The organism is Candidatus Melainabacteria bacterium (assembly GCA_003963305.1).
Classification (GTDB): Bacteria; Cyanobacteriota; Vampirovibrionia; order Obscuribacterales; family Obscuribacteraceae; genus PALSA-1081.
Window position 1 is genome coordinate 40001 of record RXJR01000021.1, and the last position, 57671, is coordinate 97671.

42 protein-coding genes, 3 tRNA genes, 1 rRNA gene and 1 pseudogene (2 of these 47 running past the window's edge) are annotated in these 57671 nt (G+C 50.2%); 25 read left to right on the forward strand and 22 right to left on the reverse strand.

Going from position 1 to position 57671, the window contains the following annotated elements; all coding sequences use genetic code 11:
- Together EKK48_20170 and EKK48_20175 are read right to left on the reverse strand one after the other, a co-directional pair.
- A 16S ribosomal RNA gene (locus EKK48_20170) occupies positions 1-11 on the reverse strand (it extends 1500 nt beyond the left edge of the window).
- An 837-nt stretch (positions 12-848) separates the two neighbouring features.
- A complete protein-coding gene (locus tag EKK48_20175; protein ID RTL38760.1) occupies positions 849-1583 on the reverse strand; it encodes a hypothetical protein in 735 nt (244 codons plus the stop codon).
- A gap of 97 nt (positions 1584-1680) precedes the next feature.
- Between EKK48_20175 and EKK48_20180 the strand changes: the two are divergent.
- Positions 1681-1818, forward strand: a pseudogene (locus EKK48_20180) (histidinol dehydrogenase).
- 392 nt (positions 1819-2210) lie between these two features.
- On the opposite strand, the gene EKK48_20185 reads toward EKK48_20180, so the two are convergent.
- From EKK48_20185 to EKK48_20200, 4 genes are all read right to left on the reverse strand, one after another.
- Positions 2211-3209 carry a VWA domain-containing protein gene (locus EKK48_20185; GenBank protein ID RTL38761.1) on the reverse strand — a complete coding sequence of 333 codons (999 nt, stop codon included), beginning with the start codon at positions 3207-3209 and terminating at the stop codon, positions 2211-2213.
- A gap of 105 nt (positions 3210-3314) precedes the next feature.
- Positions 3315-3740 carry a hypothetical protein gene (locus EKK48_20190; GenBank protein RTL38762.1) on the reverse strand — a complete coding sequence of 142 codons (426 nt, stop codon included), beginning with the start codon at positions 3738-3740 and terminating at the stop codon, positions 3315-3317.
- A 110-nt stretch (positions 3741-3850) separates the two neighbouring features.
- Positions 3851-4804: an SDR family oxidoreductase gene (locus tag EKK48_20195; GenBank protein ID RTL38763.1), complete on the reverse strand. Its 954-nt coding sequence runs from the start codon at positions 4802-4804 to the stop codon at positions 3851-3853.
- On the reverse strand, positions 4804-6195 hold the full coding sequence (locus tag EKK48_20200; GenBank protein ID RTL38764.1) for a UDP-glucose/GDP-mannose dehydrogenase family protein: 1392 nt from the start codon (positions 6193-6195) through the stop codon (positions 4804-4806). The genes EKK48_20195 and EKK48_20200 overlap by 1 nt, the downstream gene beginning before the upstream one ends.
- Before the next feature lie 166 nt (positions 6196-6361).
- On the opposite strand from EKK48_20200, the gene EKK48_20205 reads away from it, so the two are divergent.
- On the forward strand, positions 6362-7180 hold the full coding sequence (locus EKK48_20205; GenBank protein ID RTL38765.1) for a nucleoside triphosphate pyrophosphohydrolase: 819 nt from the start codon (positions 6362-6364) through the stop codon (positions 7178-7180).
- A gap of 70 nt (positions 7181-7250) precedes the next feature.
- Entirely contained in the window at positions 7251-7907 is a 657-nt protein-coding gene (locus EKK48_20210; GenBank protein ID RTL38766.1) for a hypothetical protein, read from the forward strand.
- 75 nt (positions 7908-7982) lie between these two features.
- Here the strand turns inward: EKK48_20210 and EKK48_20215 are convergent, their stop codons facing one another.
- Entirely contained in the window at positions 7983-8846 is an 864-nt protein-coding gene (locus EKK48_20215; GenBank protein RTL38767.1) for an FtsQ-type POTRA domain-containing protein, read from the reverse strand.
- Positions 8843-9844, reverse strand: a complete 1002-nt coding sequence (gene dapF, locus EKK48_20220) for a diaminopimelate epimerase (protein ID RTL38768.1) — start codon at positions 9842-9844, stop codon at positions 8843-8845. Before dapF ends, EKK48_20215 begins: the two co-directional genes overlap by 4 nt.
- A gap of 152 nt (positions 9845-9996) precedes the next feature.
- Here dapF and EKK48_20225 point away from each other — a divergent pair, with 152 nt between their 5' ends.
- The 6 genes from EKK48_20225 (at position 9997) to murJ (ending at position 16988) form a co-directional block, all read left to right on the forward strand.
- The gene (locus EKK48_20225) at positions 9997-10917 is read left to right on the forward strand and encodes an aminopeptidase (GenBank protein RTL38769.1); all 921 of its coding nucleotides are present in this window, start codon (positions 9997-9999) and stop codon (positions 10915-10917) included.
- A 201-nt stretch (positions 10918-11118) separates the two neighbouring features.
- Positions 11119-11613 carry a hypothetical protein gene (locus EKK48_20230; GenBank protein ID RTL38770.1) on the forward strand — a complete coding sequence of 165 codons (495 nt, stop codon included), beginning with the start codon at positions 11119-11121 and terminating at the stop codon, positions 11611-11613.
- 53 nt (positions 11614-11666) lie between these two features.
- Complete coding sequence (gene rsmH / locus EKK48_20235) at positions 11667-12608, forward strand: 16S rRNA (cytosine(1402)-N(4))-methyltransferase RsmH (GenBank protein ID RTL38892.1); 942 nt, start codon at positions 11667-11669, stop codon at positions 12606-12608.
- An 8-nt stretch (positions 12609-12616) separates the two neighbouring features.
- Positions 12617-13216: a hypothetical protein gene (locus EKK48_20240; protein RTL38771.1), complete on the forward strand. Its 600-nt coding sequence runs from the start codon at positions 12617-12619 to the stop codon at positions 13214-13216.
- Positions 13217-13298: 82 nt separating this feature from the next.
- On the forward strand, positions 13299-15161 hold the full coding sequence (locus tag EKK48_20245; GenBank protein RTL38772.1) for a penicillin-binding protein 2: 1863 nt from the start codon (positions 13299-13301) through the stop codon (positions 15159-15161).
- A gap of 12 nt (positions 15162-15173) precedes the next feature.
- A complete protein-coding gene (gene murJ / locus EKK48_20250; GenBank protein ID RTL38773.1) occupies positions 15174-16988 on the forward strand; it encodes a murein biosynthesis integral membrane protein MurJ in 1815 nt (604 codons plus the stop codon).
- On the opposite strand, the gene EKK48_20255 is transcribed toward murJ, so the two are convergent.
- Positions 16934-18316 carry a 1-acyl-sn-glycerol-3-phosphate acyltransferase gene (locus EKK48_20255; protein RTL38774.1) on the reverse strand — a complete coding sequence of 461 codons (1383 nt, stop codon included), beginning with the start codon at positions 18314-18316 and terminating at the stop codon, positions 16934-16936. The two genes, murJ and EKK48_20255, sit on opposite strands and share 55 nt — an antisense overlap.
- Positions 18317-18593: 277 nt before the next feature.
- Here EKK48_20255 and EKK48_20260 point away from each other — a divergent pair, with 277 nt between their 5' ends.
- The 4 genes from EKK48_20260 to EKK48_20275 all read left to right on the forward strand — a co-directional run bounded on the left by EKK48_20260 (position 18594) and on the right by EKK48_20275 (position 28562).
- On the forward strand, positions 18594-25757 hold the full coding sequence (locus tag EKK48_20260) for a hypothetical protein (GenBank protein ID RTL38775.1): 7164 nt from the start codon (positions 18594-18596) through the stop codon (positions 25755-25757).
- A gap of 5 nt (positions 25758-25762) precedes the next feature.
- A complete protein-coding gene (locus tag EKK48_20265) occupies positions 25763-26314 on the forward strand; it encodes a hypothetical protein (GenBank protein RTL38776.1) in 552 nt (183 codons plus the stop codon).
- Positions 26315-26455: 141 nt separating this feature from the next.
- A complete protein-coding gene (locus tag EKK48_20270; protein RTL38777.1) occupies positions 26456-27721 on the forward strand; it encodes a tetratricopeptide repeat protein in 1266 nt (421 codons plus the stop codon).
- Between the two features lie 172 nt (positions 27722-27893).
- Complete coding sequence (locus EKK48_20275; protein ID RTL38778.1) at positions 27894-28562, forward strand: hypothetical protein; 669 nt, start codon at positions 27894-27896, stop codon at positions 28560-28562.
- Positions 28563-28647: 85 nt separating this feature from the next.
- Here the strand turns inward: EKK48_20275 and EKK48_20280 are convergent, their stop codons facing one another.
- Both EKK48_20280 and EKK48_20285 read right to left on the reverse strand, forming a co-directional pair.
- Positions 28648-29643: a hypothetical protein gene (locus tag EKK48_20280; protein RTL38779.1), complete on the reverse strand. Its 996-nt coding sequence runs from the start codon at positions 29641-29643 to the stop codon at positions 28648-28650.
- A gap of 96 nt (positions 29644-29739) precedes the next feature.
- Entirely contained in the window at positions 29740-30825 is a 1086-nt protein-coding gene (locus EKK48_20285) for a hypothetical protein (GenBank protein RTL38780.1), read from the reverse strand.
- A 546-nt stretch (positions 30826-31371) separates the two neighbouring features.
- On the opposite strand from EKK48_20285, the gene EKK48_20290 reads away from it, so the two are divergent.
- On the forward strand, positions 31372-32799 hold the full coding sequence (locus tag EKK48_20290) for a hypothetical protein (protein RTL38781.1): 1428 nt from the start codon (positions 31372-31374) through the stop codon (positions 32797-32799).
- 99 nt (positions 32800-32898) lie between these two features.
- On the opposite strand, the gene recQ is transcribed toward EKK48_20290, so the two are convergent.
- From recQ to EKK48_20305, 3 genes are all read right to left on the reverse strand, one after another.
- Positions 32899-34779: a DNA helicase RecQ gene (recQ, locus tag EKK48_20295; protein ID RTL38782.1), complete on the reverse strand. Its 1881-nt coding sequence runs from the start codon at positions 34777-34779 to the stop codon at positions 32899-32901.
- Positions 34780-34888: 109 nt separating this feature from the next.
- On the reverse strand, positions 34889-35212 hold the full coding sequence (locus tag EKK48_20300; GenBank protein ID RTL38783.1) for a hypothetical protein: 324 nt from the start codon (positions 35210-35212) through the stop codon (positions 34889-34891).
- Positions 35213-35464: 252 nt separating this feature from the next.
- Positions 35465-35971 (reverse strand): hypothetical protein, encoded by a 507-nt coding sequence (locus tag EKK48_20305; GenBank protein ID RTL38784.1) that lies wholly within the window; start codon positions 35969-35971, stop codon positions 35465-35467.
- Here EKK48_20305 and EKK48_20310 point away from each other — a divergent pair.
- Complete coding sequence (locus EKK48_20310; protein ID RTL38785.1) at positions 35916-37811, forward strand: bifunctional metallophosphatase/5'-nucleotidase; 1896 nt, start codon at positions 35916-35918, stop codon at positions 37809-37811. The two genes, EKK48_20305 and EKK48_20310, sit on opposite strands and share 56 nt — an antisense overlap.
- A 196-nt stretch (positions 37812-38007) precedes the next feature.
- On the opposite strand, the gene EKK48_20315 is transcribed toward EKK48_20310, so the two are convergent.
- The gene (locus EKK48_20315) at positions 38008-38928 is read right to left on the reverse strand and encodes an HAD family hydrolase (protein RTL38786.1); all 921 of its coding nucleotides are present in this window, start codon (positions 38926-38928) and stop codon (positions 38008-38010) included.
- Between the two features lie 545 nt (positions 38929-39473).
- The gene (locus EKK48_20320; GenBank protein ID RTL38787.1) at positions 39474-40538 is read right to left on the reverse strand and encodes a tetratricopeptide repeat protein; all 1065 of its coding nucleotides are present in this window, start codon (positions 40536-40538) and stop codon (positions 39474-39476) included.
- 131 nt (positions 40539-40669) lie between these two features.
- Between EKK48_20320 and EKK48_20325 the strand changes: the two genes are divergently transcribed.
- Positions 40670-42235, forward strand: coding sequence for an aldehyde dehydrogenase family protein (locus tag EKK48_20325; GenBank protein ID RTL38788.1), 1566 nt, complete (start codon positions 40670-40672; stop codon positions 42233-42235).
- Between the two features lie 2 nt (positions 42236-42237).
- On the opposite strand, the gene EKK48_20330 is transcribed toward EKK48_20325, so the two are convergent.
- Entirely contained in the window at positions 42238-43440 is a 1203-nt protein-coding gene (locus EKK48_20330) for a cysteine desulfurase (GenBank protein RTL38789.1), read from the reverse strand.
- A 34-nt stretch (positions 43441-43474) separates the two neighbouring features.
- Here EKK48_20330 and EKK48_20335 point away from each other — a divergent pair, with 34 nt between their 5' ends.
- Together EKK48_20335 and EKK48_20340 are read left to right on the forward strand one after the other, a co-directional pair.
- Positions 43475-44503 carry an iron ABC transporter permease gene (locus EKK48_20335; GenBank protein ID RTL38790.1) on the forward strand — a complete coding sequence of 343 codons (1029 nt, stop codon included), beginning with the start codon at positions 43475-43477 and terminating at the stop codon, positions 44501-44503.
- Positions 44503-45324: an ABC transporter ATP-binding protein gene (locus EKK48_20340; protein ID RTL38791.1), complete on the forward strand. Its 822-nt coding sequence runs from the start codon at positions 44503-44505 to the stop codon at positions 45322-45324. The genes EKK48_20335 and EKK48_20340 overlap by 1 nt, the downstream gene beginning before the upstream one ends.
- 89 nt (positions 45325-45413) lie before the next feature.
- Here EKK48_20340 and EKK48_20345 read toward each other — a convergent pair whose 3' ends face one another.
- Positions 45414-46280 carry a hypothetical protein gene (locus EKK48_20345; GenBank protein RTL38792.1) on the reverse strand — a complete coding sequence of 289 codons (867 nt, stop codon included), beginning with the start codon at positions 46278-46280 and terminating at the stop codon, positions 45414-45416.
- Positions 46281-47000: 720 nt separating this feature from the next.
- A complete protein-coding gene (locus EKK48_20350; protein ID RTL38793.1) occupies positions 47001-47231 on the reverse strand; it encodes a hypothetical protein in 231 nt (76 codons plus the stop codon).
- A gap of 151 nt (positions 47232-47382) precedes the next feature.
- Here EKK48_20350 and EKK48_20355 point away from each other — a divergent pair.
- From EKK48_20355 to EKK48_20365, 3 genes are all read left to right on the forward strand, one after another.
- Positions 47383-47453, forward strand: a tRNA-Gln gene (locus EKK48_20355).
- A 4-nt stretch (positions 47454-47457) separates the two neighbouring features.
- A tRNA-His gene (locus EKK48_20360) sits at positions 47458-47533 on the forward strand.
- A gap of 1 nt (position 47534) precedes the next feature.
- A tRNA-Leu gene (locus EKK48_20365) sits at positions 47535-47611 on the forward strand.
- Positions 47612-47956: 345 nt separating this feature from the next.
- On the opposite strand, the gene EKK48_20370 is transcribed toward EKK48_20365, so the two are convergent.
- From EKK48_20370 to ybeY, 3 genes are all read right to left on the reverse strand, one after another.
- Positions 47957-51370: a CPBP family intramembrane metalloprotease gene (locus EKK48_20370; GenBank protein ID RTL38794.1), complete on the reverse strand. Its 3414-nt coding sequence runs from the start codon at positions 51368-51370 to the stop codon at positions 47957-47959.
- A gap of 36 nt (positions 51371-51406) precedes the next feature.
- On the reverse strand, positions 51407-51946 hold the full coding sequence (locus EKK48_20375; GenBank protein RTL38795.1) for a diacylglycerol kinase family protein: 540 nt from the start codon (positions 51944-51946) through the stop codon (positions 51407-51409).
- Between the two features lie 245 nt (positions 51947-52191).
- A complete protein-coding gene (gene ybeY, locus EKK48_20380; GenBank protein ID RTL38796.1) occupies positions 52192-52713 on the reverse strand; it encodes an rRNA maturation RNase YbeY in 522 nt (173 codons plus the stop codon).
- A 183-nt stretch (positions 52714-52896) separates the two neighbouring features.
- Between ybeY and EKK48_20385 the strand changes: the two genes are divergently transcribed.
- From EKK48_20385 to EKK48_20400, 4 genes are all read left to right on the forward strand, one after another.
- Positions 52897-53517: a hypothetical protein gene (locus EKK48_20385; GenBank protein RTL38797.1), complete on the forward strand. Its 621-nt coding sequence runs from the start codon at positions 52897-52899 to the stop codon at positions 53515-53517.
- Between the two features lie 82 nt (positions 53518-53599).
- Positions 53600-54730, forward strand: a complete 1131-nt coding sequence (gene nusA / locus EKK48_20390; protein RTL38893.1) for a transcription termination/antitermination protein NusA — start codon at positions 53600-53602, stop codon at positions 54728-54730.
- Positions 54721-55080 (forward strand): YlxR family protein, encoded by a 360-nt coding sequence (locus tag EKK48_20395; protein RTL38894.1) that lies wholly within the window; start codon positions 54721-54723, stop codon positions 55078-55080. Before nusA ends, EKK48_20395 begins: the two co-directional genes overlap by 10 nt.
- Positions 55077-57671, forward strand: partial view of a translation initiation factor IF-2 gene (locus EKK48_20400; protein ID RTL38798.1) — the 5' portion only. The gene runs 54 nt beyond the window's last position; 2595 of the gene's 2649 nt are visible here — the first part of the coding sequence; the start codon lies at positions 55077-55079; its stop codon lies off the right edge, out of view. The genes EKK48_20395 and EKK48_20400 overlap by 4 nt, the downstream gene beginning before the upstream one ends.

Sequence of the window (57671 nt, forward strand, 5' to 3'; positions counted from 1 at the left end):
ACTCTCCGTTGTCAAAAACCACCAGGAGTACTGATGATTGTTAAACGTTTAGTTTGCCTACTCAAAGCTTTTGACAGGCGCCTTGATGGCTATTCAGTTATCAGGGTTCAACGTCGTGTCGACCGAGCAATCACTCAGTGACACGCAACAAGATAAATCATATCAACGAGGCCCAAAGGTGTCAACTCGCAAAAAGCGCCAAAACAGCCATTTTCACTATGTTGTAGCAATTCGAGATATATACTTTTCCTTTAGATTTGCATTTTGACGGTCGCTCGCAATGGACTGAAAACGCGCTTGATTGGCGGTCTTCGGCATTGAAAGCACTGGCAAATTCGGATGGCAAGTAATTTTCCAGCAGTAGAAATAAGTCACGTGTTATTTGCCACGGGTAGTCAATATGCGCACAGGGAGCCGATCTAGATTCTATATATAGGAATTTCCCAAAATTTTTTGAGCAGTTAGAGTGATGGTTTCAGTGGGAATACGCACTCACGGGCGCAGGGACCGGGGCACGTAACACCCGGTGTGATGCGTGCCAGGTCCAGTCGGTACAAATCACACGCAGGCGTGCTGCGTCGGGTCCAACGCATCTCCGCTGCGCCATAAGTCGCGCTGTGGGCGTGTCCAGTGCCCATGAGCGGAACACTAATGAACTATGCTCCCCAACACCCCGGTTGCAAAGAGAAGCAAATCCTTGCGCTCTATATAGAAGATTCGGAAAAACTGTTATACGGCTGAGCTAAATCTAGACATCAAACTGTGCGCCGTACTCATGCTCTCAGGGACGTGCAGAAAGCAACACGCTCTCGTCAAGGCAGCGCCTGCACTACCAGCGGTGCCTAACGTTACATTACCTGCCGCGCCAAAATCATGGGCGCCGCACGCTTTCTCGCACCGCTCACCAGCAAAATACGTTGCTCTCGCAACTCGCATAAGAGGAATGAGTTTGCCAGCTTGAAAAGCGCACGATTTTGAACGTCACTAGGCGAGACATTCTGATGCTGCTCCTCGATAGACTGCACATACTGTTGATAAGCTTGAGCCGCAGCGGTGCTATTGCCGTAATCGATGACAAGCAGCTTCATACGCTCGCGGAAAGGCGCCTGATACTGATAATCAGCGATACCGCCGCCGCGAGAATTAGGAATCGCCAGTAGATTCAAAGACGGCGCAGGAAAAAATCGTCGCGCCGAGACTGGTCCCAGGACTAATCTTTCGCTACCACGAACCCGATCAAGGCTGGGCAACCGCATCACAACCTGAGGTAATTCACCGTGCCCGGCAATGGAGTTTGTTAGTTGAGTGGCGACACTGCTGACGGCAAGCTTGCTTTCCTCGTCATCTTCAGAAGTTCCACTAACACTGATGAAGTATGTGTCTTTCCAAATTGACACACTCTGATCGTCTTCACTGGAGGCATCGCCTCTGGCCACAAAGGTGGTTGAGCCTCGATGCAGCAAACCATATGCAGCATAGGCGCCCTGTGAGGAGCTGAACGAATAGACAACTGCGTCAATTCTGCGCTGCCCACGTTGAAACCCCTTTGAGAAACTCGTTCTGCAACCAAATTCCTTAAGCATAGTAGTTCTATCAGGATTTGCATCGGATGAGAAACCAGTAACTGAGTTCCAACCAGGCAAAGTAAGGTGATCCAAACATTTGACCACTGGTGACTGTTCGGGAAGCGCAGGCACAGCCACTGTTGCCGACGCAGGCGCAGCCACTGGTGCCGACGCAGGCACAGCCACTGGCACTGACGCAGGCACAGCCACTGGCACTGACACAGGAACAGCCGCAGGTGCTTGCGCCGGTACGGTCGCAGATGCCGGCAAAGCGGCTGGCACAGGCACAGGCATAGCCATGGGCGCGGGCACCGGAGCACCGACTACGCCTGGAGCGGCTTGACTGAGTGGCAGAGAACTGTCAGCCGGTTCTGCCGCGGACGCACTTGTAATTGCCGAGCAAACAACAAGGTTGACAATTAGATATCTACTGAACGAGCTCAAAGAAAAAGTCCAATCGGAACCGTTTCAGTCTAACAAATTGACGCGCAAAAAATTTACGCTGCGCCGACATGAAATGACGCTTTTTGAACTGAACAGCGCGAAAGCGCCCTGCTAACCCAGAAGCAAGACGCTTGCGCTCTCTCAGTTTTAGACCAGTCGGGTCGACTCCGCGTAAGGAGGTACTGCGGACCGAGAGAAGTTCTAATACGATACGTTCAGTTGCTTTTTAGCTTTCGCTCTCGCCGCGCCCAGAACGATTTCATCAAGATTACTGTCGCCGCGCGATGGAGCAGCATCATACGAGACACCCTTGCCACCGGTTGGCATTACTTCAGCTCTCATAATTCCTGCAACCGCAGTCGAACCAGAGTCATGCCCACGGCGCGATGCGCTCATTGGCGCTGCCATCGGCATAGACGCAGCAGCAGTATATCCGGCCTTGTCCATACGGCCTTCAGCGGCGGCAGTCTTCCAATCTTTCTCACCGGCACGCATTCTATATGTAGCACCACCTGCGGTGACAATTGTTTCACGCTTGCCACTAGCATCAACTACTTCTGAGCGATAGGCAAGCGTATCGTACTTTCCATCAGTCAATTTAGCAATTTGCTTAAATACATCGACGCCACGCATTCCCGGGTAATTCTCCAAACCGCTGCAGGCAATCGTGTTGATCTGTATTCCGCGAGCGATTGCTTTCTTACTCTCATCGTCCCACTTGTAGTCATTGGCATAATCGTGAGGTCCGGCATCGCCGATCAAGAACAGCAACTTGGCTGTGTCCTTTTCCTTGCTCCATTCAAGATTATTCAGAGCAACATGCAATCCCTCATTGACAGATTCAGGTCCATCACCGCCACCGGCCGCTTTCAAACCAGATATATCTTTGACGACCTGGTCGATGTTATCGGAAAACGGAAAAACCTTTGTGACATATTCATCGCCACGATCTCTAAACGCCACTAAGCCAATGCGAACAACAGGTGCCGGTTTTCCGGTGCTCAGCTTGGCTACCAGCTCTTTGGTCTTATTCTTCACCATATCAATTTCATGCTGCATCGAACCCGTGGTATCAATGCAAAATGCCAGATCCATGTGTGGTCGTTCGGCCGAATCTTTTGCAACCGCTCCCGAAATCGAAGCTGATGTGAAAGCGAAAGCAGCAGCCATTACTAAAGAGAGAGTCTTTCTGTTCGACATAATTCGTCCTCGCCAGGTATGCTCCTACGATACTTGGCGCTTGAACTAATTTCGTCCAGTCTACCCCTGAAATGGTACTAGTAGTTTCCCTAGTTTCAAAACCGGCTACGGTTTTCTCACCGCGACGACCGCATTAATAAGGAAAAAATACGCGGCGAAGAAAATAACGGTCAACATGATCGCCCCAATCATGGAATTAACAGCACCGGCAATTCCAACTTCTATAGCGTAATAGAAGAATATCGACATCCACAACAACGGAACCACGAGGAGGAATTTTCCAGCCAACTGATACCAGAAAAGAATTTCGCATCGCGAATCACGCTCGAAGCAATCACATGTTGTGCCATGAGTAACATGGACCGCCTCCAAATATCCCGGCACAAACACAACCAGAAGCGGACTCGAGACAATGAAAAACTGACGTAAACCGTCCAGCGAAGTGAAGACCATCAGGCAAAGATACAGAACACCGATCAATTTTACGAACAAATTGATGAGAAATTCATTGTTGCCGTCTTTCGCGGTCATACGAGCCTCGCCAGGACGCTAAGTCCATTCTGCCACGACAAGACCCGGCTGACTAGATCGGAAATCCCTAGACTGAGCCAGTCTCATGGTGTTTGAAGACTATAGACGACTTACTTCTGCGCAGCAGTAAGTTGCGGCAAATGCTCACGGTACCAGGCAATCGTCGTATTCAAACCCTCGATCAAATCTTTCTCCGGCGTCCAATCAAGCAACTTCTTGGCGCGGGAAATATCGGGCAAACGGCGCTTAGGGTCATCGGTCGGCAGGGGTTCGTATACAATCTCACTTTTGGAGCCGGTCAACTCCTTAATCAAAGCAGCCAATTCTGCAACAGTTCGCTCCTGCGGATTTCCCAGATTTACTGGTTCGTGGAACTTGACGCCCATTAAGCGAACGATTCCTTCCACCAGATCAGAAACATACTGGAAGCTGCGCGTCTGCGAACCCGCACCATATATGGTGAGTGGTTTGTCAGTGAGTGCCTGATGAATAAAGTTTGATACCACGCGTCCGTCGTTGAAACGCAGACGAGGTCCATAGCAATTGAAGATGCGGATGATGCGCGAATCAAGATTGTGCTTATGATGATAAGCCATGGTTATCGCCTCCGCAAAGCGCTTCGCTTCGTCATAGACGCCACGCGGTCCAATCGGATTCACATTACCCCAGTAAGACTCAGGCTGCGGATGCACTTCAGGGTCACCATAAACTTCGGAGGTGCTGGCGAGAAAGTATTTGGCACCCTTTCTCATGGCTAGCCCGAGCGTGTTATGAGTTCCCAGCGAATTCACCTTCAAAGTCTCAATCGGCAAGTTCAAATAATCAATAGGACTTGCCGGCGAAGCGAAGTGAATCACCCAATCCAGATCACCGGCAACATGTATATGATTGCTGACGTTGTGATGAATGAATTCAAACTTCGTATTGGAACGATGCTGAGCAATGTTGTCCAGATTGCCGGTGATCAGGTTATCCATCGCTATTACGTTATGACCATCGGCGATCATGCGATCAACGAGATGGGAGCCAATGAAGCCTGCACCGCCAGTGATGAGTACTCGCATTAGTGTCCGATCCCCCTGTAAATTAATCCAGCGCCGGTGACGTCGGATTCGAGCAATATATTCCTTCCATCTATGATCAAAGGCCAACGCATTACTTTTGACAAGGCCTTCCAGTCTGTGCGAAGGAATTCATCCCATTCAGTGACAAGAACAAGGGCGTCAGAATCCGTAGCCAGATGAGTGATCGTGTCGCAATAAACCAAATCAAGCTCACCATGCTGTTCGCGACAAATATTGTTAGCGACAGGATCGTAAACTTTGACCGCCGCACCCATCTTGAGCAACTGGCGTGCGATCGTCAAACTCGGAGCGTCCCTGAGGTCGTCTGTGTTGGGCTTGAATGAAAGTCCCATCAAGCCAACGGTTCGCCCTTTCAATATCTTCAACTCTTCCTGCAGCTTTTTGATAACCACCAGGCGCTGCCGTTCATTTACCTCTACCGTCGCCTCTAGAAGCGGAGTCGGATAGCTATATTCGCGCGCGACCTGTTGCAATGCGCCAATATCCTTGCCGAAACAACTACCACCCCAACCAACACCGGCATTCAAGAAATTCGAACCAATGCGTTTGTCGAGCCCAATGCCGCGCACAATCTGCCGCACATCGGCGCCGACCTTCTCGCAAAGTCCTGCAATTTCATTAGCAAAACTGATCTTGAGGGCAAGAAACGCATTGGCCGAGTACTTAATTAGCTCGGCGCTCGGCACATCTGTTATCACGAAAGGCACATTGGAAAAATTTGCCGGTCTCGGTGCATAAGACGGAGCATCAAAGGATTGCATGAGAATAGGCTTGTATAGCTGCTTCATTTGCGTAGCAGCATGCTCGTCTGAGGCGCCGACGACAATTCGGTCCGGATAGAAAGAATCAGTAATAGCGCTTCCTTCTCTAAGGAATTCAGGATTGCTGACGACTGTAAAAACCGGCGCATCTGCTTTGGAGGAGCGCGCAGGCACAGTTTGCACAGCCTGTACACCCTGGCTGACTAGCATCTCCACCCAGTTACCCGACCCAACAGGCACTGTGGATTTGTTGACAATAATTCGCTTACGGGAAGAATCTAACGAGCGACCAATCGCTCGGGCGACTGCCATGACTTGCGACAAGTCTGACTCTCCGTTAGACAGAGGCGGCGTGCCGACTGCGATAAAGATAACTTCTGACCTGGCCACTGCATGTTCAATGCTGTCTGAAAATTCCAAAAATCCAGACTTGATTGCATCTGTCAAAAACTCGTCCAGCCCAGGCTCAAAGAACGGTGCCCGTCCTTGTTTGAGCAATTCGAGCTTCTCGCGATTTGAATCGACAGCAATGACACGGTTGCCAAGATAGGCTAAACACGCGCTCGTTACCAGTCCTACGTATCCAGCGCCAATTACAGAGATGTCCACAATTCAGGATCCTATTTTTGAATGAAAATCGGAAGATTCGAGTTTATCAATGGCACAGATTACCAGGAAGCAGGCGCCAATCGGTGAAATATAACGATAAGCCTTCCTAAATGTATGCCCATAAAACCTGTGATAGCCTCGTTCTTCAACACAAAAGGCGCTATCAATGGCAAAAAATCTAGAGCAGTTCATTCAGACCATCGCACGCTTAAGGGCGCCAGATGGCTGTCCCTGGGATCTCGAACAAACGCACGAGAGCCTGGCCAGATACGTAATCGAAGAAGCATACGAAGTACAGGAAGCCATTCACAGCGGTGAGCCTGACAAGCTGAAAGAAGAACTCGGTGATCTTCTTCTTCAGGTGGTTCTTCACGCGCAGGTGGCGAAAGACGCAGGAACATTCGACATTGAGGACGTTGCAGCAGGCATCAATGACAAAATGATTCGCCGTCATCCTCACGTGTTCGGCGACAAGAAAATCGACAACGCCAAAGAAGTAGTCGGACAGTGGGAAGAGATAAAGAAGAATGAAAAGGCGAAAGCATCCCCGGATCAATCCGCAATAGATGGGGTGCCTGTCGCAATGCCAGCCTTGTTGCAAGCGCTGAAGATTTCAGAGAAGGCCGTCACTCAAGGTTTCGAGTGGGAAACCGAAGGACAGGTCTGGGACAAACTGGACAGTGAGATTATCGAGCTTAAAGAAGCAATCTCTAATCCTGACATGAAAAAGCCAGAGAAACGAACAGCGGCGCGCCGCGAAATAGATCTCGAAATGGGCGATGTGCTTTTCACTCTGGTAAACATCGGGCGGTGGCACGGACTCAATCCGGAAGAATCGTTGATAATGGCGATAGAGAAATTCAAAGAGCGTTTCAGAAAAATGGAGTGCCTCTCTGAAGTCCCACTTAAATCTCTGAGTCCAAAACAGCTAGATGACTTGTGGAATCGTGCTAAAGCAAACCTCAAAGAAGAGGTCGCAAAATAATCATCGCACTATATTCAGTGCGGCACTTTTTACGGCGTGCAATCTTGCCATCCAATCGACATCAGCCGCAATGAGCGAAGACGGGCTGCGGCTGAAGCAAATGTCCTCTGCGTGCGGACAACAAAATGTACTGCTAGCACCACACTATTTCAAAATCGAACTGCCTAAAAAGTCACTGCAAATTATTGGTGCGGCACCAGATTGGAAGATTCTGACCCTCAACACTCGCAGTAAACTCTTCTGCGAAACGCCCTTGAACGCTTTCGAAGCGAGCTACATCACTACTTCGACTCAACTGCATTTGACTGAGCTGATTTTGATGCGAGAAATTGCATCACGCGCCAAACACGTAAAAATGCAAAATGGGTTGGATTGCATCGACTATCCTGTAGGACAAATCGACCATTCCTTCAACGCTTTCAAAGACGCGCGCTCATCCGTCTATAGAGTGTTGAACTATGCAAACTTGCCCAAGCCAGCCGGAAAAGTTGTAAAACGACTCTGCGGTCTCAACTCATTCAAAACAGATCTATTTCCCATCACTTTGGAAATAGTCAATCAAGATGGATTTCGCAATCGTTTTCTGTGGACGGCGGAAATCTCACCGGTCAAAAATGTAAAGCCCGAAGCTGTGCCCAAAGGTTACACAAAAGTGGGCAAAGAAATTGAAGTTTTCCGCGACGCGCAAGTTCAAGCCGAGATAAAGGACATCCTTGACGCGCCCTGAATCTCAAGCGGATGCGCTGCCCTGAGTCCGAATCGACTGCATTGCTATGAGTCTGAAGGATTCGCTGCCACGATCTTAGATCGGATGCGTGGTAGCTGCAGTTGCGCTTGTGCGCTCCTTAATATCTTTCGCTTCCTTTTCTTTCTTCGAAACTTTGAGCGGAATATTATTGTCCAGACTCAAATCGATATATTCCAATCGGCTCTTCATCGGCTGAATCGCAGCGAGTACCGAAGTGAGGCGGCCCAGGCGTCGTGTCAAACTGGTATCAGCGATGCCCAGCTTGAGATGCAAATCACCGTTTTGAATTTGCACGTCGTTCGAATTTCTGAGATCGACATATTCAACCGGTTGACCAGTTTGCTCGGATATATATGCCACCCACTTCGCCCATTGCGCGACATTCGAATGATCCATCTTCATGCCGGGTTTGCCGTAGAAAATCAATTGAGGTTGCGTGATCGATGGAAAATCCTTGATTGGAATCATTCGTCCCGATTGCGCAATGACACATTCGACCGGCTGTTCCGGTCCTTGCGAATAGCTTGCCCAGGGAAACTCTTCCAGAACTTCAACTACGATCCGAGGTTTAGGCAGAGCGTAACGTCGAACAAAGGCGTGTTTTACGGCCTTGAGCGCCACGATTTGTTTTTCGAGCAGACGCGGATTGACACGGTATAGAGGAGTCTTGCCGACATCTGCAATCGCGCCTCGAATCTGCTCGACAGAAACTACCTGATTGCCGTGAACGAGTATATCTTCCTGACCATGTTTCAATGTCCAGGGCAATTTCGTGAAACCACTCCAGCCCAAAACAAGCAAGAGACAGAGCACCATATACCGCACCATCTGGCGGCGAAAACGAGCACGTCGAGCCACTTTTTTTCGCTGGCGACGACTACGTATCCACTCTTTTCTTGTCTCTGCAGGAACGGTCACGAGCAGATTGCCTCCCTCTGACCCCGTGTCATGACATCATCTAGCATCGATGACAATTCAAAGTTACCAGAAAATGTCTCATTTGCAGGTCCCGTCAGACGAACACAATTGTCTTTTTCTGACCACTCAACATCGAGCGAGCCTCCAAGCAAATTAACGGTCACTTTTCTGGCCAGCTTCTTTTCCAGAACTCCGGCTACGACCGTCGCAGCAGCCCCGGTAGCGCATGCAAGAGTGGCTCCACAACCGCGTTCCCATACATATAGACGAACGCGACTTTCTGACTCTATCAATGCAAATTCGACATTCACGCCTTCAGGAAATATGTCTAGTGATTGTATTTGAGGAGCATATGAAGCGTAGTTGGAAGGAAACCGCGCAGCTGGATCATCGCTGTCGGACGGTCCTAAAAGTTTTGCATCTGGTGGCGCATCGAAGATGACACAATGCGGGTTTCCCATGCTCACGCAAGTTGCCTTCAGGTCAGAAAAATTTAGCGGCGCATTAACGAACTGCTTCGCTTTAGTTTTCACAGGCACCGATTTAGCATCGAGAACCGGCTCACCAAGATTGATTGTAATTTCGTTCGCACTCTTATAAATGATCTCGCTTTTTCCACGAGCAGTAGCGATAGTGAATCTAGTGTCGTAGACGGCGAAATGATTGCGAGCCCAGAGCGCAGCGCAGCGCAGTCCATTTCCGCACATGTCTGATTTAGAGCCATCGCCGTTGAGATATATCCAACCGACATCCGATTGCGAAACGTCCGGATAAGCAAACATTTCTCGCAACTCGGGTTGATCGCGAAAATCAACCATAACGATAAGACCATCGGCACCGATTCCGAATCGACGATCGCAAACAGCCCTGGCAAATCGGCTGTACCGATCCTTCCAGTGACGAAGTAGCTCCCGACCGGCGTCAATCGCAGTCAGGTCACGAGTTCCGATAACGACGAAGTCGTTACCTAACCCCTGCATTTTTGTGAATGGAATCAATAACTTTTACCGGGTCACCTGAAAATCGCAGTCTTGATTATAACGTTTTGGCCTTGACATGACTCAATCATGCGAACAGTCTCACCTTCACGTTTTTTCGTATTTGCGTTACATATGCAAACAGTGCGATCACCTTGTCAAGCGAGTACGGGATGGAGAGGCGAAACAGCCGCTTCTCAGCTTCGGCATCCGCTAGAATAGCCTCGTCCAAAATTCTGGTAAAAACAATGCGCATATACCTGTCTGTAGATTTAGAGGGAGTGAACGGCGTTCTGCACTCCAGCCAGACGCAACCTGGCGAACCCGGCTATGAGCGTGCCGTCGGCCTCATGCACCGAGAAACAAACGCAATCATCGAGGGTTTACGCAAGGGTGGCGCCTCTCATGTGCTTGTAAATGACTCGCACTTCGATATGCGCAACTTAAGAATCGAACAGCTGGCCCCCAAAGCATCACTTATAAATGGTTGGCAGAAGCCCTACTCGATGGTCTCAGGCGCGCAGTACCTCGATGATGAGAAGGTCGATGCCGCTTGTTTCGTGGGCTATCACGCCAGAGCCGGCTCTCAGCGCGGTGTTCTCAGCCACACGTACCGCGCCACAGTGTTCCTCGACGTCAAACTGAACGGTCAGTCAGTCGGCGAGACGGGCTTAAATGCTGCCCTGTGCGGTTATTTCGGCATCCCTGTGATGTTGCTTACAGGCGACGACGTGGTCTGCGAAGAAGCACGCGAGCTGCTCGGTCCAATCACCTGCATACAAACCAAGAAAGCCGTGTCGCGCTATTCGGCCGAGTGTCCGCCGTTTGAAGAAACACTGGCGGCACTGCAGTCCGGCGCCGAAAAAGCCATAAAAGACAAACGCAGCTGGCAGCTGTTTAAACCACCGAGTCCTTCCACGATGCGCATCACGATGATAGACCCGGCTATGGCAGACGCAGCCGAGCTTCTACCCCAGGTAAGGCGCGTAGACGGGCGCCAGATTGAGTTTTCAGATTCGGACTACGCGGTTTTGTTCAAGCTCATGTTGGCAGTTGGCGTTTTAGGAGCCAGCAGGAAAGACCCTCACTTTTAGACTGCGGCTGCTGGCTCGTTCCGCCAAATATTAAATTTCTTCATTTTGGTTGCCAAGGTGCAATTAACTGGCGAAAGGCGGGTATTAAGTCTCTGTAGGGAAATCTATAGAAAGCGCCTCACGCCGAGACCTCATCGGTAAGAAGTGCTCGTTTCTCGCATCCTGATATCGGCAAGAGTCTCACGCACAGGCGAGCTTTCAATGTTCAATCAATCGTACCAACAACTGTCTTTCCATCAGCAAATCATCTCGCTCAATCAGAATTACCCCTGCCCCCGCTGCACTTGCGGCAGTCTCGAGCCGTTCGGCTTGACTGAAACAATGAAGTGCAACAGCTGTGAACGTTCCTATGTGCCCCTGAGAGGCGGACGCCTGCTCTGCCCGGCAAACAGCATGGGTGTCAAAATAGCGCCCACATTCTGGTGGGACGGTCTGCGCTGGCACTGGGCCGGCACAACCGCTACAAGCCGCCAGCTGACCACTATCGTAGCTCTGTTCCTGATGCCGCTAGTCGCCTTGAACGTCGCCCTCTATATGAATCTGGGCGCAGGCATTTTGCCTGAATGGTGCAGCCCTGTGCTCCTTACAGCCGTCACGGGACTGTTGACTATGCAAATGATATATTTGTTCTGCTGGGACTTCGATTTCCTCACCAAGCGAACCAATAATCGGCATACAGAAAGCCTGAAGAATTAGTGATTATTGAACCGTCTAGAGAATCCGGCTCGGCCAGTCCAGGTCAAGCCGGATTGGCGCATGTACCGGTTTTATTAGAAGAAACACTGGAGCTGCTAGATCCGCAGCCCGGTAAGCTCTACGTCGACGTTACAGCAGGGGCCGGGGGGCATCTGCTTCGCATTGCAGAAAAAACAGGCGGAGGCGGTCCTGGTAATCCTTCGGTAATCGGAATCGATCGAGACGAACAGTCATTGCAATCGCTGGCCACGCGGGTTCCACCCTGGGTTCAACTGATTCATTCCAACTACGAAGATATAAAAAATGCCCTCGGCAAATATGGTATCAACACCATATCCGGTGGCATTCTGGCCGACCTGGGTGTCTCATCGATGCAACTCGATGATCCTTATCGCGGCTTCAGCTTCCTTCGAGATGGTCCGCTGGATATGCGAATGGATGCATCACAACACGTTACAGCAGCGCAGATAATCAATAACTTATCAGAGTTCGAGTTAGCAGAGATAATTTTTAAATACGGCGAAGAACGGCACAGCAGGCAGATCGCGCGCAATATCGTCAAGGCACGCCCACTGAAAACCACTCTGGAACTGGCAGAAATTGTCAGTCGAAGCCTGCCTCGTAACAAAAAGAAAGGCACCGCGCGTGACACTTCACATCCTGCCACGAGAACTTTTCAAGCCATCCGAATCGCTGTAAATACGGAGCTTTCCAGCCTCGAACGTTTTCTGAACGACGCCATCGATCTGCTCGAACCAGGCGCGAAAATTGTTGTCATCACCTTCCACAGTCTCGAAGACCGGCTTGTTAAGCAGATTTTTAAGCGTGCCGCGACAGACTGCGTATGCCCGCCCAGGCAGCCGATTTGCACATGCGATCACAAAAGCAAGTTGCTGATAATAACGCGCAAACCGGTTGTTGCAGACGAAAAAGAAGTTGTTGCCAATATACGTAGTAGAAGTGCTAAACTGAGGGCGGGAGAAAAGTTAGGTTAGGAGTATATATGCCCAGCACTCTTTCAATTCGCCGAATAAGAGAAGAGGACATCGAGAGCTACGCGAACGGATCGGTCTTTCCATCCGCATCAAACGTAAATCTCCCCAACTTCAACCGCAGCAGTCAAAACGTTGCTGAACATCCGGTTATCAGACAGAATCGCATCAGCGCAGTCGCTCCCAAAGCTTCAAAACAGAATGCTGGACAGCAATTTCAATTTCAACCAGCAAGACCGACCTTAGTACCATCTGCGGTTCCCTCGAGACAAACCCGTCGCGCTCCACTCGTGGTGCGCGCTAATCGAGCACTACGGACAGTGCTGGTAGCTTTCTGCGGAGTAGCTATCGTTGGATATGGATTGGATGTCGCCACTTCGAACGACGTTGGTCGTGCCCAGGAACAATCACGCCGTTTGAACGAACAGAACACCGAACTGTCAGCTCAGTTGCTGCGAGCCATCTCCTTTCAGGGGATTCAAGACAACGTAGTTGGCCGCTTTGGTCTTCGCGTTCCAGAGCAAGTGATCATCGCTGCTGAAGTAAAACCACCAGCGGTGCCTACGTTCAAAGCTAGCAAACACCACCTTCCGATAATGTCAGGCTACTAGTCGTTCAAACGACAAGCTTTGACTTGATTTCCTGTTGCCTCAGGCAGCAGTACACACTTTTGTACGACGGAGGCTGTCAAGATTGGCAGAGGTTACGAGAGAGAGAATTCACCTGCAACGCAACAATAGCCGCCCTCCTCGCAAGCCGCGCTCGCCGCTGTATCGCTTGCGCATCTGGCAGGTAGTTCTTCTAGCCGGCATCGCAGCCATCGCGGTACGCCTCTATTATCTGCAAATCTATAAAGGACCCGAGCTGACCAAGAGAGCTCAGGTACAAAGACAGCAGCACAACTTGCTCGTCCATCGAGGCGCGATTACAGACAGGCATGGTCTGCCTCTGGCAATAGATACCACCAGATACGATATCTATGTGCATCCAGAACTTTTAAAAGTAGGCAGCAATGAAGCCGCCGAAACGTTCGCTCGCATAACTCATCAGGACTCACCTGAAAAGTTTGCCCGCCTGCAACGCTTGCTCAAGAACCCATCGGTTGTGACAGTAGCTCGCGGTCTCGAACGCGAAGCAGTAGATGAGCTTCAGGCACTCAACTGGGCCGGCATAGACGTAGTGCCCAGACCCTTCAGGCACTATCCTGAAGGCAATCTGGCAGCTCATATCCTCGGCTACATGAACTTCGATATGAAGGGACAGGGCGGAGTCGAACAAGCACAAGAGAATATGCTCAAAGACACGGGGAGCATTCCGAAACCAGAGCTGGATGGTCACGGACGCCCGATCATGCAGCAGAAAGCTGAACCTATCTGGGACATCACACCGCCGCTCGGTCGACACGTTGAGCTGACTATCGATAACTACCTGCAGCATCTAGCTGAGCAAGAGCTGGCGGCAATGTGCAGCCACTCGCATGCATTGAAGGGAACAGCAATTATCGAAGATCCGACCAACGGCGAGATTCTGGCGTGGGCAAATTATCCGCCGTATGACCCGAACAAGTATTTCAAATATCCATTTGAGATTACCAAGAACTGGGCTATGGTCGACGTTTATCAACCGGGTTCGACATTCAAGATCCTCACAGTTTCATCGGGTTTGACGACCGGTGCGATAAAACCGAACAGCACTTTTTACGATGCGGGCACGCTCGCAGTCGGCAACCGCTCCGTGCACAACCACGATGGTGCGCACGGAACACTAGACTTGCTGCACCTTTTCATTCACTCCAGTAACGTCGCATCTGCTCAGATAGCACTGCGGATGACACCAAAGCAATTTCACGACAAACTGTATGAATTCAGTGTCGGCAGAAAAACCGGTATAGATCTGCCGGGTGAATCAGCCGGTCTCTTGCTCGATGCTAAGTACTGGAAGCCAATCGACCAGGCCACCACAGGATTCGGACAGGGTGCCATGGCCACCACACCGTTGCAACTTTGCTCGGCTGTAAGCGCCGTCGCCAACGATGGAACATGGATTCAGCCGCACATCATTCGTCGCGTGTATGACCCGCAGACAGGCGTAACGGAACGCTGGACGAACCCGGAAAAACGTACAGTAATCGACAAAGAAACAGCTCAACTAGTGTCACATCTGCTCGCTGAGAACATTCAGATGGGTACACAAATTGCCGGTCAGGTGCCTGGTTATCGGGTGGCTGGCAAAACTGGTACAGCCCAGAAGGTTGCAGTAGGCGGTCGTGGTTATATAGCCGGCGCCACAATTGCTTCGTTTATCGGTTTCCTGCCTGCTGAAAATCCACAATTGACCTGCCTGGTTGTAGTCGACTCGCCTCGCAGTGAAGGCGGTTGGGGCAACACCGTTGCCGGTCCGGTTTTCAACGCTATAGCCCTTGATGCCGCTCGTTATCTGGGCATCCCCCAGAAGCCTGAGGGTCCTGACATGAAGAAGATGAAGCCTGTCATCCCACCTTCGGTAAAATATGCAAATGAGTCGGCTGTGAAGGATGCGGTTAAAGCCGGTCACTAACCGGAGTTTTATGTGAGCGATCTAGACAAGAAGGAAAAGCAGCCGGAGCTGGTGGTACCTTCTGCCGTCAATCTAAACGCTGAAGAAGAAGCAGATGAACAAGCGAGCCTGGTTCTTGCTGTCCCCAACCCCAACCCCGAATCTGGCTCTGATTCCGGAGCTGGACCTGGAGTTGGGTCCGGATCTGGGTCAGAGTCTGAATCAGGAGCTGGATCCGACTCTGATTCCGGGTCGAAAAAGAAAGCCAGCCTGGGAAAAAGCTTTAGCCTTGTCGCAGTTCTGACGATTTTCTCGAAGCTTGCCGGTCTCATAAGAGACATCATCATCGCCGGTGTATATGGCGCCGGCGTTCTTGCAGATGCCTATAACATCGCATATCTCTTCACAGGAAATGTTCTGATTCTCTTCGGTGGGCTGGGCGGTCCCTTCCATTCCGCAACAGTAGCCACCCTCAACCCCCGCAAAGACGACCCAAAATCAGGCGTCTTTATCACCCAAGTGATGGTCGCGACTGGATTAGTCCTGCTCATTGTGGCGGCATTAGTCTGTTTGGTCGCACCATATTTAGTGCAAATGCTGGCCGGTGATTACGGCTCGACCGCGCAGATTCACGATCTATTTACCAGCCAGACAATTTACCAAATTCGAGTCATGTCGCCGCTGATCGTCATTGCCGGATTGATTGGCGTCACTTACGGTATCTTGAACGTCTACAACAAACTCTTCTGGCCGTCGCTCTCGCCCTCGATTGCCAGCCTGGCAATCGTCATCGTTTTGATTTGCTTTCCCGATCCAAACAGCTCCGTACCGCTTGCCGTCGGTACCTTGATTGGCGCTTTCGGTCAACTGTTTGCTCAACTGCCCGGCATGTTCAAGTGCAACCTGCGCTTCAAGTTCAGCATGAAACCAGCAGAAGGGCTAAGCGAATACATGTCTATTCTCTGGCCCGCCATCATCGGCACTTCTATTGGACAGTTGACCGTGTACGTCGACAGTTTTTTCTGCACAAAAATGGAACCGGGTTCATGGACAGCTATTTCCAACGCCAATCGGCTCATACAATTGCCGCTCGGTGTCTTGATCACAGCCATGCTTGTCCCCATACTGCCCAGGTTCAGCGACCTCGCTACAGCCGACAAACCAGAGGGAGTCAAGCACGAATTTCGACGCGCTTTGAATTTTCTCTGGTTCCTTTCTATGCCCCTGACCATGGTGCTCTGCGTTATCCCAAACCCGCTCGTCACGGCACTCTATCAGCGTGTCAACTGGCATGCTCGTGACACCGAATTAGTGGTCACAGCGCTGCTCTACTTAGCACCATCTATAGTGATTTACATCGGGCGCGATTTAATTACTAGAGTATTCTATGCATACAAAGATTCTAAAAGCCCTTATTACGTGGGCATGGCGGCTATCGTTCTAAAAGCGCTTCTGGACTTCTATTTCGTCATGCAGTTACATATGGGAGTCGGCGGAATTTCACTGGCAACCACGTTAATTACCGTGTTCAATTTTTCATGTCTGGCATTTTTATTGAGAAGAAAAATAGGACCGCTCGGGGTGACAAAATTATTCAAGCCATTCATCATAATGCTGGCAGCTTCAGCATTAGCAGGCGTCTGCACACATTACATTTACAATTTCGTCGATCCACTTATAAAGCTGAGTGGAGCGCTGCACGTGATCGGTTTGCTCGCTGTCATCGCCATCGCTAGTGGTATCGGACTTCTAATTTACGGACTCGTTTGTTTACTCTTCAAGCTCGACGAGCCTTACATGCTTTTGCGCAGAGTCAAGTTGCTGCCGCCTGAATCCAACAAATCCTGATTGCTTCGAACAAGGAAAAGTTTCCCCTGCAGTCGCTCGCGTAACTCCTCTGTGATTTTGCTCACCGCTGCTTCTCGGTCTTCTCTCCATAACGCGGCGTAGGCACTCATATCAAGCGGTTCGGCGGCATTGACCATGACGGTACGAGAAGCGCCCGGCGAGGCTCTTCCCGTGATCAACACATCGAGACTGCACAGCAGATCAGCAAGCGAATTAATTGATGAGGTACCATCAATTTCATCAGCTCTAATTGAACGCAGCCGATTTAACAGAATCGTCTGCTTCTCCATTTGTGCAAATTTGGACTTTTCGAAAAAGCCAGCCTTTAATTTCCTCACGAAAATTTTAGACTGCAAATGATGCAGTCGATGTGTCTCTGAGCCATGAGGAATTTTGTAGTCAACGAGATCTGCGATGCGCTGTAATGAGGCAGAGAAAACACGCGCTACTCGGGCGTCGATGTCTGAGCCGTCGACAGGAGAATGTATGTCGAACCAACTCTCCAACTCCTTCTCTCTATCATCAAGAAAAGCCTCGACTATGCGTCGAGCGCGGTCATGCAGTGACACTGCATTCGGTGGCGCATCGCCTGACGCAGATGACACCGACAACGATGTTAGCGATGACTGAGTTGGCGCTGACTGAGTTGGCGATGATTGGGCTAGCGGCGAATCCGTTGACGATGAACTTGTTGGCGGAAAGAGCGCCGCCGGAGATAGGGCGTTTGGCAGCAGTGGATTATGTGGAAGCCCCAGTTTCGATTCAAGGCGATCAACCAATTTCTCGCAGAGCGCTGGGGCATTGTCGAACTGATACGACAATGCCAGAGGCACTATACTGACCGGCCGCTCCTGTCCATGGTGCTGGAAACGGATAAAAGTGTCTAGCCCAATAGCAGCAGCGCCAGGCTCCAGAGACTCGAGCCTATCATTGTCGTAGCCAATTTCGCCCTCGGGAAAGATGACGACCTTGGCTCCATCGCCTGTTAGTTGATGTTCAGTTGCCCGAATCGCATCCGAGTTGTCGCCGCCGCGGTCGACCTGAAAACAACCAAGCTCTCGCAGTACAATTCCGCCGAACCCGCCGTAAGAATCGAACATTTCACGTGCCGCCAGAAATTTGAACTGCTGTCTAATTAATATCGAGATTAAAAAAAGCAGCTCGCCATCCTCGTGGCGGCAATGGTTCGGGCAGACAACGGCCGAAGTGGACCGCAACTGCTCAAACAAAACCCTGGTTTGCGGCTCGATTTGCACTTTCAAACCTGGATAGCGGGCAGCAAAAATCCAGGGCTGGATGACTTTGACAAATTTTTCGAATATCGACATACGTTGTCCAATTATTTCAGAAAACGTATAGCACCATACGAATGAGTGACAAACGGCTGTCACGATTTCGCCTGACCCCAGGTTCTTCCCCGAGCGATTGATCGTTCGACTCCGTCACCGAAATTTCACAAGTTAGGTGTAGATTCGGTTTCGTTCACTTACCACGACATTCCTAAAATCATCCGCCAAGGCGTAGCTTTAACCTGCGCCGACGCGTGGGGTCATGCCCTGAGGGGCACATAGTAGAAAGCGACCGACCAGATTCTCAAGGACGCACATGCCTCCATCAGACTCATCTACAGTCAACGACAAAACCAAAGACAAGAAGAAAGATTCCCACGACGGAACTAATCTGAGTCAGGAAGCTAACGATCCGAAAAATCAGACCGGCGCCAAAGGGGCTAAGCCGACTGAGACGGACCAGGTGCCGAAAGCAACGGTGACCAGGGAAGGTTCGATATTTTTCGACGTCTATAACAAGAAACTGCAAGAAGCCGGTGTTATGCCGGAAACAGCCACGGTGATCGATAAGCCAGCCAATGTGCAAGTCGACAAAAACGGTCACGTCACTGAAGTGACGCTGCCGAACAACCAGAAGCGAACTTTCGGTTACGACCAGAAAGGCGAACTCAACAGCATCACTGAGCCTGACGGAAGGTCATATAAAAACGTCGACGGCAAATGGATCGACGCTCAGGGCAAAGCAGCTCCCTTCGAGAAGCCCGCCGTCTCCAGTAACGGCGATCTCGTCATGACAACTGCGGATCAGCGCATCGTCACGGAATCGCAAGACGGAAAAACCACTGCGCTGAACCCGAAAGACAATTCAGTCGTCACTTATGACGGCAACTATCATGTCACAAATGTGCACTATGCCAACGGTCAGAGCCGGTCATTCACCTACGATCACGACACGCTCACGTCGATAACCGAGACCGACGGCAAGGTGTACACCTTAAAAGACAATCGATGGCTTGGACCGGACAATGCCAACACGTTCAATAGCGACGCAAAGGTGCTGCCAGACGGCACTTACACGTACAGACAGCCGGACGGCAAGACAATCTCGACTTCGACCAGCGGTCAAATTTCACAAATTAATCCAGACGGATCTGTGTGTCACTTCGATGCGAACCACAGAATCAGCGAAATAATTTACACCGATGGAAAAAAGACTCAATTTGGATACGACGATCAGGGTCATCCCAACAAATTAATTACCACCGACGGCAAAACCCTGACACTTCAAGACGGCAAGTGGCGTGATGCACAAAACCAGGACACAGGCATCAGCGACTTCCGCGTCCAGGCTGATGGCAGCTTCTGGTTCAAATCGGGCAACCAGGAATTCATAAACAGCACGAAAGACACACAAACGTCCTTCGATTCCGATGCAATTGCCAAAGCAGCCCACGACTTGAAAGAGGCGAAAGATAACTCGACTCTCCTCATTTTCGACTCGCCCGACACAAATAAAATCTGGAACATTCTGGAGCCGATGAGCGCAGCTCAACGCCAGCTCGTTGCAGAGGAGTACGCCAAACAGAACCCGGGACACGACCTGATTACAGACCTGAAAGACAAGCTCAGCGGACCTGAAGTCGCCAGGGCTGAAGCATTGCTAAAGAGACAAGACGGTGTTGCAGACAACACGGGGCAGATACATCAAGCTCTGGCCAAGCTCGCCGACATGGGACCAGCATACGAGGGCTGGGTCGATGACGACCGCGTGCGAACAGAAAAAGAAATACGCGACTCGATTAACACCCTCACCGCCGATCAACTGAAAGCCGTCGAAGCTAAGTACAAGCAAGATTACGGCCGGGATCTGATGGACGATCTGCAGAGCAATCCAAATCTCTCAGACGAATCAAAACAAGCTCTGCAAATCTATTTCAAAGGGAACGACCATCGCTCTGATGAAGATACTCTGAAACTAGCCAATCTGGCCATCGAAAAAGGTCGACCGGACATTTTCGATGAAGTGTTCCGTGATGCCAGCCAGAGCGCTCGCGACAAATTTACAGCCGACGGCGGCATGAAGAAGATAGACGACGCTTTTGACGGCGGCGATCGCCAGATTGCCAAAGACTATCTGACCCGCGGATGCGTCAGCATCGCCACAATTGTCGACGGTGATACACACTGGTACCACACCAACAAAGACGACATCACACGCGCCGTCACCAATGCCAGCGACAAAGATCGAGCTGACTTCAAACGCGGCGAAGAGATTAAAGAACAAAATGTACGACCGCCTTACTCTCCAGAAGATCAGCGTGCTCTCGATTTTTACAACAATGTCAGCAGCAAGCTCAAGGACGCAGGTAATGATCGCGAAGCAGACAAATGGAAAGCACAGCTGCGCAATAACGAGAGCTTAATCACTTCATTGCTGGATTCACACGATGATGGTGGATGGTTTGGAATTGGCTCAGGTACTAATAAAAACAGAGAACTGTCGGCGGTCGAAAACATATCGCAGCAAGATTGGACATACCTCAAAGCGCATCCCGAAGAGCTTTCGAAGATCGAAACCGCCCTCAATCACTTCGACGATTCACACAAAGATCAAGTCATGCAGATGCTGCATGACAAGTTGAGCGCACCTGATTTCGCGAGTTCTCAAAAGGTGGGCAACCGTTCGTTGCTCGACCGCCTCGGTGACAACGGCGACAACGCAGGTAATCGTGTTGATGCACTGGCCGGCATGTCGCCGACCGAAAGACAGCAGTATCTCAACAACACAGACGGCTTCCGCGACAAAATAAACGGGCAGTTAAAGTCAGACGAGGAAAAAACGCTGACACAACGCATCGCCGGCACTACAGGCGATATCAGCCCAACAGATCGCGTTCTCATAGACGGTATCAAGAATGCAGATCCCAACCAGGTCTTCAGAGACATCGAGGCGGCTTTCAAAGCAGACCCGACCCTGAAAGATCGAATCAACAACCCGCAGACAGACGAAGACAAAAAGCTGAGCCAGTGGTATCACAGTGCCACCCACGCAGCAGTGGACAAAGCCGGACTCGGTGACCAGTTCGTTGGCGAGGGTCAAACGATACCCGGGGAGTACGCCACATTTGAAGATGCAATCTTCAAAAACGGACATGTGCCTCTAGACCAACAATTGCGCCTGACAGACGACAAACAAGCAAAAGTTGATCTCATTCTTCACGCCTCTGATGCAGATAAAGCTCGATTACTGCAGGCAAACCCAGACGCCGAGACAAAAGCATTCCAGGATGCAGTCCTTGGAACAGACAAAGACCATCGCGCCGTTCTCACATTTGCCCTGATGCAAAAAGACGGGCAAGGTCAGACCGGATATCTGTCGCAAGCGGATCAGTTCAGACTTTATGCACTGGACGGCGGCAACTCAGACAGTCTAAAAACCATGCTTGCCGGTATGACGCCGGAACAACGCCAAAATCTGGCCAACGAATATTTCACAAAATATCACTCACTGATTACTGAAGACGTGATCGGAAAAGTGCCAGGCGACCAGCAATGGCGCTTCCGCGAGTTGCTCGCCCCTACCGACATCAGCGTCAGACAGATAGCTCTCGATGCTCAGATGAACAACGATGCGCACACCAGTTCATGGGATCAATTTCTTAAAGACAACTGGGATTACACCCGCGTTTCCGCTGACAGCAGTCAGGACAACTTGAACAAATTCATCGCCGACCATGCCGCAGAACTCGACAAGTTGTCCCCCGAACAACGCAAACAATTCGACGATGCAATCGCCAACTACATGCAAGCCCAGAAAGCTTACATCGACTCGAAAGGCGCATTCGCCGAAGCGTTCGTCGATGCCACCATCACCGTGGCAGCCATTGGCGGGGCTTGCTTCACAGGCGGCACCAGCCTGGCGTTGCTCGCCGCTATCGGCGCAGGCGGCGCGGTCTATCGCACTGCGATGATGGCTTCCATTCAAGGAACAGACTTCGATTCCTCTGCCGGCAACATTCTCAAACAGAGCTTCGAAGGCGGCACACAAGCGGTGCTTGGCTTCCTCGGACCAGAGCAACTTGGACTTACCATGGGGTTGAAGGTGGGCGGCGAACTGGCCGAACAAACAGCTTTGCACCTGGTTGAAGGATCAACAAAAGCACTGTTTAAAGACGGAGCCGAGACCATACTCAAAGACGAACTGGCTAATTTGACACGCCAGGGAGCCATTCTGGGCGACAGAGAAATCGCCGCTATAGCCGAGAAAGTCGCAGCAGACGGCGTTGATAGAAACGTGGTCGAGCAGGCGATTCGCCAGCAACTCAAATCTGACACAATGAGCGGACTGAAAAACATCGTTTTGAATGAAGGCGAGTCTTACGTAAAGAACATGCTGGCGGCCCAGATCGGTTCACAAGGCAAGGAACTGCTGGCAACAGCGGTTGGTTTCGAAAGCCCCGACACATTATTAGAACGAATGAAAGGAACAGCTATAAGCACCGTAGCCGGTGTGACCATGTTCCACGGAGTGTTCAGGTTAGCCTCATCCGGCGAATACGTGCGCGTGGCGCTGGGCAGAGATGCCGCCGGCAACGTGGTGGCGGGCGAAGGCACTGTGATTCGTCACGCCGACGGCACGTTAGAACCAGTAGTCGGCAAAGAGACACTGGTCAAACTAAAACCAGGCGACACTATCTACGAGAAGGATGCCCTGCACGAGAATCCAGATGGCAGCAAAGATCTCAGAGTGGGCGATAAGACTACTCACTATGACACCAATGGTAGAGTCACCGATGTTAGCAACAGCGCGACTAAAACAAGAACTTCAGTCGATTACGTCGAAAATCCTGTCACAAAGGAAACCGTTCTCAACAAAGCGCTGACATACAATCCAGACGGCTCGATTGACACACGGGCCTCGGTCATGCTCGACAACGGCGTTTACTATCGCGTTAACCCTGACGGCAGCAAAGGCAGAGCCGTAGGCACTGATGTTTCTGTTAGTTCTGATGGTTCAATCACCGTCAAAGGCAAGCCCTCGGGAACCAATCCTGACGGTTCGCCGATCTCTGCTGAAATCGGCGCGACTCGCTGGAATAACGGTAATCCCAAGCAAGCAGTCGACAGTATTACGTTGCATCCGGACGGTACCAAAGAAACGCACTTCGTAGACAATTCAACGGTCAACACTGATTCATTCGACCGGGTCACGAAATTAGTCAGCGCCGACGGCGTTACTACCAAGTTCGAATATTCCATGAACGCTCCCAACAACACAGACGTCAATAAACTGACGATTGGTGATCACACTTACATCAAGCAAAATGGCAAGTACGTCGATGAGACTGGAAAACCAGCTGCGGACAATATCAAAGTCTTCAAGGATGGCACTGTCGACATCATAAATCCGTCTGACACATTACATACACCAACCAAACCACAAGAACAGATTGAGAGCGTTCGCATCTACAAAGATGGTACGACCGAATATCGCTACAAATCTCTTTCCGAAGCGCCTACAGATAAGATAGACCCTCCCAAGGCACCAACTGCAGAGAAGGTACTCGAAGAGAGAATCAAATCAGGTGATGTTAAGGCGCAAAGCGACGGAACTTATGTACACGAAGATCCCGCTTCACGCTCGCGCACCGTATACGATGCCAAAGGCGAAGTGGTGAGTGTACGCAATTCTGCCGGACAAGATATAAATTTCACTCGCGATGCGAGCGGTGATCTGACTAAAGTCGAATATTCAAGAAACGGCAAAGTCGAGTCTACATATACCAGAGAAGAACATAACGGCAGAATGTTCTGGAAAGAGACCGACGCCAACGGCAGAATTACCGGTTGGAAAAACGAAGTCAGGGTCGAGCCGGATGGTTCGATTACCAAACTTGAAAATTCAGCAGACGGCGCGGTTGCCTGGTCTGGCGTGAAAGAACGCCCTGACGGAACGAAGATCAAAATAGACACGGTCGGTCGCGAGAAAGTAGACGCCAGTGCTCTCGACACGGAAAGGGTCAGGGTCAGAGAGTTTGCAGAAAGAGGATTTGGTGGAGATCCCGAGCGGCAGGCCAGATTCGAAAAATGGATGGACGATTTCGAGGCAGCAGCAGCCAAGCGAACTCCGCCACTGAGCCAGGAAGAAATCGCAAACACTTACTATCAACTAGACAAACTAATTTCAACCGACAACGCAATACTCTCCCAAGCAGAACGAATGAAGCTTGCCGAGCAGTTCATGTACAAGACCTCCAATCCGCAAACGATCGGACAGGGTTATTTCAATACGTGCAATGTCACGGCAGAGGTTGAGAATAGACTGATTCAGCTACACCCATCCGAGGCACTGCAGATGGTGACAGATGTAGCAACTACAGGTAAATTCATTACCAGCAGTGGCTCCATCATCGATATGTCGGCTATGAACAACGTGCTGACGCCATTCAAAGATGTGGCTAACAACGCCTTCAATCCAGCCAACTACGGTGGACGAGACTATTTCGACCAGCTTTTCCAAACAACATCGATTGAAACCTTCTGGCAGACGCAAGCAACCAATGGTGCTCGTCCGACAAGCACTGTCTGGGATGTCCGCGCTGGTAACCCCTTCCGCCCTGGCGATTTGAGATACGAATTCTCCAACACACCAGGAGTCTCGAAGACAGGCGAAGTAATCAACAACTATTCCACTAACCCACCAACACGACAACTCGCACCCAAGAGCTCGACGATGATCGACCCACTCACGGGCAAACCACAAAGGGTCGTGGAATGGGTACCTGCGGAATCACCGAATCTTTCCGGCGATCAGATGTTGCAAATCAACAAAGAAATTGTAGGTCGCAATGATCCGCCTCATATGCTGGCACGAAACTCAGATGCCGCCGCGGTGAACATAAACTCCTCCGACGAGCTTGCCGCACAGTTGAAGCAGATGCAACAAAATGGCGGTTTCCCGGCAACGGTATTTGTTGACACTCGAGATCCACTAATTTCAGGACGTCCAGAAGACGGTGGGCAAGGTGGAGCGCATGTGATCAACGTCCAGAACGTGTTCGAGAAAGATGGCAAGCTTTACGTAGAATTTACTAACCAGTGGTCATCGGCAAACGACCACCTCGGCAACAAAGCAGTTCCGGTCGAAGATTTGTTCAGAGCTATGGAATATCGCCCGCCCGAACAAGCAGCCGTGCCGCCCACAAACAAGACAAACAACTGGGTAAAGTATGGCGTTCCCCTGGCCGGTCTTACTGGTACAGCCGCCGCAGCCTACGCAGCGTATCGGATTCTGCAGGACTCAACAAACAAAGGCAACAAAAATCAGCCAAACCCAATGGACATCTACATCGAACCGCCTGTTCAACAGAAACAGGACCTCGAACCAAATACGAATAACTCAGGTTCAGGCGGCGACGGCACCGGTTTCGTACCGCAGGCGCAACCAGGCAGCCAGCCCGCTGACAAAGGTGGAAGATAACAGCGATGATTAAAGCGCAAGAGAACATCGAAATCATTACCCAAGCGCCAATCCAGTCGCTGAAATTGCCGCTCGGATGGTTCGAAGACGAACCGGACTACGGACCTCTGCCAACCTCGTTCAAGCGACGCTTCCGCTCATTTGTTGCACCAACTTCCGAGCTTATGATCTGCTACCGAGGGCAACCAATCGACCCCGACAGCTGCGAAAACTTGATGCGCTTGCTGAGCGAACGCACACAAGTTCTTACAAAGTCAAAAGTCAACGCGATTAGCCAGGTGCTCGGCAACATGAGACACGAATCAGTCTTTCGAGCGTTGCTGATTCGCACCGAAACGATTTGCGCCCGCAATGTTTTGACAGTCGAAGGAAGATGGTCAAACGGAGACGACGCTTACTGTCTTTTCCTGCCGGAAGAACCAGGCAGCAGCCACATCATCGAGCTGCACTATCAAGCACCCAAAGAAGAGTTTCGGAAAAATCTCGCTGCTATGCGGGGTGCATTTGCATCGCTGACCTGGATTTCCAACACACTTAGTGACCAAACGAACGAGTGAACAAACGAGTGAACGAACGAATCAACGAATGAATGATTGAATGAATGACAAACGAGTGAACCAACAATAGGAACTGGCTAAATTGACCAGAGGCAACTGGCGAAAAAATTGGCGATAGGCAACTAAAAAACAAGGCTAAAAATGGAACGCACAGATTCACGAGACGATAATTCACTGACGACAGCAGTCGCTGATGGATTCCACGCTGCGGTATACTCGGGACTGCAGCAACCGTACGATGCGATTCGGCAAATCGCCGGACAAGTGCACATCGACCTGCCAAATGCGCATCTGGTCTCAGCTCCAGAGCAGGCGACGTCCGGCTCCGCAGCCTGGGTAGCCGAATCTGTAGGCAGTGCCGCAGGAATGATACCGTGGGTGATTGCATCCAACAAACTGGTACGGGCGGGCGGTTCCCTGGCAGGAATTGGCAGAGAAGGCGCAGCCCTGGCTTCCGGAATGGGAATAGCTGAAGCAGGAATGACCGGCGCCGTCTACAGCACCCTATTTCAACCGACTCAAACCAACGGTAATTTCCTTTTCAACAAGGCTGCTGACGCTGGTATTGCATTCAGTACTTTTGCCGCAGGCGCCGGTATCAACAACATGGTTCGACCGATGTTCGGCTCATTCACATCAGAGCTAGCCAACCGCGCCGTTAACGCCGGAACAGCCTCGATGGCAGGCTTTGGCGCCGGCATCGTAAGCGCAGAAGCCGGAAACTTGTTAGGCAAACCACATCAAGATGTCATGCAAACGGGATTGAAATTTGCTGTGGCTGGTGGCGTATTCGGTGCCACATCCAAAAATGGATTCACCAGTGAAACAGAAATCGGAGCAAGCAAAAACGGCTTCGATTCCAAAGTAAATGCTATGTCCAAAAACCTAGGACATAGCGGCGATCCGATTGTCAGCGGTACAGTTGCAAGCGAACGTTCTGCCCCATATTTCGCCGAAAGGTTGTCAGCACCAGCGAAAAGCGGCGACCTTTTCGGACCGCGCCCAGAGGTGATTGAACAAACGTTGCCTGAAGTAAAAGCACGCTATGGAGAAAACAGCCCTGAACACGCCTCCACACTGGTCCAACTCGGTGATGCGCATATGACTCAAGGTAAATTGTCCAGCCCGGGGGCTGAAGCAAGCTATCTGGAAGCATTACGCATTTTCAGTTCGCACGGAGCCGATACGCCGCAGACAGCCTGGGTTTATGACAAATTAGCAACTGTCAAGCAAGTCTCTGGAGACACGGTGGGCGCAGCTGCAAATCTCTCTAAAGCACTCGAAATCTGGCAATCGTCATCGAGAGAGAGCGCTCTTCCCGCCGAAAGCTACATCGCCCGCAGAACGGAAGATCTGGCGCGCTTGCAAACGCTGAACAGGTTTAATGCGACAAAGCCTGGCGATTGATAGTTTGTTCTTTTCTTTCACATCTCCTGTTTGATTCGATCCATGATGACGATATCCGACTTATACTTAATAGGTCGGAGCCGGGTGTCGCCGGTCCATCACAAAGAATCCAGACCCTGTTAGTCTGGTGGCAGAAGCGACATTCAGACAACCATCGCCAGAGGGGTCAATCATGAGTTTTTTCGACAAACTATTTAAAGCAAAGTCCCAGCCTGAAGAAACTGAGGACGAGGAGAAAAAACGCTCGGATGAATTGATGGAGCGTTTGAAGATGCGTCGAGGACAAGAGACTGGCAAATGGCTTCTGATGATGGAGAATGCCAGCAAAGAGCCGCCACCTGCCGGCCCGCCGCCCACCATTGAAGGAATCGACGAGAGGCAGATTCTCGATGAGAAGCCATACACACCGCCAATAGAAGCACAATTTATGTCGCTCGCTCCTGATAGTGCAGAAAGTGCAGTCACTCCATTCGGTCAAAACGCCAATGCGCAGCCCAAAGAAGCTGAAGTGATTGCGGAAGCTTCATCCGAATCAACTCAGACTGAGACTGTTGTTCGAGAACAGCCCCAACAATCGGCGGCTCCAGCGACTAATGTTGAAGCTCAAGGAAGCGGTTTTCAATCGAACCGGTTGCGTGATCAAATTAACATGCTTTCTACATGGAAAGCCTGCGATGCATTAATCAAGGTTATCGATTCTGACCTGGCCTGGTTAGTGGGTAGACAGGGATCCACCGACCTGGATGCAAAACAATCCCAATACCTGACAGAACTGAGTGCCGAACTGCACACCCTAAAGGGTCAAATAGACGGGCTTATGGAAAACTATCTCCCTCGCTAGATTTGGATTCGATACAGTGTTAGAAAAATGCGAGAATGTGCATCATACCTTGCGCAGTCTCACCATATCTCTTCAGGAGCGTGAGTCAGAACTCTGGTTGAGAAGGCAGTATCTTATGCTTTCTCCTCCAGATGAAAATCCCGGCAATTGGCGTGCCCACCGCCGTCAAGATTGCAGAGCAGAATATAGCAGTCAGAACTAAGCTGAGAAGACGTCTCAACTCAGAGATCTCTTTATGCAAACCACTCAACTCCTGCTCAAGATTGGTAATAGGGTTTTCCATGTTACCGAGCGGTCTGCGTATAGCACCGAGTTCACTGTGAACTGACAAAAGTTCTGTGTTCGCACCAACAAGCTGTCCATGAAGTCCAACAAGTTGTTGATCAAGATTCTTCACGGGTGCCGCGATGCTTTCAAGCGGTTGCTGTATCCGCATGATTGGTGCTTTAATCACAGCGATATCTTTTCGCATGTCTCGTATATCTGACCGCATTCCTCCAAGACTTTCCTGCGTATTGGCGATTGAACTTTCCACACTAAGCATACGAGCCTTAACGGACCGCAATGGTTCCTCAATGCTGTCCATGTGCCTGTTTGTTGCTTCAATACCTTTGGTTATCGATGACATCTTGGATAACACAGATTCCAACTCACCATGGACGGTATCAAGATGAGTATTGACGGCATTTATCCGCTTTTCCGTCGACGCCACCTGCTCACGCAAATCAGTGAGAAGCGGTTGAAGAGAGGCCAGGGGTGCGGTCAAGTTAATGATTTGCTTCTGTAATCTAACAGTTTGCTCCTCAAGTGTGATTACGGGTCCGAGAAGCCAGCGAATCGGATTCAAGCTGGCTCGTTTCGGAGCAACATGCGATTCAAGAACAGGTTGGGTTTCGGCTTTTAATTCTCCATTGAGGGCGCCGGGCGAATTTGATGATGACGCGACAGTAAGTGAATCACGAGAATGAACTGATTGAGCCATAGCGATCGGAACAGCTGCAAAAAATATCCAAACTAAAACTGGAAAAAAACATCTTCCGCTGGAAATAACAGAATCGACTTTTAAATTTATACTGCTCATTTTTGCGCTGCCGCTCTGTTGCTAAACTTCGGTTAGGCTCAGAATATAGCGAATTCTATTCGGCAAAAGGTTAATTCACAGAGACTGTCTGTTGACTCAATAACGGAGAATGGCCGCCAAGCGAGAGTGCTCACTCAAACGGCCTGGTTCATAGAAGGTGACAAGACCACCTGTGCGCAAAACCTGCTCAATAATTTGATCAATAGCATCATCGTGCACCCCAGGAAGAGTTGAATCCTCTACAGGTTTAGGATTGATACCGATGGCATCTGGCTTGGCCGGAACATAGAAATCTTCCTCTACGAGTAGGCTCTCAATACGACCTTCCTGAGCGACTTTCCAGACCTCATCAAAACCAACAGCATACTTGTTTTGTCCAATTGAGTCACCGAACTTCTCAAGAATCGAAGTTCGTTGAGCTGCGAAATGATCCTGAACAAGCGGCCACACGAGTTTTGCCAGTTCCGGCGGGGTAGTACTATCGTGACTGCCTTGCAAAGTGCCGGCGATGTAAGACTTGTTGGCAGAAATTTCGTCAAAGAAAGCAAGATTACGGTCAACTCCCACAACAATCAAGGGCAAAGGATCTTGTCTGAGCGCTTCACCAACAGCCTGATCCACACCTCTAAAAAACTGCCGATCTTTATCGTCTCTGTGAGCTGAGATGTTAATGCCTCGCCCACCCGGTAGCTTAGTTGCGCCCCCAGGTCCCTGGTGAGTAAATGGGAAGCCATAGTCTTCAACTTCGGCCAAAGTATCAACGTAACCGTCATAGAGTCGCGTGGGTTGCTCACTGAGTACAAGAACCCAATATCTATGACTGCGTTTCATAGCAAAAACGGCATCCCTGATGGCGAACGAACTGTCAATCACAACGCGCTCGTTTATAGTGAAAGGCAAATAGTACTTCTTGCAAACATTCTTACTGACGTAAATAGCCAACCCATCAAGGGTTGTTCGATAATCGATGCGTTCAACAATTTCATTCAGCCGCTCAAGTAGATCAGCAGCTTCGCGCTTGCCAAACTCTTCAACAAGCCGATTGGTAGCTTCGGAGACAAGGTTTTTGACTCTTATGGGGTCTTGCTGATTGTCTCCAGACCATCTGTGCGTGGGAAGAAGAATTGATAGAGATGGATACTCTTTTTGGCTTAATAGCTGCATTATGTCCAGTTTGTTCACAACACTCTCCTCGATCTGGCGACCGAATCTGTTAACGACTAGATTGCACATGCCCCCGAAATGCAAGCTCGAACCGAAGTTTTATACATCTTTAATTAGACTGAAGACCAAAAGCTGGGTTGACCGCATTGATCAACATTGCCAGGCGAATCAACATGATGGTGATGATGGAACGATGTAAACCGACTGAGAGTCATTGTTGTTTAACTGAGCGAGAATTCACCACTCACGGTGACATGGAAAAACGGCTGGTTAGAATCTCTAGTTAGAATTATGTGTTTGGAATTTGCTCGCGTTTAAAAATTCAAAGCATGATTTGAGAATCACCTCGGTGGTAGTAAAGCGGTCTGGCAGCGGGACACCGGAATGTCTCTTTTGTGTAAAAGAATTCTAGCGATGGCGGTGCTAATGTCCGTGTACTTTAGCGAGCAATCAATGTTATTGCCCTGTTTAGCTGATCAAACTACTGAAACAAGCGAAGTTTCAACTCAAATTCAGCCAAACTGCTTACCACGAGTAACTAATAGTTCAAGCTTGAAAAGTGCATTGCAAGTTGCAAACACTCTCTCAGCACCTGATGCACATGATGTGCCGCCTTCAGGAAGTTCTTCTCCGGGCGCAGAGCAAAAGCTCGAGCTCCTCACCAAGCAGATAGCGCAACAGGAAAATACGCTGATACGACTGAATACAAATTTTCGCATCGAGTGCACACACGTCGGCAAGTGGAAACCCCGGCGCCTGTTTCTCTACAACCTTGCCGCATCTGGATGCGGCACTGCAGGTAGTAGCAGCATTGCCTCGACACGATGGAATTTTTACAGCCATCCGCGCTCAATGGCTCGCTCTACGGCATGGAGCGGTCCAGTTTGCCTTTTTACATCACATTGCATCTCTCTTGGCGCAGTACTGGCAGAGACAACTATTGATCTTATAAATGACAGTAAGGTGAGAAAGAAAGGATTTGATATAAACACTACTCACAAACGAGTACTAGCGATAAAAAGCGATCTAGACAGACTTCTTCAAGAGCGCCAGTCTATTCTTGAGCACACTGATGATTTCACCCTCTCTGATTTGGAGTTGGCCAGGGCAGAAGGTCGGGTGCTCACGGACGTCAGAGATTTATCTCTTGACGAGTACTCGCAATTTTTTGTCAGGGCACATAAGTTTTTTGCTAATCGCGCGGCCAATTCTTTTATGGGTATGACTGCCGCAAGCACTGGGGGTTTTGGAGGCACGCTTTTTGGCATTTTGAGTGCTGCTCACAGACGTCCGCGACTGGTCGGCACGGCAGGTATCGGCTTTTTAATTTCAGGTGCCACCATCGTCGCCACACCGGGAACTGGAAGAGTCGTGGCAAACTTAGCAGGCCAGCGTGCCCGCAAGAAAATCTACTCGCAACTGAATCTCTCTAAAACGGCATCATCGGTTTCTCAACTCAAAGCAGACATAGCTAAGCTCGAGCAACTTGCATCGAAAACGACTATTTCTGAACACTACAATCTGCAAAACCTTTTCAGACGCCTGAGTGCTTATGACAAGCAGGGCAAACTGTTTACTGCTCAAAATGAGATAAATGCGGGGGAAATAAAAAAGGCTAACGCAGAATTGAAAGAAAGAATGCTGTTTGCCGCCTTAATCGGTAGCTCAAAGATGAGCTGGGGTATTAACAATATCAATGCGGGATTCGGTTTTCAGCCAAGATCGTTATTGCGGGTAAACACAGACAGCGGCAAGGCTCGAGCTGAATTTATCAATGATCCTGAACCTTCCAGGCTGTTCACCGAGAGAGTAGCCATCGCCGCGACGACTTATATTCCTGGGCAAGGTCTCTGGATCTTCGATACTTTACAGAATCGCACTCGAGAGGAAATGCGCAATCGCACCTTGGCCTCGCAAGGTCAACTGCCTGGTGCGCTGAACAAAGAGCGGCTCGACCGAGTAGACGAGATCGACGCTGCATTCAACTACTAACCTTTGCCGCCAATCAGGCCAGGCCATTGCACGGGCAAATCAAGGGAAACGTTACCAGATTCCGACAGAGGGCAGCTCCGCTCTAGTTCTGTGCTGGTTCTAGAATTTGCAGTGATCGCTAATTACCTGCAGAAATTCCTCGCCGAAATTTTCAAGCTTGGCATTTCCTATTCCCTTGATCCGCGACATCTTAGACAGAGTGGAAGGCTTGACTGAAGCCATTTCCCTGAGTGTGGCATCACTGAACACCATAAATGCTTGCCAACCTCGCTCTCTAGCAATCCGGCTTCGGGTGGCACGCAATTTCTCAAACAGCTCTTTGTCAATGCCCTGCCATGATTGATCTGCTATTTTGAGTCGTTTCGCACGCAATTCTTTTGTCGAGCGCATCGGCTGCACCAGCTTGACAGAACGCTGTCCACGCATGACTTTCCACGATTCGTCATTCAAAACAATCGCCGCAAAATTGAAGCCGCTCTGCATGGCAACATTGAAAGTTCCCAGCAATCCCAATCCCACCAGCTGGTCAATCCAATCACGCAAATCAGTTTTAGAATAAGTATTGAGAATTCCAAAAGTGCTCAACTCTTCGTGCTGCCACTTGCGAATCGTCTCCGTTGTCTCGCCGCGAAGAATCGAGACAAAGTGGCCTGCCCCGAAACGTCCCTTCTTAATGCGCGCAACACACGAAATTATCTTTTGAGCGATCACCGTCGAATCAGGTACCTCAACGGTCTCGTTCAAACAAACATCGCAAGCATTGCAACTATCGTTCTGGTAAGACTGCCCGAAATACTCAACCAGGGCGCGATGGCGACAAACTGCTCCTCGGCAATAGCGGCTCATTATCTCTAGATGCTGATTTGCAGTTTCCAGAAAAGCACCATCATCGGTATCAGCGGCAAGTTCACCGCTGGCGCTCTTTTCCATAATTGACTTCCAGAGCATCAAATCGGCATTGGAGTAAAGCAGCACACATTCGGAATCAAGCCCGTCTCGGCCGGCTCGTCCAGTCTCTTGTTGATAGTGTTCTAGCGACTTCGGCATACCGGTATGCATGACGTATCTAACGTTAGAGCGATCGATGCCCATACCAAAGGCAACTGTTGCAACGATCAAATTGCACTTTTCACTGGCGAAATAGTCTTGCGCTGATTTACGTTCCTCATTAGTCAGTCCGGCATGATAGGCGACTGCATTGACGCCGTGCTTTCGCAAGGAGCGAGTCAGCTCGTCAACCTGTTTTCGACTGATAGCGTAGATGATGCCAGCCTCACTCTCATGCCGACGCACCACCTCTAAGACCTGGTTGATGGGCTCTCGTCTCGATAAAATTCGATAAGTGAGATTCGGACGATCGAAGTCCCCGACAAGAACCTCCGGATTTTTCAAGCCCAACTGCCTGATGATGTCGTTGCGAACATCCTCAGTAGCAGTGGCAGTAAATGCATGAACAGAGGCATGTGGAAAGCTCTCTTTGATCCGCTTCAGTTGTCGATACTCTGTTCTGAAATCATGCCCCCACTGACTGATACAGTGCGCTTCGTCTATGGCGAATGTTTGCACTCGCAGCTCTTGCAATAAATTGCTGAAATCGCTCATGGCAAGACGCTCAGGAGAGACGAAGAGCAGACGAATCTCGCCTTCGCGAACACGGCGTTCTATAGCGGCACGCTCACTTGTAGACTGCGAACTATCAACTTGTACGGCTGGAATGCCACAGGCCTTTAACCCATCCACTTGATCTTTCATCAAAGCAATGAGAGGCGATACCACCACAGTAGTAGTGCCTCTGACGATCGCAGGTGCCTGATAGCACAACGATTTGCCGCCACCAGTCGGCAGCACGACGAGCGAATCCATGCCGTTCAGTACCGACGCCATGGCCTGCTCCTGCAAGGGACGCAGTGTGTCGTAGCCCCAATGCCGCAGCACAACAGCTTTTACATCATCCAGCGAATGCCGCATTTGACTGACCATTGCACTCCTCCAGCAAGAGAAATCAACAGTAGCAGTTTCAGTTGGCAAAATTCTGGCAGGGCATTATTAAATGCAACTGGATAAACTTTGCGAAAACAGAGGTGAGCGACTATTCAAAAGCCGGTGCAGTGCGAGGAGCGCCAGCCAGCTCGTGAATCGGAAATTTGTAGACTTTGCGCGGGGGCTCTGCTGCCGGTGGTACAGGCTCAGTGCCTGGAGCGGGCATGGGTGTGGCTTTCGCTCTGACCACTTTCTCAGTAACCACAGATGGTGCAGCAGCCTGTCGGCGCCCCGCATAGGACACAAACAAGCACCAACCAAGACTTGCTGCCAGAAACAGCAAGAGCACCTGATCCCAGGTCGACGTAGCCAACAGGTAACATGCGGAGCCGACACCGGCGGCTGACGTAAATGTTCTAAAGGCGCTGCTCATGCGTCTCAAATTTCCTTACTAATTGAGGTGCGAAAGGTGCCGAAAGGCACTCTGGTGTATATAAGATACACCCCACTGAGATAGGCAAAACGCTTGGCAAGCGCGGTTTAGCGGACAGACAGCTTATTTCCGGTTAATTTCGCGTATATACGCTCTACAATTATCGGACTGCGCCTGCAAATCCTGACCAGCACGGGCATACCGGCAGCTCAAAGTCGGCAATTAATTCCACAATGTTTGTCTCGACCCAGACTAAGGCTTTGGCACCAATGGTGCCTTGGCCGATTCCCAGATCTCTCCGTCGACATACTTGACCATCAGCACCCGCAGCATCAATGAAGTCGAATGCGGCTCGATTTTGTCTTGCTTGAATTTTTGACTCGACTGTTGCTGAGGCGCAAGTAGCACCCCATCCGATGCCTGGAACGTTCCAACATTATTTCCGCTATCATCTACAAACCGCAGTCGAAATTTAACCGCAGATATCGGTTTTGGTCCGATATTTTTGTATTCAATGTAAATGCGAGCGTCGAGCGGGGCATCGAACGGGTCCACATCCAGATCCGTCCTCAACCCCTCCACGGAGACGGGACAGCCGGCCTCCGGAACAAATTCCGAGCGAATTGTTCGAACTTTATTTTCGGTTTGACCGTATGTATGTATAACGGGCGAAAACTCGGGAAGCCCTAAAGTGAGGAAGACGATGACGATATTCCAGAAAAAGGCCAGGACTAATTTAGTCAGCTTGCTGCTTTTCATGGTCTTTGGGCTTTTCATGGCGGTAGCGTCACTTTCGGCGAGGTCAGACTCCGAAGGTCTTCATCTTACAATCTTGCACACCAATGATTTGCACGCCCATGATGAATCTTTCGAGGAGCGGCAAAAGTCAATTGGTGGTTTTCCACGTATCGGGCACATGTTGAGGCTCTTTCGAGCAAAGGATCCCAAACACACACTGACAATCGATGCCGGCGACATTTTTCAGGGCACTCCGCTGTTCACCAAATATCACGGCGAAGTCGAAGTAAATATGCTCAACAAGATGGGCTATGACATTTACACGATAGGCAACCATGAATTTGACGACGGACCGCAGAATCTGGCTAGTCAGCTTAAGCAGGCCAAGTTCGATGTAATTAACGTCAATATGGATCTGACCGCCGAACCCGAGCTGGCTGCCATCGTCAAACCCTCTGTCGTCAAACAAATCGAGGGAGAAAAGGTTGCCTTCATAGGTGGTATCACTGCCGACTTGAACTCGGTAGCTTTGAATACGGGCGGGGTAAAAATCAAGTCGGCTGGACCCAACTGGGTTCAACCATTTATCGATGAAGTGGACAGACTCAAAGCCGCAGGCATAAACAAGATCGTTCTGGTTACGCATTGCGGCGTAGAGAGTGACAAGGTTCTGGCTCAATCGATTCCGGAAGTAGACGTAATCATTGGCGGGCATAGCCACACTCGACTGGACAAGCCGGTAATCGTCGAACACTCCGACGGCACAACCACTACGATTGTACAGACAGGCTGTTATGGGCGCGCCTTTGGCAAGCTCGACCTGGTATTTGACAAGAACGGTAAAGTGGTGCCGACTGGCACGGGCTATCGACTGATCAACATTACCGACAAAATTATTTCAGACCCTGATTTAAAAGCTTACGTCGACGAAAAGGTCGAGCCTCTGCTGGGTCTGCGAAAAGAAATCGTTGGCGAAGCGACCGGGGCCTTCGATAACAACTTCAGAAGTTTTCCCTGGGACTCAGCGCTGGGAGATGTAATTACCGATTCGCTCGTCGAAGAAGGGAAAAAATACGGTATCCAGATAGCCTTCGAGAACCGTGGCGGCATAAGAGCCCGCATCGACAAAGGACCAATCACTGCTGAAAAAGTCGAGGAGATGCTGCCCTTTGACAACAAAGTCGTCTTCGCCACCATATCTGGTGCAGTACTTCTCAAAGCGATGGAACATAGCTTTGCCGGGCCGCTTGGGGGAAGTTTCTTTGACGAGCATGGCATGAAAATCGCCTACGATGCGAGCCGACCAAAAGGTGATCGCATTGTTTACGCACTTGTGCAAGATAAAAACGGAGATTGGAAGCCCGTAGATCCCAATGCAAAATATAAAATCGCCGTCAATGACTACAGCTTCAAATCAGGTGAAGGCTACGATTTTTCGGGCGCAGAAAACATTGAGTACGTTCCCGAGCGCATTTCAGTGGCTTTCAGACATTATCTCGATAAACATCACGAAATTACGCCAAACTTGCCAGACCGCATTGTGCCGCTAACAAAGGATCTGGCACAAGTGGAAAAGAAACAAAATGGAATTTATCTGGTAGTAAAAAATGCACCGCCAAATTCCAAGCTCACCGTTGTAGAAGGAACCAATCGCGGCGTCTCAACGATAAACGGAGTGGTTGTACCGCTCTCGAATCCAAAGATTCTCTCAGCAGGATTGAAGACTGGTACGACTGGAACCCAATCCATAAAACTGACAGGCAAGTCGGAAAAAGGCTGGGTCTGCGTTTTCGCAAAGCCAGTCGGCGCAGCCAAGAAAGCGCTGATTAGTTATCCACTAGATGTCGAGAAAGCAAAGTAGGAAGCCTCCAATCGGAAGGCATCCAGAGACAAACTTTCGCGGCTGCAAGTTTGGGCGGATAAGCAAGCAGCGGAGTGCTCGAGAACCTCGCCTGTACCCAGAAAAGCATGCGCCTTTCGGTGCATGCTTTCCCTTTCGTCAAAAAGTGAATCGGTAATTTACCTGTAGAGCCTCATTGTCGGTGATAATTGTTCGCCTAGATGTGGTTCAACAGTTCGTCATACCTTGCCGCTACAGCTGTTACAAGCGACATCGGTACTGGTCGCTTGATTGAGTCTTCGCCCTCTGGTTTGAGCGAGTAGTTCACGAGCTCTTCGTACTCAGCCGGCAAATGATTGCCGTAGTGAGCCCAGACGAATTTGATACCACGGCGAGCAGCAGCTAATCCGTCTTTGGTGAGACTGTCACCGACAAAAATGGACTCCTGCGGATAAACATCGAAGTCAGCGAGAACCCGGTCTACACCAGCCGGATTAGGCTTTTCATAAGAGACAGGAAGAACGTGAAACTTAGTTTGCAAGTTACTGGTTGCAGCTCGCATCTCCTTGACACGAGCCCTTCCATGCTCCAGCGAGATTGGCTGCCATATCTCATCAACGCCTGGCTCTACCGTCTCCAGTGCATACACAGCATCAAGAAGTCCATCGAAGATCTGCTGATTGCGAATCCTCGCCATATAATCTGGCGCATCGCTCAAAGCCACCACCTTGATGCCTTCCTTTTTGAGGGCAGCCAGAGTCTGCAATACCTCTGGAAAAGGGCGCAGATACTTAGTTCTGTTCACATCGAGAGCATGCCAGAAAGGTCTGACAAAGATTTCGCGAAATTTGTCAGGATTTTTGGAAAAATGCTTCCATGCAAAACTAGTCTCCTCCAGAAGCCATGGGTACTCGTGTGTACCGCGCCTGTCAATGACCCGGCCTATGTCTTCAGCCAGCTCGCTCACAGGTGTATCAAGCTTGACACTAATTTCACGAAGAAATTCTCGAATCGCCGGTACGAAATAATCCCAAAACGATGCCAACGTACCGTCTACATCTGTAATAACTAATTTGGCTCGCTGACTGGGATTTCTTCCCAAAATCGCGAGCAGATCCTTTTCTTTCAATTCATACATGGTTTACCTACACTTTCACTTCTAGAAACGGAAGTCGAGCAGATGTCTGCATAGACTTTCCGGATAAGCGATAAAACGCTGTGCTCACGCCAGCTTCGACACATCGCATGTTCGAACCATAGTGTTACAGTGAAAACTAATACTCTTATACTGGCTGCTGAGGGCAGCATTGTCGCTGCATTATGCTGGTTTGCATATGATCGGGTCCTCCAATTTCACCAAACTATTTTTGCCCGTCGGTGACTAAGAACAGGTTAAGGGTGCGGCTTTCTTATGGCAACCCTTTTGTGACTAATGTTACATGTTCGCAAGAACCGGCGAACTGACCAGATAAAGAGCGCATGGCAAGCCAGTTCTAAGATAGAGCGATTAAAGGCACCACAAAAAGCAGGCAAAAGATTTACATCCGCAACATAAGACCATGACAAAAACGCCCTATTTATCGGCATTTTCACACACCGATGCAACGCAATCGATACATGGATTTAACAAGCCAGTTACATTTTATACAGGAGCACCGTATGCAGTGTGGATATACCACCCGCTTATTGCGGTGACGAACTCAATGCATTCAAGTTGCGCTGCGCCTCTGCGTAGTCCGGCTTCAACTGCAATGCTTGCCTGTATTCCGACTCCGCTTGTTCCTTTTTGCCCAACTTGGCGAGTGCCACACCGAGATTGTTGTGGGCCATGTAATTGGATGGATCCACCTTAATGGCAAACTGGTAGTGCTTTACGGCGGGTTGAAGCTGATTATTATGTTGATACAGAAGAGCAAGATTGTAGTGCGTATCAGCAAACATAGGATCAATCTTCAACGCCTTTTTGTACTCGTCGAATGCTTTTGCCAGTTGACCCTGCTTGAAATACGTAATACCAAGACTTGTATGAGCTTGCGCATAGCCCAGATTGCGCTGCGCCTGGGGATAGTCCGGATTGAGTTTCAACGCGGCCTGAAATTCTTCGACAGACTCGGGATATTTTCCCTGGGCACTGTATGCAACACCAAGGTTGTTGTGCGCTTCAATGTAATTAGGATTGAGTGCTATAGCCTTCTTGTACTCCTCGACGGCGTCATCCATTTTGTCTGTCTTTTGATACAGACAGGCAATGCCGTAGTGGAACGTGGCATTATTTGCATCTAGCTTGATTGCATTGACAAACCGCTCATTTGCCTGCTCTAGCTTGTTTTCGTTGGCATAAGTGAGGGCGAGGTTGTAATGAAATTCAGGATTTTGAGGATCGATAGTAACGGCTTCTTCCAGTAACTTTTCGGCGTCGGAATACTTGCGCTTGTCAAACATGAGCACGCCAAGATTGTAACGAGCATCCGCCAATTGAGGATCAGCAGCTATAGCCTTTCGATATTCCAGTTCAGCCTGGTCTAACTTATTTCGATTGTGCCAGATCTTTCCGATCAAGTTATGCGCCCGAGCATTCTTGTCGTCAATCTCGACCACCTTCTGCAGAGTGCCCCAGGCCTCGTCATAGCGCTTATTGAGATATGCCTTCTCAGCCCTTGTGTACATCTTGTCGGCTTGTGTTTCGGCAAAAACGGGCGCGGTCACAAGCCATAGCAGCATCAGAAATTTTACTGAATTGAGTCGCAAAACAGCCTTCCCAGCAGTACTCACACCTACAGTTTATGTTATTCCGCTCTGGAAATCCTGAGGATCGCCGAGTCACCAGGCGGGATGGTTTACAATAAGAGCTTTCAGCCCGCTTACAATGCAATAGTTTCATGGTCGTCAGCAAAACTGCCACAATCCAATCCATAAACCCCGCCACCCGTGAGGTGATTGGCGAAGTCCCGATCCTGGCCGGGCATGAAGTCAAGGACGCGGTCGACAGAGCCTGGAAGGCGTATGAGACGTGGCAGCTCGTTCCATATCATAAGCGTGTCAAGAAAATATTCGAGTTCAGACGGCTTCTAGAAGCAGGGGCAGATGAGATTGCGCAGCTGATCACCACTGAAGTTGGCAAACCAATAGTTGAGAGTCTTCTGGCCGAGATGACGGGTCCGCTCGACACTTGCGTCTGGCTGGCAGAAAATATCGAGACGATGCTGAAGGATCAGGTCGTCCAGATGACCAATCCACTGCTGGCGACAAAGCAGAGTGTCGTCACCTTTGAACCATTGGGTGTAATTGGCATTATCGCGCCATGGAACTACCCATTCTCCATACCGGTTATGACGATTCTGATGGCGGTTGCTTGCGGCAACACTGTAGTTCTAAAGCCCTCGGAAAAATCGCCTTTAATTGGCATCAAAATCGGCGAACTATTTGAGAAAGCAGGTTTTCCTGCGGGCGTAGTCCAGGTGATTACAGGTGACAGAAGCACAGGTGAGCAGCTCACCAGATGCGATCTGGCGCGCATCATTTTTACAGGCTCGGCTGCTGCAGGCACAAAAATCATGGAGCAAGCAGCACCGAATCTGACACCACTCAGCCTCGAACTGGGAGGGAAAGATGCCGCGATAGTTCTGCCGGATGCCCCAATTGACTGGACGGCGCGGGGCTTGGTCTGGGGGGCTTTCACAAACGCCGGTCAAGCGTGCGCTTCAATCGAGCGCGTTTACATCATCAAAAGCAAAAACACACAAAAACTAATCGACAAGATTGTGCATTATGCATCGGCACTGCAATTGGGAGCGCCCAGCGAGAAGACCACCGATGTCGGTCCGGTAATCGACGAAATGCAACTTTCGGTTATAGATGCGCAGGTAAATCAAGCACGAGAAATGGGTGCGGAAATTCTTACCGGCGGCAATCGCAAAGATGAGCTGGGAGGATTTTTCTACCCCCCAACCGTCGTCACCAATGTCAACCACACCATGGACATAATGACCAAAGAGACCTTCGGTCCGGTAATGCCAATCATGGTAGTCGAAACGGAAGATGAAGCCGTAGCGCGAGCCAATGACAGCGAGTACGGACTGTGTGCCTCGGTTTGGGCAGGCGGGCTGAGCAGAGCTGAGGCAGTAGCACGAGACTTGCAGGTCGGAACGGTTATCATCAATGACTGCCTGGTATCGCATGCGATGCCACAAGTTCCCTGGGGCGGCTTAAAAAAGAGCGGCTTCGGGCGCAGTCACTCACACTTCGGTTTGATGGACCTGGTCAACATCAAACACATAAGCATCGATTCGTCAGGCGGTGCGCAAAGAGTCTGGTGGTACCCTTACGGACCATCTCGAGTGAAGACAGCCCGCGGCGGGCTGAAGTTTTTACACGGCACCTTCCCGCTCGGGAAGCTCAAAGGTCTTTCAATCTTCGTCTGGAATATGTTCCGCAAAGCGAAATAGTCTCAAGCAATCGCACCTGAGAGCCCCGCATCAGAGCTCAATTTCATCGCATTCAAAATCTTAGCCAGCAACTCGATTGCTTCCGTACATTCATCGAGAGTGTTGAATGAGCTTGCCGACAGCCGTATCGACGCCTTTGCCTGCTGGTCCGACAATCCCACCGCTTTCAAAACCGACGACGGCTCGATAATTCCCTTATGACAGGCGGAACCGCTTGAAATACAAAGTCCTTTCAAGTCAGCCCGCATCACAATAGCCTCGCCTTCGAGACCGGGTAAAACAAAGCTTACATGACCCGGCAACCGCTGAGTCAAAAGAGAAGCACCAGTGAAAATCAATCCATCGACTTGAGACAAATGCTGCTTGAAAAGTTTCGAAATAGCGAGCAATTTTTCACGATTCTGATTCATCTCGCGACCAGCCAACTCTGCGGCTTTTCCGATAGCCACTATGTTTGACAGGCCTTCTGTACCAGGCACCACGCCCATCTCCTGGCCACCGCCAAAAACAATCGGCATTATGTTCTGCAGCTTCCGCACATACAGAATTCCTACACCCTTAGGCGCATGAAACTTGTGTCCAGACAAGGAAAGAGAACTGATCGGAAGCGATTTGAGATCGATTGGAATTTTCCCTGCCGCTTGCACAGCGTCTGTGTGAAAAAAGATATTGCGCTCACTGGCAAATCTTGCAAAAGATGCAATGTCTTGAACAGTGCCTATTTCATTGTTTGCCCACATTATCGAAATGATGCTGGTTTCACTCGTCGTCTGCGCCTCGAGGTCTTTCAGCGACACAAATCCTTCTCGATTGACAGGCAGATAAGTAACCTTCCAGCCCTGACTTTCCAGATACTGACATGGTCCAGCTACCGACGGATGCTCGATGCGCGTCGTAATCAGATGCCGTCCCTTATCATTCGCTTGAGCGAAGCGGGCTCGACCCAGCAACGCGCAATTGTTGCTTAAGGTGCCGCAAGAACTGAAGTATATTTCATCGGCATCACAGTTGAGCAGCGCAGCGACATGTTCTCGCGCCTGGGTCACGGCGTCTTTGGCATCCCTGCCAAGTGCGTGAATAGACGACGGATTTCCCCACGAACGCGACATGTAAGGAAGCATCGCATCGATTACTTCCGGTCGCACTTGAGTGGTGGCGCTGTTGTCCAGGTAAATCATATTTGTGTACCGGTCAGAAGCTAGCATCCTAACACGACACTGATTTCAGTGCTATTTTAGGTTGCGTAACGTTCTAGAGCCGCATTTGAGTATCATTCTCTTTCGAGTTTCAGCCCTGATCATTGCGCTGGCAATTGTCACCGTAATCAATCTCTGCCTTGGAGACGTGTGCATCACGCCCGAGCAAGCCCTGCACGCAATAACCGACTCAAAGCTGAATGATCCCACCCTGCACGAGATTCTGTGGCAAATAAGGATGCCTCGAATTTGCGTAGCGATGATTGTGGGAGCGGCTCTGGCAGTGTCGGGTTACATATTGCAGGCGTTATCGCGCAACTCGCTTGCCGACCCATACCTGACAGGAGTTTCAAGTGGTGCAGGACTGGCAGTAGCAGTGGCGATGATTTGCAACGTGAGCTTTTCCGCAATTCCCGCCGCCGCTTTTGCAGGCGGGCTAGTAGCAAGCCTCATAGTTGCTTCGATGGCTCGGGGTCCAGCCGGGCTCTCAGTCGGCAGACTACTGCTCTCGGGCGTGGGACTCTCTGCCGTGTGCAGCGCTTTCATCACGATGCTCCTGATTCACGCCTCTAGCGTCGCCCAGGGTCAGGGGCTCTTTTTCTGGCTTGCGGGTGGTATCGCGGGCAGAACCTGGTCTGAATTGATACCAGCTTTTGCGTACACGCTTGCAGGAGTCGTAATCGCACTGGCCATGAGCAAGCAAATCAGGCTGCTCTCACTCGGCACACAATCAGCTCAAGCCCTCGGTCTGGATGTTGGTCGCACTCAGTGGATTCTCCTTGCCGCTGCTGTTCTCATGTGCGGGGCAGCAGTATCAATCAGCGGACTGGTTGGATTTGTTGGATTGATCGCCCCACATTTAGCCCGTCGACTCTATGGACAGGACGAACGACTGCAAATCATTTGCTCGGCAATGCTGGGCATGACACTGGTCCTGGTGAGCGATTTAGCAGCGCGCACTCTCGGTCAGGGTCAGGAGTTACCGCTTGGCACACTGCTTTCACTAATAGGCGGTCCATTTTTTCTCTGGTTAATCGGCAGCAAACACGGCCGAGAGGTACTGCAAAACTAATGGCTGAACCGAAGACACAGATAGACGTACAAAATCTCAGCGTAGGTTTCGACAAGAAGCCGGTGCTCGAAAACGTCACAGTGCAGCTGATTCCCGGACAGGTGATTGCGATCGCGGGACCAAATGGCGCAGGCAAATCTACTCTACTGAAAACAATAGCGCGACAAATCAAACCAATTGCTGGAGCAGTGCACCTGAACGGTGCAGACATCTGGCAGATGCGCACCCCTGAGTTTGCGGGTAAAGTCGCATACGTGCCGCAGGATATCGAAATCTCGACACAGCTGACAGTCGAACAGATGGTCATGCTCGGTCGCAATCCACACCAGTCATGGTGGCAATGGTACGGCAGCGCCAATGACACAAACGCCGTCAACAAAGCTCTCGAAAACACAGAGATGCAGACACTGCGCGAGAAGCCCCTATGTCAGCTCTCCGGGGGCGAACGCCAACGCGCCGCTCTGGCCACCGCTATAGCGCAGGAGCCGCAATTTATGCTTCTAGACGAACCAACCTCACATCTCGATTTCAAACATCAAAATGAGTTACTGAAACTTCTAAAGGGTCTTCGCGCAGCGGGACTGGGCATCATGATCGTCCTTCACGACCTGAATGTAATTGCGAGAATTGCGGATCACGTCGTGCTGCTTGAGCATGCAAGTCAACGGTGCAGCCGAGTCGCCGCCACAGGCTCCGTGTTACAAGCACTGAGCGTTGAAAATCTGAAGCAAGTCTTTGACGTCGATGTAACGGTTTTCGATGACCCTAACACAGGCGAGACCGTCTACAACCCCTTTTCACTCAGAACAGTGCAGGGTTAAGGTGGCGGCGCAGCGTTAAGCAGCACCACACGGAAAGTACTTAATCGCAATAATCACAGACCAGATTAGTTGAACCGCAGCGAAGAGCCCTAGAAGCCTATGCGAAAACTGCCACTGGCATTATGACCGATCGGGATGCGAATGCTTATGCCCGAACGATTCCCGAAGCAAGGTCCACCGTATCCGCCGCCGTATCCATCGTTATAGACCGGATAGCTGCCGTTTCCGAAACATCCGCCGTTGTCGCCATAATAAGGGCGCGGGGGCTCGTGCCGACCGTTGTAGCGACGACAGTTCTCGTTATACATCTGAATTCTTACGGCTTCATCGCAATCACGCTGCATCTGATACTGACGCATCTGGTCAATGCGCTGCTGCTGCTCGAATTGCTGCCTGTATTGCTGCTCACGAGCCATCTCGATGCGCTGCTGCATTATCGCCTGCTGGTCATACTCACGCTGCCGAGCAGCGTCTATACGCGCTTGCATGTCGTCATAGCGTGGGGCCCGGTCAGGAATCCGGTAGCTTCCGTTATATTGAGACCTGTCATTATCATAGAACGAAGTGCCATTGTTCTCTCTTAAGCGGGAGAGATTTGGATCACAGTGGCGGAAGTCCATACGCGAGTCGCGGCGGTAATCAGCTCCGTCGATTGGCGTCTGATTGAAGTATGCATTCTTACAGTGAACATTGTTGATGATGACTGTTCCATCAGCAGTCACTTCACGGGTCGTAAAATTCTGTGGATAGTCACTTGGCCGCATTCTCCCCGGCATTCTATCGCCGTGGAAAGCATCATACTGGTCGTCACCGTTCTGACCGTTTTGCCGACCACTGCCATCGTATATGTAGCGATCGCCATTTTGATTGGACGGCAGCTGGCGCTGATCGCCGCTCCACCTGTACATGTCTTCATTCCCACCATTACCGGGATACGAGCTGGGACGATCGGACATAATGAACTCCTTAAATATGACGCGCGGGCTGAAGGGAACGCTTGCTTATATACATATTCCTGAATAATTGGACTGTCAATGGGAGAAGCCCCACCTTAAACCTTGTATCCCTGAACTGGTGGGACTCTCTTTTAGCGACGGCTGAGGTACACAATCCGTACGACTCATAAAATTATGCCCTCATCGGTCAGAGATGAACCCGAAATCAGCTTTCTATGGAGTAACTATACTGACGGCGTGTGAGCATCTAGTGACATTCCAGATTAAACCGTGCGTAAGGGCTGAGATTCGATAGACAGGTGTCGACCGCAATTGGGTTCACCGCAATTGGGTTGATCCCACTTTCTCGCTCGGAATCGGATCACCACGATTTCCTGATCGGAATCGGGTGTTGTTCGTGATTTCCAGATCGACATCGCGTCGACCGAAATTTTTCGATCGTAACGGGTTGACCGCAACAAGTTCACATCACAAATCAGAATTAGTCTTAGTGTTTGAATCGCAAGGAACGTTGAACACACAAGGAAACATCCTGATTTGCAACAGATCGGGAACACAAAACCAAAAACGAAAGTCAATAAAATCAATGCACCACTTTTTGATTCTTGTGCTATAGTCAAAGAACGTTTCGTCAGGGAAATAAGATCGTGAACCGCGTATTCCAGCATCAAAGCCAGAGTCTCAGCCAGTTTAGCTGGTTGCTCTTTGCGCTGTTGAATGTCACTGCTGGAAAAAATCAAAAGGTTTACGCTCATGATTCTCTATTACAACAACAAGATTTGCTTCTGCAATAACACTGATTGCCCATCGGGAATCAAGCGCAGACTGCGCCATTCCAGCGTCGCTCTGGCGCGGAGCATGCTTCCTCGCAGTAGCCATAGACTGCATTATAGTGCCGGTGGACTGGTTCACCAGCGAAGACGACTCGTCGTCTCGCAGCAAGAGATCCATCCGGCAGAGTCCTGGCAAAAGCTCTTCAGATGGCAGGTTCGGGGCGCCAGTGGTGAAACTCGTCCCAGAAGTTTATCGCTGACTTAAACTACGTTCAATCAAACAATATATGGCACTACATATAGTGCCTCAGATTAATTCGTTCAATTATTGGCCGTTCGTCTAATGGTAGGACCTCACCCTTTGAAGGTGAAGATCTTGGTTCGAATCCAAGGTGGCCAGAATCGTGCATGTCGTCCAGAGGCCTAGGATGCCTGGTTGTGATTCAGGCGACACGAGTTCGAATCTCGTCATGCACTCCAAGCCCGGTTAGGAGAATTGGCAAATCCGCCTGACTTAGAATCAGGACTTTCTCGGTTCGAGTCCGAGACTGGGCACCACGCGCAAGTCGGTTAACGGTAAACCAGCGAGCTCCAACCTCGCGACTCGTGGTTCAAATCCACGCTTGCGTGAATTACAAGCCACCTGCGCACCATAAACGGTGCGCAGCGACACCGCATGCGATCAGCCACGCATGTCGAAATTGTTCACGATGCATAACGCAGCCGTGTAACTCCGTAGAGATGAGGCGAATGGAAGCAAGCTCTTTGCTAAAGAGTCACCGTGAAAGCGGCAGCAGGTTCGAATCCTGTCATCTCTGATTAAACGCCAACATAGCAATGATGGTTCACGCACTCGCCTGAAGAGCGAGACATCTCAGTTCGATCCTGAGTGTTGGCAAAATATTATTCGTGCTTACGTTTGTCTGCGATTAGAACAAAGACAGTAGCAAGCAATGGCAGGCAGAAAAAGCCAACTGAAATTGCAATTTCATTGGTACCCACTATGGCGCCATGCTCCAGCAGCTCGCTCAGACGCATACCCGCCATCACCTCAAAAGCCAGGAAAACATAGCTCAATAAATTCGAACGGAAAACTCTCATTACAAAAAAGAGTCCAACAGCGAGGTATACCGTTGTGGCTATGAATGAGGCTGCGATGTCCTGCCAGAACCATTGCGAGGTGCTCATCAGAACTGCACAGAAAAGAACAAAGATCGTTGAGCGCATTTTCGTCGAAAGAAATTTCTTCCAGAGCGCGGCACCAATAGTAAAAAGAGTCAGGGACAACATAACACCGCTCAACACGGCGGTGACGATATCAGCAGACGGAAATAGCGATGAGAAAATCGCCGGCATAAACTTTGGAATATCCAGACGAACCTGGGGAGTCAACGGCGCCATTACTGAATTCTGCATGAATTTGACAAACGTCCATGTCAGACAAAGACTATAGGAGCCCAAAAGAGCATCCAACCATATGTTGCTTCGCATTTCACGTTCGTATTGATTGTGGGGTTTGAGCAAAAACCCGTGCCGCAGTTGATTGGCAATCGCAGGAAAACACAGACGGATAGTCGCAAACGCAGCAAGCGCAAGCAGCAGATAGCCGCAGGAGACAAGTAAAACCTTGAGAGATTCCTGGGCCAGAGATTGAGCCATAAACGAATTGAGATCTTCTGCAGTGTTGTAACTGTAGAACAACTTCGGCGCACTATTAATAGTAGAAAGAACTGTAACGAGGAGCGCCAATCCACCTACTATCAGGGGACCGGTCCATCTGATCGACGTGGCGCGCAGTACGTGAATAATCCAATACAAGGCGGAAACTAACAAAACAAAACCAAACACATAACGCATCACAGTGTTTAACTGCTGATACCACTTCTGCTTGATGCGAGGCCACGACCATGAGTCTGGCAGGTCGTAATCAATCCTCAACTCTGAAATCTGATCACCTTTGACACCAGCTTTGATTTTGGAAGCTGTAGCGCCGACATTGAATTTCGGCACATTCAACTCGAATTCATAGTCAACACGCTCGGGGCGAACAATCCGGTTTCCACCTAAAACTTTGTACGGGATAAACTCAGGCCGATTCTTCTTCAAATACGCGTCAACAATGGTTAGCGCCTCAGATTCCGACAACCTGGCGCCTTTGCCCTCATCAATATTTTCCAGAATAGTGGCACGCTTGCGTCCATCCGCATTCATGAAGACCCAATAGACCTTCGACTCCTGCGGTTTAAAGAATCGGACTCTCCATTCCAGACACGGCTCAGTCTGAGAATAGAGTTCGGAAGTTAGCGATTTGCCGAGTTGCTCAAAAATATATTGCCAGGTCATCGAATCAGACTGCTCAGGCTTTGCAATCAATTCGATCTCACTTTGATAGCCGCCATCGACAACCATATCTTCCTGTAAATATTTCTTGGCTAGAGTCAGAGCTTGCCCAGAGCCGATAGTCAACTTCTTGTCGGCTCCGATTGGTTCGGGCGTCGGCAGAAACGAAGCCCCCAGACAAAGCAGTGCCGTAACCGTCAGACCCAGGCGCCACCGTCTCGACAGAGGCACATATTTACTTTCAGAACGATCGATCTCAATTTCCACTTTCTCTTTTGGCGGCACTGGAACTTCAGATGCAGCGTTAGAAAGATCCGTAACAGCGATGCCCTTTTTCTTTGCCCATTGTCGACCGACGAATGCGGCAACAAGAAAGGGAATCAGACAAATTACGGCTGGACCAGTCAGCAAGAGCTGGTGGGTTGCAAACACCGGTTCAACGGTGAGAAATGCATCGTACAGATAGTGAGCCACGAAGCAGGGTAAGATGCCATACCTGTTGATAATCCAACCAAAAACCATTCCTACGACTGTCAACTCGACTCCGCGAGCATAGCTTGGTTGTTGCGGATACTGGCTGTGAGCGAAACCCCAGATCACAGCTTGTATAAAGTTGGCCAGCCAGAAATTTTTCAATAAGCGCTTGAGCAGACCTAACCCTACAACCCGACACGACAATTCTTCCAATCCAGCAGCGCTCACGCCAATCAAAGCGGCGCTGATAGCCGGACAAACCGTGCCGACTGTCTTGTAGTCATCGACCCCAAGCGGACAGAAAAAATTGAACTTCTGCCCGACCATGTAATACGAGATCACCCAGAGCATCATGCCACCAACAGCGAGATACCCATATATGGTCTTCTGGAAAAAGTCAGGCTGTGACATGCCTTTCAACGAAAGAAGGGAAGGCATTGCCATGTGCCGAGGCCAGGTCTTGCGATAGATAATTTCACCGCCACCAATCAAACTGAGGCTCAATAAAAATGCTGCAACGATTCCCAGAGCCAGAACCATCAGGTGATTGGTGACAAAATTGGCCATGGTCAATTTTGTTTCGTACTGCGTATCGACAGTGTTTGTCCAGTTGTTGCCTTGATCGAGCAGAAGTAACAGGACCACAATCAGACTGCCAACCAGCGCAAAACGCCAGCGAATGTTGTGAGTGTTCAACCCATAAATGAAGGCTCCGACTGTAGCAACAAGAAAAACAAAAATAAAGAAAGACGCTACTTTGCCGAGCAATTCATTGTTTTCGCGAATCTTTTTATACACTCGCGTCCAGGTGTCGGAAGGCGCAAGGTAATAGCGATAGGTTGAAACCTTATTGCCGGCGATTTCTACGCGAATACGAAGCGTCGACTCTGGAAAACCGGATTTTCGCCATTCAAAATGCTGGTCGACACGATTGGGCTTAACTTCCGTTCCATAATCGAAAAGCTCATACTTGCTCAGATCTTGCTTGCCGATCTTTGCGACAAAATCCTCAGCCAGCCGCTGCGCCTCCTCCTTGCTCAGAGACGGAAGTTTCAAATCATTCTCCAACTTATGGAAGACTGATTTCAGCTGACCGCTTGTGGTATACGCGATGTAGAGCTGCTCTTGATTGAGTTCTTTACAGAAGCGAGTGCGCCACAACCACACCGGAACATCATTTTTCATCAACTGATTAGCGGCCTTGATGCCCAAATTGAACTCCAGTACTGTTTTCGCCTCGTCGTCGTCGAGAAATACTGTCGTCTGAATAGTTCTGTTGAGGTCATAACCAAGCTGCGTCGCCAATTCCCGAGCTTGCATCGCCGCTTGTTTATTGGTCAGCGCGTAGTTTATTGAAGCAGCAGGAAAAACCTGTTTATTGAACAGCGCATAAAAGCAAAAACCGCTTACGGCTATGATTATCCAGAGTGGTCCAATCGAAATTTTGCTGTAGACAGCACCAGCAGCCGGGCTCTCTGATTTATCGGTGGGCTCAGAACTCAATTGGCACCGTATCTGGTATTCACACCACTAGTAGTGTTAGTGAGCCAGCAATGCCAAAAGTTTCGGTACAAAAACAATCATTCCGATGGCAGCAGCAGCAACAGAAGCAATTAAAACCGCAGCGGCAGCCGTATCTTTTGCATAGCGGGCTGACTCATGATACTCGTTGTTTGACGAAATATCGACCAGGTGTTCAAGCGACGTGTTGACGAACTCCGCAGAAACGACAATTGACATAGCAACAATCAATGAAATCCAGTCTTGAGTGCTGACCTTCAACCACAGACCCAGCACTGTCACGACCAGAACCAGTGAGAAGTGGATACGCACATTGCGTTCCTCTTTCAAACCGATCCAGATGCCGTGAAAGGCATGGTAAAAAGATTCAATCATAGTAATCGCAGGTCCAGTTTTACGATGCCAAGCTTGAGGCACTATGGTTGAAACTTGAGCTGCCGCACTTGGCTCGGTGTAGGCGGACTCTAGGCTCTCGGGCGATACACCTGTCTCCATCAGATCAACAGTGCGAGAGCGGTGCTGAGCGACCTTGCCCTTCGGAACCCCTAGCGATTTCAAAGCAGTACCCCCGATGCCATCCGCTCATTTGCTTAACTGCATTCAATCTGCAGAGCTGCCATAAAATTCACCATAACACAGGGTTGTTAAGAACAACAAGGTTATTCGGTTAGCATTGTTAAGAGGCGCGCACATGGGCGTAAAGGCTTGAGGCACGCGGCACGCGCGCGCTCCATGCATGCGACACGCGTGGGCTCGATGCACGCGGGACGCGTGCGCTCCATGGGGCGTTAGGTGTGTCGAACCTAGCGGGTTACTCCGGCAGCGCCTAGCACTGCCTTCTGGCGCGAGAACATGTCTTTTTCCTGTGCCCTGGTGATGTGGTCGAAGCCAAGCACGTGTAACACTCCATGAACAAATAAAAAGCAGATCTCGCGATCGAGGCTGTGCCGGAAATCATCAGCCTGCTCGATGGCTCTGTCAATTGAAATGACGATTTCGCCCAATTCAATACTCTCTTGACCAAAGTCGGGCGGAAAATTCGCCGCTTCGCCATCAAATATCAAAGGGAACGAAAGCACGTCGGTAGCAGCATCTTTGCTGCGAAACTGTTCGTTCAGCTCCTGAATCTTCTTATTGCCAACGAACATAAGCTCGATGGAGCCCCGTTCGGCGATCAATTTCAACTGTTTTTTCGAGATGTGCCGGGCTGTATCCTCTCTTAAATTGGCACAGACCTCATGAAAGAGCAGATCGAATGTTTTAGTCCACTTTTTCGTATCTATAGGTACCTTGCGCTGCTTATTGCTTACGTGAACCGCGCCCATACAAATCTCCAGGGTCGTAATTAGCTCAGACACGGGCGCCGCGCCCACAGTTGCCTGAAAAGAGCCGTCATGTTAACATACACCACATATGGAATCGTGTTGTCGTAGGCTTGGAACGTTAGCCTACGGCATTCTCGTTTGTGGTCGTCCGTTCAAATCGGGCGCAAGATTGCCGCGATAAGCATGTCCGACAAAAAAACTCTCGAACAAAAACTGCAGATTGTTACCGAAATCGCCGATGCGATTGCCGGTCCGCTCGGTTTGTTCGTCGTCGAATGCAAATTTGGACAGCAGGGACGCAGACGCAGCCTCGAAGTAACAATCTTCAAGAAAGAATCATGGGTTTCACTGAGTGATTGCGAACAACTCAGCCGTTTACTGGAAGCTGAGTTGGATAAGCGAATGGCGACAGAAGGACCTTTGATTGAGGGCAGCTTTGATTTGCAAGTGCAGAGCCCGGGCATCGACAGACAGCTCAAGACAGAGAGAGAATTTAAGATTTTCACAGGTCAGATTGTGCAAGTTCAGAGCAAAGAAAAAGTGGGCGAACTTGGTATCAACTTCAAAGGCACCCTTGCCGGTATCGCTGATGGGAAGCTGCACTTAAGCAAAGCCTCAGCAATCAAACCGAAACAGCATGCAAAAGGAAAACAAGTCGCGAGCAAGGCGGAAGCGCCTCAAGACGTGACAATCGATCTTAAAAGTTGCAGCACCGTCAAATTGTTCTCAGACGATCTGGCGAGGCAAAGTTCAGGCGAGAAATTGCCCGAACTCGATGGAGATGGCACAGGCGGTCACGCTTAGCCACGACGACTAGCACGATGAGCTTGCTCATCAAAATACTGAACAACTGAATAAACTGTGGGAGAAAAATCAAATGATCAAAATAGGTGACAAACTACTTGAAGCCGCCGAAGAATTAGAGCGTGATCGCAATATCCCGCAGGAAGAGTTCATTTCATACGTTTGCGATGCCATAGTCGCCGCCTATAAGAAGAAAGTGCCGGACCACGATGTAGAAGGCGTAAGAGCAATCTTCGATCACGAAACCGGTGAAATCGGCATTTTCGCACCAAAAGAAGTCGTTGATAAAATCTCTAACGAATATCACGAAATCAGCCTGGTCGACGCTCAAGACTTGATTCCGGACGTCTCGGTCGGTGAAGTACTTGAAATCGAAGTAACACCCGCCGACTTCTCAGAATTCGGACGAATCGCCGCTCAAACAGCCAAACAGCTGATGACGCAGCGTCTGCGCGAAGCCGAAAAAGAACTGATCAAAAAAGAATTCGAAGCTCGCAAAGGCACTTGCACAACCGGTCAAATCGAGCGTATCGAAGTAATCAGCAACAGCCGCAACAACGTCATCGTCAACCTGGGACGAGTAGAAGGCTGCATGCCCACTCGCGAACAGCTGCCCGGCGAAACCTATCGCGTCGGCAACAGAGTGCGTGTATACGTTCTGGAATTAAGAGACACTGGTCGCATTCCGCAAATTATCGTTTCTCAAGCCCACCCTGAGCTGGTTCGAGAACTATTCGAACTGTACGTTCCGGAAATCGAAGACGGCACAGTCGATATCAAATCAATTGCTCGTGAAGCTGGATACCGCACAAAAATTGCCGTGCATTCAGAAGATCCAGATGTTGATCCGGTAGGAGCATGTATCGGAACCCGCGGTGTAAGAATTCAAAACGTTGTTGCTGAGTTGCGCAATGAAAAGATTGACGTGATTCGCTACTCGCTCGACCCCGTTGATTACATCTCGAACGCCCTCAGCCCGGCCCGTATCACAACAGTTGCACTGTATGAAGAGGGACCCGAAAGCGGCGGCAAGCGCGCAGAAGTGATCGTCCCTGACGACCAGCTCTCGCTCGCTATCGGTCGCGGTGGTCAAAACGTCAGACTGGCAGCGAAACTAACCACTTGGAAAATCGATATCAAGTCTGAAAGCCAAGCTGGTGGGTCATTCCGTTCTCTCAATCAAACCCTTGAGGACCTTAGCCCATCGACATAGACCAGTGCACACATGTACGCATCTGCGTATCATGTCGCAACAAAAAACCTCAAATCGAATTAATCCGATTAACGGTCGATCATCTCTCTGGTGACGTAAAGCTTAACAATGGGAAATCACCGGCACATGGTCGCTCAGCCTACCTGTGCCGGTCCAAACCCTGCGTCAGTCAAGCTCTCAAGGGAGGGCGGCTCAAACACGCACTTGAAGGCCGAAAGGTCAAAGGTGTCACCAATGCACGTTCCGTCCGGCTTCCTCTTGAAGAACAACTTATTCACGATATGACCGGTATGTGCACAGATAGCGAAAAAACATGCCAGAATACAGAGAGTGAGGAGGCGCCTGAATGAACGATCGTGTTCGCGTATACGAGCTTGCGAGACAAATGAACATCCCTAACGAGGATGTCATTACTACTTTGCGCGAACTCGGTCACGACATCAAAAGCCATTCCAGCACCGTAGACAAAGTAGCAGTAGGTCAACTCATTTCAGCTCTAAATAAGAAGAAACAGCAACCCGAAAAGGCAGAAACAAAAGCCAAGGGTGCGAAAACAGCCGGCGCGACTGGCGCGACGAAAGCTGCCGCAAAAGCACCGGTTGCTCCGCCGCCGCCGGTAGTCAAACCCCGCGTTCTGGCGAGATATCGTCGACCTGATGCTCCCGGCACAGAAGCACCGCTGCAAGAAGTGGCCGAAGTTACTCCGGCAGCAACCGCTGTCGCGGCAGTTGTCGCCCCGCCGGAAGTCGAAGAAGAAACAATACAAGAGCCAGCCAGCAATCCTGCAGCGGTGGAAGCACCGGTTGCAAATAATGGCGGTCAAGCAGTTCAAACACCACCAACAGTGGCATCCACGAGTGCACCAATAGAAGCACCCGCAACCGCACCTGTTGTCGCTGAAGCAGAGAAACCCGAATCTGATCCAATTCAGCCAGCGGCCGAAACAGCCACTGAAGAAATCGAAACGCAAAAGGGCGATAAGGCAGAACCTAAAGTTGAACAGAACGAAAACGATACTGATAGCTACTTGCCACCATTCAGTGGTCAGGCGGTGAAACCCATGGCACCATCAGTACCGGTAAGAATTGCAGCACCATCCCAGCGTGCTACCCCTCCGCGCCCTCCGAAATCGCACCGCCCAACACCATCCGAGCGTCATGCTCAGAAAAAGGATGATCGCTCTCGTCCTGCTGCGGTTGCGCCTGTCGAGGTGCCAAGAGTAATTACTTTGACAAATTCACTGACAGTCAAAGAGCTGGCAGAAAAAATGAACGTACCCGACACTGAAGTGATCAAGCGTCTCTTCATGCGCGGCTTCCCCCGCACCGTCAATCAGACGGTCGAGTATGAACTGGCCAAAGACCTGGCAATAGAAATGGAATATGAAGTGCTTTCAGAAGACCTGGAAGCCTTGACTGCTCCAGACCCTGTCGAGCCAGAGCTTTCACCTGAAGAACAAGCATCGCTGGTATTGAGACCGCCTGTCGTCACCATCATGGGTCACGTCGACCACGGTAAAACAAGTTTGCTCGACGCAATTCGGCAGACAAAGTTTTTGCTCACCGAATCAGAAGCTGGTGGTATCACCCAGCACATCGGTGCCTATCACGTCGAAGTCGAGTCTGAAGACGGCACGATGCGTCAGATTGTCTTCTTAGACACTCCCGGTCACGAGGCGTTTACCGCCATGCGAGCCCGTGGAGCCAAAGCGACGGACATCGCTATCCTTGTAGTTGCGGCAGACGACGGTGTCATGCCTCAGACCATCGAAGCTATCGACCACGCGAAAGCAGCCGGTGTACCTATCATCGTTGCCGTCAACAAAATCGATAAAGCTGACGCTGAGCCAGATCGCGTCCTCAGCCAATTGATGGAACACGGTCTTTTGCCTGACAAATTCGGCGGCGAAACCGTTACCGTAAATGTTTCAGCCAAAAAACGCACTGGTCTCGATGAGCTTCTGGAAATGATTCTGCTTGTCGCAGACATTCAAGACTTGAAAGCCAATCCTGACAAACCAGCTACCGGTGTCATTATCGAAGCAGAACTTTCCAGAGGAAAGGGCGCCGTTGCCACGGCACTCGTAGAAAATGGCACGCTGCGCGAAGGTGATTACATAGTCGCCGGCAGTAAATCAGGCAGAGTGAGAGCACTTTTTGACGATCGCGGTCAGCGCGTCAAAGCAGCTGGTCCATCAATGCCTGTAGAAGTGCTTGGTCTTGATGAAGTGCCGCAAGCCGGTGACAGATTCGAAGTTGTATCAGATGTGCATGCATCGAAAGTTCTTATCGAGCAGCGCAAACTTGGTCAGGTGGAGCGCAAGGCGCATCACGTCAGCCTGGAATCTCTGCACGAGATGTTGACCAAAGGCGAAGTGAAAGACCTGAACGTGATTGTCAAAGCAGACGTACAAGGTACGGCAGAAGCAATCGCAGAGCAAGTCAAAAAACTGTCAGGCAACGAAGTTGCTGTGCGCGTTCTTCGCACCGCATCTGGTGACATCTCCGAAAATGACGTCAACCTGGCGGCATCATCAGAAGCAATCATCATCGGCTTCAACGTCAATCCAGACCAGAATGCCAGACAGGTTGCAGAAGTAGCTGGTGTCGACATCAGAACCTACAACATCATTTATCAGATTACCGACGATCTGGAAAAGGCTATTCAAGGTCTGATTCAACCGGTACGCAAGGAAGTGAAGATAGGCGTTGCCGAAGTTCGCCAGATCTTCAAGTTTGGCAAGCAGCTGATGATCGGCGGTTGCATGGTGATCGAAGGCAAAGTACAGCGTGGATGTATCGCCAAGATCGAGCGCAACGGTCAAATCGTTCACGAAGGAAAACTCGACACTCTGAAGCGCTTCAAAGACGACGTCAAGGAAGTTGCTCAAGGATTCGAATGCGGCATGAGCTTCGAGAAATTCTCGGACCTGCAAGAAGGC

What these genes read in the sequence shown, in the direction of transcription:
- EKK48_20175 (RTL38760.1), bottom strand. Translation starts at nt 1,583, where the DNA reads ATGCTTAAGGAATTTGGTTGCAGAACGAGTTTCTCAAAGGGGTTTCAA.
- EKK48_20185 (RTL38761.1), bottom strand. Translation starts at nt 3,209, where the DNA reads ATGTCGAACAGAAAGACTCTCTCTTTAGTAATGGCTGCTGCTTTCGCT.
- EKK48_20190 (RTL38762.1), bottom strand. Translation starts at nt 3,740, where the DNA reads ATGACCGCGAAAGACGGCAACAATGAATTTCTCATCAATTTGTTCGTA.
- EKK48_20195 (RTL38763.1), bottom strand. Translation starts at nt 4,804, where the DNA reads ATGCGAGTACTCATCACTGGCGGTGCAGGCTTCATTGGCTCCCATCTC.
- EKK48_20205 (RTL38765.1), top strand. Translation starts at nt 6,362, where the DNA reads ATGGCAAAAAATCTAGAGCAGTTCATTCAGACCATCGCACGCTTAAGG.
- EKK48_20210 (RTL38766.1), top strand. Translation starts at nt 7,251, where the DNA reads ATGAGCGAAGACGGGCTGCGGCTGAAGCAAATGTCCTCTGCGTGCGGA.
- EKK48_20225 (RTL38769.1), top strand. Translation starts at nt 9,997, where the DNA reads ATGGAGAGGCGAAACAGCCGCTTCTCAGCTTCGGCATCCGCTAGAATA.
- EKK48_20230 (RTL38770.1), top strand. Translation starts at nt 11,119, where the DNA reads ATGTTCAATCAATCGTACCAACAACTGTCTTTCCATCAGCAAATCATC.
- EKK48_20240 (RTL38771.1), top strand. Translation starts at nt 12,617, where the DNA reads ATGCCCAGCACTCTTTCAATTCGCCGAATAAGAGAAGAGGACATCGAG.
- EKK48_20255 (RTL38774.1), bottom strand. Translation starts at nt 18,316, where the DNA reads ATGTCGATATTCGAAAAATTTGTCAAAGTCATCCAGCCCTGGATTTTT.
- EKK48_20260 (RTL38775.1), top strand. Translation starts at nt 18,594, where the DNA reads ATGCCTCCATCAGACTCATCTACAGTCAACGACAAAACCAAAGACAAG.
- EKK48_20265 (RTL38776.1), top strand. Translation starts at nt 25,763, where the DNA reads ATGATTAAAGCGCAAGAGAACATCGAAATCATTACCCAAGCGCCAATC.
- EKK48_20270 (RTL38777.1), top strand. Translation starts at nt 26,456, where the DNA reads ATGGAACGCACAGATTCACGAGACGATAATTCACTGACGACAGCAGTC.
- EKK48_20275 (RTL38778.1), top strand. Translation starts at nt 27,894, where the DNA reads ATGAGTTTTTTCGACAAACTATTTAAAGCAAAGTCCCAGCCTGAAGAA.
- EKK48_20280 (RTL38779.1), bottom strand. Translation starts at nt 29,643, where the DNA reads ATGAGCAGTATAAATTTAAAAGTCGATTCTGTTATTTCCAGCGGAAGA.
- recQ (RTL38782.1), bottom strand. Translation starts at nt 34,779, where the DNA reads ATGGTCAGTCAAATGCGGCATTCGCTGGATGATGTAAAAGCTGTTGTG.
- EKK48_20300 (RTL38783.1), bottom strand. Translation starts at nt 35,212, where the DNA reads ATGAGCAGCGCCTTTAGAACATTTACGTCAGCCGCCGGTGTCGGCTCC.
- EKK48_20310 (RTL38785.1), top strand. Translation starts at nt 35,916, where the DNA reads ATGACGATATTCCAGAAAAAGGCCAGGACTAATTTAGTCAGCTTGCTG.
- EKK48_20305 (RTL38784.1), bottom strand. Translation starts at nt 35,971, where the DNA reads ATGAAAAGCAGCAAGCTGACTAAATTAGTCCTGGCCTTTTTCTGGAAT.
- EKK48_20315 (RTL38786.1), bottom strand. Translation starts at nt 38,928, where the DNA reads ATGTATGAATTGAAAGAAAAGGATCTGCTCGCGATTTTGGGAAGAAAT.
- EKK48_20325 (RTL38788.1), top strand. Translation starts at nt 40,670, where the DNA reads ATGGTCGTCAGCAAAACTGCCACAATCCAATCCATAAACCCCGCCACC.
- EKK48_20330 (RTL38789.1), bottom strand. Translation starts at nt 43,440, where the DNA reads ATGCTAGCTTCTGACCGGTACACAAATATGATTTACCTGGACAACAGC.
- EKK48_20340 (RTL38791.1), top strand. Translation starts at nt 44,503, where the DNA reads ATGGCTGAACCGAAGACACAGATAGACGTACAAAATCTCAGCGTAGGT.
- EKK48_20345 (RTL38792.1), bottom strand. Translation starts at nt 46,280, where the DNA reads ATGTCCGATCGTCCCAGCTCGTATCCCGGTAATGGTGGGAATGAAGAC.
- EKK48_20350 (RTL38793.1), bottom strand. Translation starts at nt 47,231, where the DNA reads ATGGATCTCTTGCTGCGAGACGACGAGTCGTCTTCGCTGGTGAACCAG.
- ybeY (RTL38796.1), bottom strand. Translation starts at nt 52,713, where the DNA reads ATGGGCGCGGTTCACGTAAGCAATAAGCAGCGCAAGGTACCTATAGAT.
- EKK48_20385 (RTL38797.1), top strand. Translation starts at nt 52,897, where the DNA reads ATGTCCGACAAAAAAACTCTCGAACAAAAACTGCAGATTGTTACCGAA.